Source organism: Acinetobacter sp. YH12096 (assembly GCF_013419215.1).
GTDB classification, from domain to species: Bacteria; Pseudomonadota; Gammaproteobacteria; order Pseudomonadales; family Moraxellaceae; genus Acinetobacter; species Acinetobacter amyesii.
The window spans coordinates 1-57,671 of sequence record NZ_VPAM01000012.1; the positions used below are offsets into that span (position 1 = coordinate 1).

General features: G+C 40.9%; 52 protein-coding genes (1 of these 52 running past the window's edge). 18 read left to right on the top strand and 34 right to left on the bottom strand.

Annotation, left to right across the window (positions count from 1 at the left end):
- Nucleotides 1-191 precede the first annotated feature (191 nt).
- From yccS to FTU36_RS06965, 3 genes are all read left to right on the top strand, one after another.
- Nucleotides 192-2,342: a YccS family putative transporter gene (gene yccS / locus FTU36_RS06955; RefSeq protein ID WP_373683889.1), complete on the top strand. Its 2,151-nt coding sequence runs from the start codon at nt 192-194 to the stop codon at nt 2,340-2,342.
- An 18-nt stretch (nt 2,343-2,360) separates the two neighbouring features.
- On the top strand, nt 2,361-2,927 hold the full coding sequence (locus tag FTU36_RS06960; RefSeq protein WP_180003397.1) for a hypothetical protein: 567 nt from the start codon (nt 2,361-2,363) through the stop codon (nt 2,925-2,927).
- Between the two features lie 142 nt (nt 2,928-3,069).
- Nucleotides 3,070-3,369: a DUF3817 domain-containing protein gene (locus FTU36_RS06965; protein ID WP_078189335.1), complete on the top strand. Its 300-nt coding sequence runs from the start codon at nt 3,070-3,072 to the stop codon at nt 3,367-3,369.
- Nucleotides 3,370-3,448: 79 nt separating this feature from the next.
- Here the strand turns inward: FTU36_RS06965 and FTU36_RS06970 are convergent, their stop codons facing one another.
- From FTU36_RS06970 to FTU36_RS06985, 4 genes are all read right to left on the bottom strand, one after another.
- The gene (locus FTU36_RS06970) at nt 3,449-4,678 is read right to left on the bottom strand and encodes an MFS transporter (RefSeq protein WP_180117203.1); all 1,230 of its coding nucleotides are present in this window, start codon (nt 4,676-4,678) and stop codon (nt 3,449-3,451) included.
- A 250-nt stretch (nt 4,679-4,928) separates the two neighbouring features.
- The gene (locus tag FTU36_RS06975) at nt 4,929-5,810 is read right to left on the bottom strand and encodes a pirin family protein (protein WP_180117274.1); all 882 of its coding nucleotides are present in this window, start codon (nt 5,808-5,810) and stop codon (nt 4,929-4,931) included.
- 344 nt (nt 5,811-6,154) lie between these two features.
- Entirely contained in the window at nt 6,155-6,526 is a 372-nt protein-coding gene (locus FTU36_RS06980) for a hypothetical protein (protein WP_078192499.1), read from the bottom strand.
- 191 nt (nt 6,527-6,717) lie between these two features.
- On the bottom strand, nt 6,718-8,127 hold the full coding sequence (locus FTU36_RS06985; RefSeq protein WP_180117205.1) for an FAD-binding oxidoreductase: 1,410 nt from the start codon (nt 8,125-8,127) through the stop codon (nt 6,718-6,720).
- 370 nt (nt 8,128-8,497) lie between these two features.
- On the opposite strand from FTU36_RS06985, the gene serA reads away from it, so the two are divergent.
- The 3 genes from serA (at nt 8,498) to FTU36_RS07000 (ending at nt 11,828) form a co-directional block, all read left to right on the top strand.
- A complete protein-coding gene (gene serA / locus FTU36_RS06990; RefSeq protein ID WP_078192852.1) occupies nt 8,498-9,730 on the top strand; it encodes a phosphoglycerate dehydrogenase in 1,233 nt (410 codons plus the stop codon).
- Between the two features lie 117 nt (nt 9,731-9,847).
- A complete protein-coding gene (locus tag FTU36_RS06995) occupies nt 9,848-10,717 on the top strand; it encodes an EamA family transporter (RefSeq protein ID WP_180012356.1) in 870 nt (289 codons plus the stop codon).
- 241 nt (nt 10,718-10,958) lie between these two features.
- Nucleotides 10,959-11,828, top strand: a complete 870-nt coding sequence (locus tag FTU36_RS07000; RefSeq protein WP_180008737.1) for a DMT family transporter — start codon at nt 10,959-10,961, stop codon at nt 11,826-11,828.
- A 143-nt stretch (nt 11,829-11,971) separates the two neighbouring features.
- Here FTU36_RS07000 and FTU36_RS07005 read toward each other — a convergent pair whose 3' ends face one another.
- The 3 genes from FTU36_RS07005 to truB all read right to left on the bottom strand — a co-directional run bounded on the left by FTU36_RS07005 (nt 11,972) and on the right by truB (nt 14,277).
- On the bottom strand, nt 11,972-12,433 hold the full coding sequence (locus FTU36_RS07005; RefSeq protein ID WP_180026083.1) for a hemerythrin domain-containing protein: 462 nt from the start codon (nt 12,431-12,433) through the stop codon (nt 11,972-11,974).
- Nucleotides 12,434-12,568: 135 nt separating this feature from the next.
- On the bottom strand, nt 12,569-13,342 hold the full coding sequence (locus FTU36_RS07010; protein ID WP_180111790.1) for a TSUP family transporter: 774 nt from the start codon (nt 13,340-13,342) through the stop codon (nt 12,569-12,571).
- Between the two features lie 26 nt (nt 13,343-13,368).
- On the bottom strand, nt 13,369-14,277 hold the full coding sequence (gene truB, locus FTU36_RS07015) for a tRNA pseudouridine(55) synthase TruB (RefSeq protein ID WP_180021670.1): 909 nt from the start codon (nt 14,275-14,277) through the stop codon (nt 13,369-13,371).
- 153 nt (nt 14,278-14,430) lie between these two features.
- Here truB and FTU36_RS07020 point away from each other — a divergent pair, with 153 nt between their 5' ends.
- From FTU36_RS07020 to FTU36_RS07035, 4 genes are all read left to right on the top strand, one after another.
- Nucleotides 14,431-15,459 carry a lipase secretion chaperone gene (locus FTU36_RS07020; protein WP_180117207.1) on the top strand — a complete coding sequence of 343 codons (1,029 nt, stop codon included), beginning with the start codon at nt 14,431-14,433 and terminating at the stop codon, nt 15,457-15,459.
- A 45-nt stretch (nt 15,460-15,504) separates the two neighbouring features.
- A complete protein-coding gene (locus FTU36_RS07025; protein ID WP_180117209.1) occupies nt 15,505-16,482 on the top strand; it encodes a triacylglycerol lipase in 978 nt (325 codons plus the stop codon).
- Between the two features lie 367 nt (nt 16,483-16,849).
- On the top strand, nt 16,850-17,860 hold the full coding sequence (locus FTU36_RS07030) for a triacylglycerol lipase (RefSeq protein ID WP_180117212.1): 1,011 nt from the start codon (nt 16,850-16,852) through the stop codon (nt 17,858-17,860).
- Nucleotides 17,861-18,062: 202 nt separating this feature from the next.
- Nucleotides 18,063-19,028, top strand: a complete 966-nt coding sequence (locus tag FTU36_RS07035) for a triacylglycerol lipase (RefSeq protein WP_180117214.1) — start codon at nt 18,063-18,065, stop codon at nt 19,026-19,028.
- Nucleotides 19,029-19,090: 62 nt separating this feature from the next.
- Here the strand turns inward: FTU36_RS07035 and rplS are convergent, their stop codons facing one another.
- The 12 genes from rplS to ispH form a co-directional block, all read right to left on the bottom strand.
- The gene (gene rplS / locus FTU36_RS07040; RefSeq protein ID WP_078189351.1) at nt 19,091-19,462 is read right to left on the bottom strand and encodes a 50S ribosomal protein L19; all 372 of its coding nucleotides are present in this window, start codon (nt 19,460-19,462) and stop codon (nt 19,091-19,093) included.
- A gap of 138 nt (nt 19,463-19,600) precedes the next feature.
- A complete protein-coding gene (gene trmD, locus FTU36_RS07045; RefSeq protein ID WP_180004770.1) occupies nt 19,601-20,341 on the bottom strand; it encodes a tRNA (guanosine(37)-N1)-methyltransferase TrmD in 741 nt (246 codons plus the stop codon).
- Nucleotides 20,342-20,383: 42 nt separating this feature from the next.
- On the bottom strand, nt 20,384-20,932 hold the full coding sequence (gene rimM / locus FTU36_RS07050) for a ribosome maturation factor RimM (protein WP_078189353.1): 549 nt from the start codon (nt 20,930-20,932) through the stop codon (nt 20,384-20,386).
- Between the two features lie 17 nt (nt 20,933-20,949).
- Complete coding sequence (gene rpsP, locus FTU36_RS07055) at nt 20,950-21,207, bottom strand: 30S ribosomal protein S16 (RefSeq protein WP_078189354.1); 258 nt, start codon at nt 21,205-21,207, stop codon at nt 20,950-20,952.
- Between the two features lie 143 nt (nt 21,208-21,350).
- Complete coding sequence (locus FTU36_RS07060) at nt 21,351-21,776, bottom strand: type IV pilin protein (RefSeq protein WP_180117276.1); 426 nt, start codon at nt 21,774-21,776, stop codon at nt 21,351-21,353.
- Nucleotides 21,777-21,780: 4 nt separating this feature from the next.
- On the bottom strand, nt 21,781-22,251 hold the full coding sequence (locus tag FTU36_RS07065; RefSeq protein WP_306670196.1) for a type IV pilin protein: 471 nt from the start codon (nt 22,249-22,251) through the stop codon (nt 21,781-21,783).
- A gap of 9 nt (nt 22,252-22,260) precedes the next feature.
- A complete protein-coding gene (locus FTU36_RS07070) occupies nt 22,261-26,397 on the bottom strand; it encodes a hypothetical protein (protein ID WP_180117216.1) in 4,137 nt (1,378 codons plus the stop codon).
- Nucleotides 26,398-26,425: 28 nt separating this feature from the next.
- Entirely contained in the window at nt 26,426-27,190 is a 765-nt protein-coding gene (locus tag FTU36_RS07075) for a hypothetical protein (protein WP_180117218.1), read from the bottom strand.
- Complete coding sequence (locus FTU36_RS07080; RefSeq protein WP_180117220.1) at nt 27,190-28,137, bottom strand: PilW family protein; 948 nt, start codon at nt 28,135-28,137, stop codon at nt 27,190-27,192. Before FTU36_RS07080 ends, FTU36_RS07075 begins: the two co-directional genes overlap by 1 nt.
- A gap of 1 nt (nt 28,138) precedes the next feature.
- Nucleotides 28,139-28,747, bottom strand: coding sequence for a type IV pilus modification protein PilV (pilV, locus tag FTU36_RS07085; protein ID WP_180117222.1), 609 nt, complete (start codon nt 28,745-28,747; stop codon nt 28,139-28,141).
- Nucleotides 28,747-29,190, bottom strand: a complete 444-nt coding sequence (locus FTU36_RS07090; RefSeq protein ID WP_180117224.1) for a Tfp pilus assembly protein FimT/FimU — start codon at nt 29,188-29,190, stop codon at nt 28,747-28,749. Before FTU36_RS07090 ends, pilV begins: the two co-directional genes overlap by 1 nt.
- A gap of 164 nt (nt 29,191-29,354) precedes the next feature.
- Nucleotides 29,355-30,305 carry a 4-hydroxy-3-methylbut-2-enyl diphosphate reductase gene (gene ispH, locus FTU36_RS07095; protein WP_180117226.1) on the bottom strand — a complete coding sequence of 317 codons (951 nt, stop codon included), beginning with the start codon at nt 30,303-30,305 and terminating at the stop codon, nt 29,355-29,357.
- A gap of 133 nt (nt 30,306-30,438) precedes the next feature.
- On the opposite strand from ispH, the gene gmk reads away from it, so the two are divergent.
- From gmk to bfr, 6 genes are all read left to right on the top strand, one after another.
- Nucleotides 30,439-31,062: a guanylate kinase gene (gmk, locus tag FTU36_RS07100; RefSeq protein ID WP_078189363.1), complete on the top strand. Its 624-nt coding sequence runs from the start codon at nt 30,439-30,441 to the stop codon at nt 31,060-31,062.
- Nucleotides 31,063-31,138: 76 nt separating this feature from the next.
- Nucleotides 31,139-31,420 (top strand): DNA-directed RNA polymerase subunit omega, encoded by a 282-nt coding sequence (rpoZ, locus tag FTU36_RS07105; RefSeq protein ID WP_067762989.1) that lies wholly within the window; start codon nt 31,139-31,141, stop codon nt 31,418-31,420.
- Between the two features lie 218 nt (nt 31,421-31,638).
- Nucleotides 31,639-33,744: a bifunctional (p)ppGpp synthetase/guanosine-3',5'-bis(diphosphate) 3'-pyrophosphohydrolase gene (locus tag FTU36_RS07110; RefSeq protein WP_180117228.1), complete on the top strand. Its 2,106-nt coding sequence runs from the start codon at nt 31,639-31,641 to the stop codon at nt 33,742-33,744.
- A gap of 54 nt (nt 33,745-33,798) precedes the next feature.
- Nucleotides 33,799-34,182, top strand: coding sequence for a RidA family protein (locus FTU36_RS07115; protein WP_180117230.1), 384 nt, complete (start codon nt 33,799-33,801; stop codon nt 34,180-34,182).
- A 217-nt stretch (nt 34,183-34,399) separates the two neighbouring features.
- Nucleotides 34,400-34,594 (top strand): bacterioferritin-associated ferredoxin, encoded by a 195-nt coding sequence (locus FTU36_RS07120; RefSeq protein WP_078192519.1) that lies wholly within the window; start codon nt 34,400-34,402, stop codon nt 34,592-34,594.
- A 219-nt stretch (nt 34,595-34,813) separates the two neighbouring features.
- Nucleotides 34,814-35,278: a bacterioferritin gene (bfr, locus tag FTU36_RS07125; RefSeq protein WP_180117232.1), complete on the top strand. Its 465-nt coding sequence runs from the start codon at nt 34,814-34,816 to the stop codon at nt 35,276-35,278.
- 54 nt (nt 35,279-35,332) lie between these two features.
- Here the strand turns inward: bfr and FTU36_RS07130 are convergent, their stop codons facing one another.
- Entirely contained in the window at nt 35,333-36,967 is a 1,635-nt protein-coding gene (locus tag FTU36_RS07130) for a PglL family O-oligosaccharyltransferase (RefSeq protein WP_180117234.1), read from the bottom strand.
- Nucleotides 36,968-37,372: 405 nt separating this feature from the next.
- Between FTU36_RS07130 and FTU36_RS16890 the strand changes: the two genes are divergently transcribed.
- Nucleotides 37,373-37,495 carry a transposase family protein gene (locus FTU36_RS16890; protein ID WP_373686352.1) on the top strand — a complete coding sequence of 41 codons (123 nt, stop codon included), beginning with the start codon at nt 37,373-37,375 and terminating at the stop codon, nt 37,493-37,495.
- 603 nt (nt 37,496-38,098) lie between these two features.
- Here the strand turns inward: FTU36_RS16890 and FTU36_RS07140 are convergent.
- From FTU36_RS07140 to FTU36_RS07205, 14 genes are all read right to left on the bottom strand, one after another.
- Nucleotides 38,099-38,611 carry a pilin gene (locus FTU36_RS07140; RefSeq protein ID WP_180117235.1) on the bottom strand — a complete coding sequence of 171 codons (513 nt, stop codon included), beginning with the start codon at nt 38,609-38,611 and terminating at the stop codon, nt 38,099-38,101.
- A gap of 210 nt (nt 38,612-38,821) precedes the next feature.
- Entirely contained in the window at nt 38,822-39,382 is a 561-nt protein-coding gene (locus FTU36_RS07145; RefSeq protein ID WP_180117237.1) for a TPM domain-containing protein, read from the bottom strand.
- Entirely contained in the window at nt 39,376-40,419 is a 1,044-nt protein-coding gene (locus FTU36_RS07150; protein WP_180117239.1) for a TPM domain-containing protein, read from the bottom strand. The genes FTU36_RS07145 and FTU36_RS07150 overlap by 7 nt, the downstream gene beginning before the upstream one ends.
- 37 nt (nt 40,420-40,456) lie before the next feature.
- Entirely contained in the window at nt 40,457-41,050 is a 594-nt protein-coding gene (locus FTU36_RS07155) for a LemA family protein (protein WP_218945503.1), read from the bottom strand.
- A 285-nt stretch (nt 41,051-41,335) separates the two neighbouring features.
- Nucleotides 41,336-42,757: an FAD-dependent oxidoreductase gene (locus FTU36_RS07160; protein ID WP_078189374.1), complete on the bottom strand. Its 1,422-nt coding sequence runs from the start codon at nt 42,755-42,757 to the stop codon at nt 41,336-41,338.
- Between the two features lie 69 nt (nt 42,758-42,826).
- Entirely contained in the window at nt 42,827-47,302 is a 4,476-nt protein-coding gene (gene gltB, locus FTU36_RS07165) for a glutamate synthase large subunit (protein ID WP_180117241.1), read from the bottom strand.
- Between the two features lie 446 nt (nt 47,303-47,748).
- Entirely contained in the window at nt 47,749-48,588 is an 840-nt protein-coding gene (locus tag FTU36_RS07170) for a hypothetical protein (protein ID WP_180117243.1), read from the bottom strand.
- A gap of 7 nt (nt 48,589-48,595) precedes the next feature.
- Nucleotides 48,596-49,678, bottom strand: coding sequence for a 3-dehydroquinate synthase (gene aroB / locus FTU36_RS07175; protein WP_180117245.1), 1,083 nt, complete (start codon nt 49,676-49,678; stop codon nt 48,596-48,598).
- A 14-nt stretch (nt 49,679-49,692) separates the two neighbouring features.
- Entirely contained in the window at nt 49,693-50,238 is a 546-nt protein-coding gene (gene aroK / locus FTU36_RS07180; protein ID WP_078189378.1) for a shikimate kinase AroK, read from the bottom strand.
- Nucleotides 50,239-50,274: 36 nt separating this feature from the next.
- Entirely contained in the window at nt 50,275-52,389 is a 2,115-nt protein-coding gene (pilQ, locus tag FTU36_RS07185; protein ID WP_180117282.1) for a type IV pilus secretin PilQ, read from the bottom strand.
- A 61-nt stretch (nt 52,390-52,450) separates the two neighbouring features.
- The gene (locus tag FTU36_RS07190) at nt 52,451-52,978 is read right to left on the bottom strand and encodes a pilus assembly protein PilP (RefSeq protein ID WP_078192530.1); all 528 of its coding nucleotides are present in this window, start codon (nt 52,976-52,978) and stop codon (nt 52,451-52,453) included.
- On the bottom strand, nt 52,975-53,697 hold the full coding sequence (locus FTU36_RS07195) for a type 4a pilus biogenesis protein PilO (RefSeq protein ID WP_078189381.1): 723 nt from the start codon (nt 53,695-53,697) through the stop codon (nt 52,975-52,977). The genes FTU36_RS07190 and FTU36_RS07195 overlap by 4 nt, the downstream gene beginning before the upstream one ends.
- Nucleotides 53,694-54,380, bottom strand: a complete 687-nt coding sequence (locus FTU36_RS07200) for a PilN domain-containing protein (RefSeq protein ID WP_180117247.1) — start codon at nt 54,378-54,380, stop codon at nt 53,694-53,696. The genes FTU36_RS07195 and FTU36_RS07200 overlap by 4 nt, the downstream gene beginning before the upstream one ends.
- Nucleotides 54,380-55,438 carry a pilus assembly protein PilM gene (locus FTU36_RS07205; protein ID WP_078189383.1) on the bottom strand — a complete coding sequence of 353 codons (1,059 nt, stop codon included), beginning with the start codon at nt 55,436-55,438 and terminating at the stop codon, nt 54,380-54,382. The genes FTU36_RS07200 and FTU36_RS07205 overlap by 1 nt, the downstream gene beginning before the upstream one ends.
- A 166-nt stretch (nt 55,439-55,604) precedes the next feature.
- Here FTU36_RS07205 and ponA point away from each other — a divergent pair, with 166 nt between their 5' ends.
- Nucleotides 55,605-57,671, top strand: partial view of a penicillin-binding protein PBP1a gene (gene ponA, locus FTU36_RS07210; RefSeq protein WP_180117249.1) — the 5' portion only. Its footprint extends 474 nt past the window's final position; 2,067 of the gene's 2,541 nt are visible here — the first part of the coding sequence; its start codon is at nt 55,605-55,607; its stop codon lies off the right edge, out of view.

The window sequence follows — 57,671 nt, forward strand, 5'->3', positions numbered from 1 at the left end:
TTCATGTACTTATATTAACAATCAAAACTCAAGGAAAATAGTCCTTAGTTAAATCAAACGACACTTCATGTCGTGTCGCTTATATCTCTGACCTGAAGGACAGAGTTTTACGCTCCATTTGATAAAAATTGACAGTTCACAGAAAAAAGCTCAGTCTAATTTACAAAATCATTCGAATACTTCATAACTCTGTGAACACGCGACTCTCTTGGTTTCAACAGTTTCAATCCAGTGCAATCATTATGTATTGCTTGCAAATTTGTATTGTTTTGAGTGGCACCACGCTCGGATTATATTTTCTCGGTTTTCATAGTTTTATTGTGCCCGTCACCTTAGGTGCGATTGCTACCGCGCTCACCGACTTTGATGACCGACTCAGCATCCGACTGCGTAATTTGCTCTATGTCTGCGTACTCTTCTTTAGTGTCAGTAGTATTTTAGATTTTCTCTATCCTTATAAGCTGCTGTTTATCTTGTATCTTTCACTGTCCAGTGCAGGATTTATTTTATTAGGAGCTTTGGGGCAACGCTATGCCACGATTTCTTTTGGCACGATTTTACTATCGATCTACACCATGTTCGGCTTGGGCGAATATGACATCTGGTATTTTCAACCCAGTTGCTTTGTTCTAGGGGCCTTATGGTATGGCTTCACCTCAATTCTTTTTTACCTTATTAAACCCACCCTACCCGTACAGGACAATCTCTCGCGTTGTTTTTTACAAATCGCCGAAGTACTGAATGCAAAAGCACGCTTATTTGACCCAGATAATGTCAACAATGTGGAACATTTACTGTATGAATTATCACTCAAAAACAGTGATGTCATCCCGAGTTTAAACACCACCAAAGCTTCTTTACTCACCCGTTTAAAAGCCTCAAGAGCCAATAAAAACACCATCTACTGGCTGAATTTATATTTCTTGGCACAAGATATTCACGAACAGGCCAATGCGAATTATTTACACTATGAACAAATTCATCAAAATTTTAGCCGTACCGATTTAATTTTCCGTTTTCAAAAAAATATTCGATTACAGGCGCAGGCTTGCCAACAGTTGGCCTACTGTATATTGCATCGGCAGCCCTATCAGCCTGATCCCATTACTGCGCAAGCACTGGCACATTTGCATGCCTCTTTGCAGGAGTGGATGACCAACAATCCGCAAAATATAGAAGTAAAAAACCTACAGCTGATCTTGAGTAATTTGGACAGTGTACAAGAACGCTTTTCGCATGTTCAGGATTTAGATCATTCACAGCAACAGGCCTATCAGCAGCATATTGATAACCTCAATTTACTTGATGACGATATTCATGGGTGGCATGATTTATGGCTCAAACTGAAACAGCATTTGAGTCCCGAATCTGCCTTATTTCGCCATGCCGTTCGCATCGCTTTTGTCTTTGCGATGGGCTATGCCATTTCGCTATTGCCCTTTGCTAAAAATGGCTACTGGATATTATTGACCAGTTTATTTGTCTGTCAGATGCGTTATTTTGCGACCAAAAGTCGTTTAAAAATGCGGACATTGGGAACCATATTAGGGGTCTTACTTGGCATTCCTATTTTGTATTTTGTGCCGAGTGTCGAAGGTCAATTGCTACTGACGATTATTTTTGGCGTGTGCTTTTTCTATCTGAGTGCCAAAAAATATGCCATGGCGACCCTCATGGCAACCTTAATGGTCTTGCTGATTTTTAATTTGAAAGGCGCAGGTTATGCGGTCATTTTACCGCGTATCGTTGATACCCTACTCGGCTGTTTTATTGCATGGTTTGCGGTGAATGTGATCTGGCCAGATTGGGACTTTCGCAATATTTCCAAGACCATTCAAAAAAGCTCTGCTGCGACCCTGCATTATTTTGATGCCGTAGTTGAGCAATATCTCCATGGGAAAACCAATAGCATTGATTATCGGCGTGCCCGTCGTTCAGCCCATAATGCTCAAACTGAATTGTCGAGCATGATTTCAAGTTTAAGTACCGAGCCTGAACCCGACCAAATTTTGATTCAACATGCTTTTCGCTATTTGGTCTATAGCCATAGTCAGCTCAGTTATATTTCGGCACTGGGGAGCCACCGTGAACAAGTACAAGACCAACAAGTCCTTGAACTACTGCAATGGTGTCAAAGCACCTTAGACGACGTCTTAATTCAGCAAAAACCGCTCAACCCTGAGAAAATTCAGCAAAAACTTTTCGAAATTCAAACACTCAGCACTGAAGAAATGCGGTCTAATCACCTACAACTGGTGCTCAAGCAGATCAGTTTATTATTAGAAACATTAGCCGAACTGATTCAGCTCAGAACACAGCTAATTCAGGCGGAAATTAAATAAAATCATTTGGGACTCTTGATGAAAATGCTTAGTTTCGGTCTTAAACGCCTCATATTAACCACGATTATGGCGACCTCATGTTTAGCTGCGTCTTCTGTTTTTGCAGCACCGACAGCACAAGATTTAAAGCGTATTCTGGAATGTCAGGCCGATTACGACACCTACCATGACACTTTACTCGACTATGAAAAGGTTCTAGGGCAATTGGGTTGGAAACGCCATGATGACCCACATCAACCGTTTATTTATATCTATAAAAATAAGCAGGCTGTAGAGTTTTTTGGCATGCCGACCCAAGAAATTGGCCTGTCTTCCAATGCAGTATTCGCAATCTATCGCCAAGCCGATGTGAAAAAACTTGCCCAAAAGTATGGCATTGAGCAGCATCCAATGTTTGCCAATATGCCGTTTTTCCGTGGTGAAAAAATCCTACGCACGGAAGCTGAAACGGATGATCTGCATGCCATCAATCACAAACTAAGCCTGTCTGAAATGACCGGAAAAAGCCCGATGATTTTACTCGGCTGTAACTATGAATTTGATCAGGGTTCAATTGAGGATGCCTTAGCGGATCTAGAAAATTAATCCGAGCAGATGACTCAGAATTAACTTTAAAAACATTTACTTAGATTCAATATGCGGATCAATTATTTCAACAGGAACGCTTCGTTCCTGCTGTGCTTTCAGGTACACTCAAGACTGAAATCACTTTGAATTTAGACTTCGCATGAATATCAAGACCTTACGCTTTGTAGGCCTACTCGAAGGCATCTCCTTTTTATTATTGTTGTTCATTGCTATGCCAATGAAGTACCTGATGGATAATCCAATATTGGTCAAATACGTCGGTATGGGACATGGCGTCTTGTTTATTGCCTTCTTGGTGGTGCTATTTGTGGTCTGTGAAAAGCAAAAATGGTCGCTTAGCGTATTTCTAATGGGCCTGATTGCATCGATTTTGCCTTTTGGCCCGTTCATTTTCGATCGCAAATTAAAAAATGCAGAACAACCTGCAACATCAAATTAAGACGGGATACAACAAATAAAAAAGCCCAATGTTGTTCTACACAGCATTGGGCTTTTTCTATAATGGCATGAACTCGAATTTAAAATTCACCCGACAATTGACGTTGTCGTATAATATCTCGCACCACCAAGCGTGGTAGGCTGAACCACAAGATAATGAGGGTAAAGCCTGCCAAACTATAGGCCCAAAGGCCAAAGTTTTCATATAGCACGCGCACGATTTCGATCACGGCAAAGAACGTCAGCATCATGATCACAGACACTGCCGCAGCCACTGTGCCCTTCGACATTTCAGACGACATTAAGGCAAAACGATAGAGCACAGAAAAGCTAATCCCTTCACCAAAACTGACCAAACTCATGCCGAGGATGAGCAATGTCAGAAAATAACTTTCAGTCATCGTCCCAATCACCACAAGGCTCGTCCCGAGTAACATCAATGGTAGCCCGATCATCACAGACTGACCTAGAGGCAGTTTGTCGATGATTTTAATCAGGACAATATTACCAAGGATCAGCCCGCCTAAAACAGGAAACTGTGCCATGCCGTATTGCATACTACTCAGTCCTAGCTTCTCCACCAATATGACTGGAGATAGCGCAATCCACAGCATCAGTGGCATTGCCACCATCGGTAGGCCCAGTGTCAACGCCAAAAAGCGTTTGTTTTTTAACACCTGTTTAAAGTCATCAATGATATAGCCCACCGGTTGCTTGGGGATGCTGATGTGCTGTGTCGGCATCTTGGCTTTTAAACCAAACCAACTCAGAAAAGATAGAAATGCGATTCCAATAAAGCCCCAATGCCATGACACGTGATCAATCATAAAGGCACCGAGGACAGGACCGATCAGTGGCGCCAGTAGTGAAATATTGGCCATGATCGCCATGACTTTGATGGCATCTCGCTCTTCAAAAGTTTCCTGAACAGCAGCATAGCCCACAGCTGAAATGACCGATAAACCAAAACCTTGTAAAAAACGCAAAGTTAAAAAGCTTTCGATATTATGCGTGAGCAATATCGCTAAACAGCATAAGCTAAAGAATGCCACACCACCCAACAAGACTTTTTTACGGCCTAATCGATCTGACAAAGGTCCTAAGATTGCAGCGACACAGGCACCACCCAATAAGTAAAATGACATCGACGAGGGTGCCCATGCACTACTCACACCAAACTCTTGGGTAATCGCAAGCATGGCGGGTTGGACTAAGTCGTTTCCGATATAGACAGAAAATTCAAATAAAACCAGTGCCAAGGGAAACATTAAGGTGGCACGACTTAATTTTGTGGTTTGTACGTTTTGCATTGTTATCTACATATCAAATATGTGCTGTCGAGCTTGAAATGACAAATAGGGAGAGACACTTCAGCCCAATGACGAGCACTGTAATATTAATTTTAAAAATGAATTTGCGGCTTATCCGCCATATGTGCGTCGTATTCACAAGACGCTAGATAGAGATAAAATGAACTTCAACGAACCGATCTGTCGGTTTGAGTCCGACTATTTTAACAGTGTTTGCTGGCGTTGTATTGGTCTTTTTAAACTACCGCTTTTATGGTTTTTCATTGTCTGCTTTTTGGATAAAGCGACCTTGTTTTAGGTCTTCATAGGCTTGCATGAATTCTGCAAAATGATTCATCACAAAATAACCTCGCCCATAGATGGGTTCATTTAAAGGCTGCGCCGATAAATACAACATGTGGCTATCTTCAACTGCCGTCAATTCGACATTTTCACCTCGGCTCGACATGACTGCCATATGCTGTGCATTTAACTGTTCATCTGTTTCAGTAAATTTCAGCTTGCCCGAACGTAAATACACAAGTGTGGTATCCCCTTCTTGTGCAGGCAGGGTGATGCTTTGATTTGCTCTGACAAAGACATCAAATACTTGTATAGGTGTATGTGTTTCTGCGGGGCCTTGGGCTGTTAAATATTGCCCTGCAATGACCCGTACATAACCTGCATCTTGGGCTAAATTGATCTTTGGAATACTGGCTTTGGCTAAGCTCTGATAGCGCGCAGGATTCATTTTATCTTTAGCAGGTAAATTGACCCACAATTGCAATATTTCAAATGCTCCGCCCTGCTGTGCAAAGGCTTGGCTAAAGACTTCTTCGTGTTGTATGCCTGAAGCAGCAGTCATCCACTGCACATCGCCCTCACCAATGACGCCACCGCCACCTGCCGTATCATGATGTTCGAGTTCGCCTTTAAACACTAATGTGACGGTTTCAAACCCTCGATGTGGATGTTCCAGCACGCCTTTTTTCAGTTTGGTTGGTTTCAGCACCCCAGGCCCTAAATGGTCGAGCAATAAAAAAGGCGAAACGGTATTGCCCAATTCATAATGGGAAAAAACTGAAGTCACTGGAGCAAAGTCACCGACAGGTGTGCCTGAATCATTGACGTGAATAAAAGCGAGGGTTTTCATCATACAATTGAAATCTGATCATGATTTGAATTCGGTTCAATATTATTAAAAACTATACGAACTCACGAGAATATTTTTAGGATTGAATATTCTATGTTTAGGATGAAAATTAAGATACGCGGAAACTCATCCGCAACTGTCCGAGTCAGGACACATTCAATATGTAAAGTTTCTGCGACCTACACAATTGAAGATGGTATTTGACGAGTTTTGCGGATGAAAGATGGTTTTGCTACTTTTGCCGAAACAAAAGTAGATACGAGCTCCAATCATCGAATTTAAAATGAAATGACCCCGTCATGCTGAACATTTAATAAGAAATTTAGACCTTAACTTTTTATAATTTAAGGACACTTCGCCGACTGGAAAGTCTTAGTATTTTTACCACGTTGGCACTGATATTCCTTTTGCGTATTTACACGCTGCCAGTCACCATCCACCAATCTAAAACTATAAATAGTACGAATTGATTTCACCGAATCATCCATCAAACCCGTTTCCGTCACTTTCACCTGCCCCGCATTTGGCGACTCGACACGGTTAAAGTACTGACGAATTTCCACAGTCGACAGCTCTTTACGTAAATCAGGACGTTCTTTTAATACCTGATCGAGTGGCGTAGCAGAAGAACCGACTTTAGACACAATTTTCTGCGTTGTCGCACAACCCGCCAACATCCCCACACACAATGCAGACACAGCAATTAAACGATACATAGAAGCAACTCAAATTTATTATTCAGACCTATCATGCCGAACATTTGTCCAAAACACTATTTAAGCAATGTAAAAGAAGTACCCCATTCCAAAAATCAATGTGTGGTCTCTCATCCATACGCGGCTAAAAAGGCGTGCTATAGCCAAAAAAAAACGCATCCGAAGATGCGTTTTCAATCGTCTTTAAAAAATTAAAGATCGAACAATTTACCTGGGTTCATAATCGCATTTGGATCGAATACTTTTTTCAATGCTTTCATATATTCGATTTCTTCTGCTGAACGTGTGTAATCGAGGTAAGGCTTTTTGGTCATACCCACGCCATGTTCTGCTGAAATTGAACCGTCATATTTTTTCACGGTTTCAAATACGTATTTGTTTACCACTTGGCATTTTGCAAAGAATTCATCTTTACTTAAATCCGCAGGTTTCAAAATATTTAAGTGCAAGTTACCGTCACCGATATGACCGAACCAGCAAATTTCAAAGTCTGGGTAGTTCGCTTCCACAATTGCATCAATTTCTTTAATAAATGCAGGAATATGTGTAATCAGAACTGAGATGTCATTTTTGTATGGTGTGAACGGTGCGATTGACTCTGAAATGTCTTCGCGTAAACGCCATAAGCTATGTACTTGGTCTAAGCTTTGGCTCATCACGCCATCCAGTACCCAACCTTGTTCCATGCAATGTTCAAAAATTTCCATTGCCGCATCCATGATCGGTTCAAATGGTGCTTCAAACTCAAGTAATACATAGAACGGACATGGTGTTTCAAACGGACGTTGCACATGACCATTGTCCAATACTTTTTGCATCGCAAGCTCACCAAAGAACTCAAATGCAGTCAGGTCGATTTTCTTTTGGAAGGCATGTAGAACAGGCATAATCGCATCAAAATCAGGCACACCGAGAACCAACACTTGTAAGTCATGGGGTTGACGTTCAAGTTTGATTTCAGCTTCAGTCACTAAACCTAGTGTACCTTCACCACCAATAAATAAGTGTTGAAGTGCATAACCAGTCGCGTTTTTGATCATGCCTTTGTTCAAGCGCAGGACGTCACCTTTACCTGTGACCACAGTCATGCCCAACACCCAGTTACGTGTCATACCGTATTTGATGACTTTAATACCACCGGCATTGGTACCAATGTTACCGCCAATTTGAGATGAACCTGAAGATGCAAAATCAACTGGGTAGTACATGCCTTGTTCTTCAGCATAGTTCTGAAGTTGTTCAGTCACCACGCCTGCTTGTACGCGTACCATCCGGTCAGCTGGGAAGAATTCCAAGATTTGGTTCATCTTGTCCATGCTCACCACGATTTCACCGTTGGCAGCCACAGCACCCGCAGATAAACCTGTACGACCGCCACTTGGTGTGATCGCTACATTAAATTGGTTGGCAAGTTTTACAATCTGTTGAACTTGTTCTGTGCTTGAAGGGAAAACGACGACCGACGGGTTTGGATCGAAGTGCTTAGTATGGTCACGACCCCAATTTTGGAGACTATCCGCATCGGTTTTAATTCGGCTTTCGCCAACAATAGCGGTCAATTGGGTTAATAACTCTGGGGTTAAAGCGACTGGAGCATTCATCGTTTTCAGACCTTGCAAGAAGTAAACAAGTTTTAAAGGTCCAGACCTGATTCAGTCAAAATTGCGGCATCCGCATATTTCAAGGGAAAAAGCCTGAAACTGAGTGCATCAAATAGGCCATGAATAGGCCATGATGATTTTGAGCGGCACCATTATAAGCTATAACTGGGCTTTTTTTGACAAAACCCAAAGAAAAACGTGATTTCAAAATGTCACGAGGAATATGACCAAGTTAATTAGAGCAAATCTAAAAAAATTGACTCATCATTCGCCAAAATAGCCATGACGTCGGTCATAAAGGAAATGTATATCAGGCGACTTCCTATGCTATTATATGCGCACTAAATTTGGCCTTTGTAGCGGAGCCGTAATGAGCCAACATCTTTCTTTACCTAAAGATAAAATTCGTTTCTTGTTGTTAGAAGGCGTTCACCAAAACGCAATCGACACTCTAAATGCTGCTGGATACACCAACATTGATTACCGTAAAACTGCGCTTGAGGGTGAAGCGTTGAAAGAAGCGGTTAAAGATGCTCACTTCATTGGTATTCGTTCACGTACTCAATTAACTGAAGAAGTTTTTGAAGCGGCGAACAAACTGATTGCTGTGGGTTGTTTCTGTATCGGTACAAACCAAGTGAACTTAAATGCTGCAATGATTCGCGGTATTCCAGTATTTAACGCACCATACTCAAATACGCGTTCAGTTGCTGAACTAGTACTTGCTGAAGCGATTCTATTACTTCGTGGTGTTCCTGCAAAATCTGCTTCAACTCACCGTGGTGGTTGGAACAAGTCTGCAGTCGGTTCATTTGAAACTCGTGGTAAAACTTTAGGTATTGTTGGTTACGGTTCGATTGGCTCGCAACTTTCTGTACTTGCTGAAAGTTTAGGTATGCACGTAATTTATTACGATGCCGTAACTAAACTTCCAATGGGTAATGCACGTCAAGTCGGTTCTATGGGTGAACTTCTTGCCAATGCAGACGTCGTATCTCTACACGTTCCAGACGTTCCATCAACTCGCAACTTCTTCGGCAAAGACCAATTTGCTCAAATGAAAGAAGGCGCAATCTTCCTAAATGCTGCACGTGGTACATGTGTAATCATTGAAGACCTAGCTGATGCGATCAAATCTGGTCACATTGCAGGTGCTGCGGTTGACGTATTCCCGAAAGAACCTAAAGCAAACGGTGAAGAATTCGTTTCTCCACTTCGTGGCTTAGACAACGTGATTTTGACTCCTCACGTGGGTGGTTCAACCATGGAAGCGCAAGCGAACATCGGTCTAGAAGTGGCTGAAAAATTCGTTGCTTACTCTGATAAAGGTATGACTTTATCTGCAGTGAACTTCCCAGAAATCGCGTTACCGTTGACTGAAGGTAAACACCGTTTACTTCACATTCACAAAAACGTGCCGGGCGTTCTTTCAAAAATCAACAACTTGTTTGCTGAACACGGTATCAACATCTCTGGTCAGTCTTTAATGACTAAAGGTGATGTCGGTTACTTAGTGATGGACGTTGACGCAACTGCTTCTAAAGAAGCATTGGATACACTTCACGAAGTTGAAGGTACAATCCGAGTTCGTGTATTGTTCTAATCGCATTAGACACTGAAGCCACAGCCTTCGGGCTGTGGTTTTTTTATTGTTATAAACTTTTAAAATCTGGCTAGTGCCACTCTCCCGCTCTTCGAGTCATCGAAACAAATTTAGTTTATGCCAAATTTTAAAGTTGCACCGGCTGTCCAAGCACCGCTGATCTTGCTTATTGCCATGATCAGCATGCAAAGCAGCGGTTCATTTGCCAAATATCTTTTCGGTCAATTTCCCATACTGACCGTCTCGGCCATGCGTTTAATGCTAGGCGCTTTGATTTTGGCGATTATTTTTAAAGTTTGGCAGATCAATTTTAAACAAGTGAAATGGTCGTCGATCCTCAGCTATGGCTGTGCCTTAGCAGGGATGAATGTATTATTTTACTTGTCGATTGATCGTCTCCCGCTCGGCATTGCCGTCTCTTTTGAATTTATTGGCCCGCTCAGTGTCGCACTATTTGCTGCACGCCGAAAATTTGACTTTATTTGGGTCGGACTGGCTATTTTAGGCCTTATCCTACTTTTTCCTTTTGACCAAGCTGCACAAAGACTTGATCCCGTTGGCATTGCCCTCGCCCTTGGTGCAGGTGCCTGCTGGGCACTCTATATCGTGGCAGGTCAGAAACCTTCTGGCGTTTCAGGCAACCATACAGTTTGTTTAGGTATGTTTGTCGGCATGTGTATGCTTATGCCGATTGCATTATTTGTAGGGATTCCTGCGCATGCCTTTGAACCGATGAGTCTCCTCTATTTTCTTGCTTTAGCCACCTTGGCCAGTGCCATCCCCTTTAGCTTAGAAATGATTGCACTCCGCAATTTAACGGCGCTCAGTTTCGGAACGCTTATGAGCCTAGAACCTGCAATTGCAGCACTCTCTGGTTTTGTCTTTTTAAATGAACAATTACTTTGGACCCAGTGGTTAGCCCTTGCTGTCATTATCTGTGCCTCGATTGGGTGTACCTATACCACGCAAAAAGCCAAAGCCATTTAAATTCAAAATATGTTCCCATGACAATGGATGAACTACATGAATCTCAGACTCAATTTTTTGAATTCAAATTGAATCATGACGTGCTCAGTCCTGCTCTTACATCAGCCGAGCCATAGAATTTTAAATTCAAAATCCATCATGATTTGATCAAATGTTAAAATTCACTCAATTGTCAGCATTACCCGCTATACTGTACTGATTCAAAAATAGGGCTTAACACCGCCCAACAACTGTGTGCCACATGCCAAATTCACAACTTCTTGCTGTCGTTTTCATGGTGCTCTCCATGATCTCCTATCAGATCAGTGCTTCCTTTGCCAAACAACTGTTTTTGGTACTAGATCCACTGAGCGTGACCATTTTAAGGCTGTGTTTTGCCTCGATTATTATTTGTTTGATGTTTCGCTCTTGGCACATTTTAAAACGACTTTCATTTTTAAAATGGCGTGATTTACTCTGCTATAGCGCAGCCCTGTGCCTCATGAATGTCTTATTCTATATGTCACTGGGCAAACTCCCTCAAGGCATTGCCGTTGGACTGGAGTTTATTGGGCCGCTAGGTTTGGCGCTGCTGTCGATAAAAAATCGTAGCGACTATATCTGGGTATTTTTGGCGATCTTAGGGATTGCGTTGATGGTGCCTTGGGGACAGGCTCAAAGCGGCAATTTCTCACTGATTGGTGCAGCTTGTGCATTGGCTGCCGGACTCTGTTGGGCCTTTTATATTTATTTCGGGCAAAAAGTGGTACACCAAAATATTGGCATGCATGCACTGACCATTGCCATTAGTTTATCGGCATTGACCTTATTACCTATCGGCCTCTATAACAACGCAGCAGCTTTAATGGACACACAATATTGGCCTAAAGCACTGTTGATTGCCATTTTAGCCACAGCGATTCCCTATGCCCTAGACCTCAAAGCCTTAAAGATTCTAAGCAAGCTGAGTTATGGCACATTGTCGAGTATCTCACCTGCTTTGGCAGCTATTACGGGTATGGTTTTATTGGGAGAACGTATCGGCATGTGGCAATGGATCGCACTGCTGTGTATTATGCTCGCCTCAGTCGGGGTGACGATGCGTTCCTCTAAATCGGAAACAGCCAACTAAATTTTTAAAGGCAAAATAGTTAAATAAAAATGGCGGGATTGCCGCCATTTTTCAACACCTTGTCTAAGAACTCCTACATCTAAGCTTTTAAATACAAGGCTTTTAAATACAAGGTTCGAAAAAGTCTAGCTTCTATAAAGGACTTAACCAGTCAGGCTGTCTTTATCTGCTTTTTTATATTTTTTATACTCGGCTAAGTATTGTTTAGCCAAAGCTTCTTTTTGCTTATCATCCAATATTTTACCGGCTTGTTGAAAGAAACCGTGTTCCTCTTCCTGTAAATGATGATGCACAGTTTCTGAAAGTTTTTTGGCAATGGCCAGCCAGCCCGGATTGCTAAATTCAGTCTCAGTCAACTGCTCTAAAAGTTCGTCCATTTCATGATGTTCAGCCAAGGCATGACGGGTAATATTCAGCCCCGAATCGGTCATCATTAACGGGATGTAAAAATAACGATCTTCGCCAACAGCATGAGCAAATAACTCATTTTTGAGCAGCTCAAATAAATCTCGACGCTCAGGTGTATCCCCTGATGTTTGAATGAGTTTTTCAGCAAGTTCACGTTGCTTTTCATGACTTTGGCGTAAAGCTTCAAATATATTCATTGTAGTGATGACCTCTGATGCTTAGCTAATTGTGTATTATGAAATTTAATTATTATCCACAACTCAAACGAGTCGCTTATTTTCATACTAATCATTTCATCGACAGAATTCAGCAACGCTCTGTTAAGATTTGTTTTAAGCTTGTCCCGTAAAGGTTTGATAACCCAACCGTACAATCAAAATACTCACCAAAATCAAAAATAGAATTCGAATAAAGCCACTACCGTATTTAATTGCCGCACGTACACCAACGATCGAGCCTAAAATATTTGCTACAGCCATCATTAAGCCTATCGCAAATAACACATGGCCAGTGGGCGCAAAAAAACTCAGTGCTGCAAGGTTGGTGGTTAAGTTGGCGACTTTTGACAAAGCAGAGGCATGCAAAAAGTCTGCTTGTAGATAACGAATAAAAAAGAAGATAAAGAAACTGCCCGTGCCAGGCCCAAAGATACCGTCATAAAAACCAATTACCAGACTACCAAGAGCGGCAAGACCGAGAATTTTAGGGGTCAGTTCTTGGCGTACATGCATCTGACCAAATTGTTTTTTGGCAAAGGTATAGATCGCAATCACGATCAACATGACCAAAACAAAAGGACGTAAGACTTCTTTAGGAATCATTGATACACAGGCTGCTCCCACAAAAGAAGCAACAAATGCACAGCTTGCAATGACCGCAAGTAATTTCCAACGGAGTTTGACTTGGCGTAAAAAAGAATAGGACGCTGAAGCCGTACCAAAGATCGAAGACAACTTATTGGTGCCAAACACCGTCGCCGGAGATAAGTGCGGCATGGCATTCATAATGGCTGGAATTTGAATTAATCCTCCGCCCCCCACTGCTGCATCAATTGCACCGGCAAAAAATGCAAAAAATAAGAGGCTTAAAATAATTTCAATTTCCATAATTTGGCTTCAGTGGCTGTTGATGACTATTCAAGATTTAATACACGTTTTGGTACTAAGCGCTTACGATCGGTAATTTCCGCTAGACCTAAGCAACGTTCCCCATCAAATACCAAAACCTGCGCTTCCGCAGCATGCTCAATATTACTTTCCATTCCACGACTAAAATATTCAGCTCGACCTTCCGGCGCTTGCACTTTGCAGAAATGATCGACGGGTGAATACACCGGCAGCAATAATGCTTCACGCTCCGCTTCGGTCAAGCTTTCCAAATATTCAATGGTGTAAGTTGGATTGAGGTCAAAATGCCCTGTTTGCGTACGGTGTAGATAGGTCAAATGTCCAAAAGTACCCAATGCTTTGGCAATATCTTCGCCTAAAACACGAATATATGTGCCTTTGGAACAGGTGATGTCGAGTGTAATACTATTCTCATTAAATGATAATAACTCGATGGCATAAATCGAAATTGGACGTGCTTCACGCTCTATTTCTATGCCTTTACGCGCCAACTCGTACAGCGGGCGACCTTCTTTTTTCAGCGCAGAATACATCGGTGGAATTTGTTGAATATCCCCTACAAATTGCGCCAAGACATTTTGAATATTTTCTTCAGTCAATGTTGGAACAGCTTGCTCTAATAGTATTTCACCTTCCACATCACCCGTCGTGGTACTGTGTCCTAAAAAGACGGTGGTTTTATAACGTTTAGTCGAATCCAATAAAAAATGCGAAAACTTTGTTGCTTCACCTAAGCAAATTGGTAATAAACCTGAGGCTAATGGATCTAGCGCACCTGTATGTCCTGCTTTTTGTGCTCGATACAACCAACGCACTTTTTGTAATGCAGCATTCGAGCTAATGCCCAAAGGCTTATTTAATAAAAATACACCATGTACTGGACGACGCTGAATCTTAGGAGAAGCTTTTTTCATGACTAAAATAGGGCAAAAAGAGAACTGCGCCATGGTATCAATCCATGCTAAGCGTTTACAACTTTTCTATGTTTTTATCATTCTTTTATGTCATATTGAGTTCGCATTTAGAACTCTAAAACAATTAAAAACGGAATAAAGGTGCATTGGGATATGCAAAAAAATAAACTTTGGCTCATCATTGCCTTGGTCGTTATCGCAGTTGCTGCATTCATATATTGGCTTGCGCCAAAAGCATCACAAAATGATCCTTCAGATCAATCGATTCAACAACAAAATACGCCTTTAGCTCAGGGCGAAACCGCTACGGCTCAAGCAACAAGCGGTTCTTCGCTGCTCAGTCCAAGTCAACAAGACACGGAAGTTAACTGTCAAATCAGTATGGATGGTTCAAACCGTTTGATCGTGAATGAACAAACACGGAATTGCTTTGAATATTTCATTACTCAGTATGGTGAAAAGTCGATAGATCAAATTAAAAAGGATTTTAAAGCCTATATTGCACAAGGTCATAAAGAACCGGCGCTGTCCCAAATTTATGATTTGTGGGATCGTTATATGAAATATCGTGAACAGTTAGGTCATTTACAGCCACCAAGCGACGACAAAGAATCACCACAATACTATCGCTCGATCTACAGCAGCACCCAGAATTTAAGAAAACAGTTCTTTTCTGATTATGAAATTGAAGGTTTATTTGGCAAGGAAAATACTTATCACGAATACACCCTAAAACGTATGGAAGTGGTGAATGACAAAAAACTGTCTGAATCAGAAAAAGCCAAAAAACTAAAAGCTCTGTTTGATGAGCTCCCAGAAGACTGGAAAGAAAATCTGGAACAAATCAATAAACTTGAAGATTTACGCAAACTCACAGCGGACATTAAAGCCCGTGGTGGTTCAAGCGAAGAAATCCATCAAATGCGGTTAAATTTAGTTGGTCCAGAAGCCACTCAGCGCCTTGAAAATCTAGACACCCAGCGCAGCTCTTGGAAATCTAGTGTGAATCAATATCTCACAGAGCGTGACAGTATTGTGAAAAGCAATATGAGTGACAGCGCTAAACAACAAGCAGTACAGCAGCTCCGTAATCAACATTTTAAATCGAAGGAAGATCAGCTCCGCGTCAGTACCTTTGAATCTGTGCATGATCAGGGTGGAAAATTACCTTTCGCAGAATAAGTGCAAATAACAATTTAAAAATAACTTCAATTTCAGGATGAAATGATGAAAAAATCACAAGCTCTTTTATGCGCAATCATCGCTGCCTCAGCAGCTGCCGCAACCTCACAGTCCCAAGCTGCAGCTGGACTTCAACATGTCACCGCCAATAGCTCGGCAAGCTATGCTAAGACCAAATACCCGATTGTATTTACCCATGGCATGTTCGGGTTTACTCGCATTGGCTTTGACAGCTTTGGCATGGATTATTTTTATCAAATTTTGCCGGATTTAGCCCGCAACGGTGCCAATACCTTTGCTGCCCAAGTTTCACCGCTAGAGTCGACAGAAGTCCGTGGTGAGCAATTGCTCTCTCAAGTCGAAGAAGTTCTTGCTCTGACCGGCCAACCCAAAGTGAACCTCATTGGTCATTCACATGGTGGACCGACAACTCGCTACATTGCAGCGATCAAACCTGAATATGTGGCTTCGGTGACTGGGGTTGCAGGCACTTATCGTGGCTCTCTAGTCGCAGATAAAATCCAAGCGAATAAAACTATTAACTCAGTCTTTGGAGTCCTTGGCGATCAACTCTTAGCACCGATTATTACTTGGGCTGAAGGCAACTCTAGTCTACCTAACAGTGTTGATGCATCACTTACCGCGATCAGTGAAAAAGGTTCGGCTGAATTTAATGCAAAATTTCCAACCGCAGCACTAGCAGCGAACTGTAATCAATCGGGTGCCAAAGTCGACAATGGCGTGTATTACTACTCATGGACGGGTACAGCGCAAACCACGAATGTATTAGATGTATTAGATACGGTCATTAGTCAGCTTGCCCCTTTGGTCTATGGAAATCGTGACAATGACGGTTTGGTTGGACGCTGTAGTACTCACATCGGACAAGTAATCCGTGACGACTACAATCACAACCACTTAGATGAAGTAAATATGGTCTTTGGTCTACGCAGCCTATTTTCACCTGACCCAGTTGCGCTCTACCGCCAACATGCCAATCGTTTAAAATTACAGGGTCTGTAACCTCAAAAGTTGGTTCCCTTTCAGCACTGAAAAGGATGCCTTTAAGCGTCCTTTTTTGTTTACAATGTTTTTATTTGTAAGTATTAAACAAGCTAATTCAATAAGTTATTAAATCATAACAACTAAAATAAATAGCAAAAATAAAAGACGAATGTATATAAATATACTTGTCACCTCAACGCCGCCCATGTCCTAAAATGACATGGAATTTCAAACCGAGCATGAAAAAATGGCAAGGCATCTTTGTCTATTCAAACTCTCTAAAATCAAAGATATGGCCTGGCCAGTCACAAAGATGTTGCTTAAAAACAGAGAGTATTTTCATGATTAAAAAGTAATAAAAACAACATCAGATCAAGGAACATTTATGCGATCTTTAGTAAACACGGCCAAGATGGCCTCTGTAGCTGCAGTTGCAGGCTTAGCGATGAGTATATCGGCAAGCACTCAAGCTGCGCCTAGCGTCCTCCAGGTGAAGGAAACGGCAAAATCGGACTACGCAAAAACCAAATATCCAATTTTAATGGTGCATGGTTGGCTCGGTTGGTCACGTATCGGTACCGACACCATCGGACTAGATTATTGGTACCAAATCTTGCCAGATATGGCACGAAATGGCTCAACCGTATTCGCAGCGCAATTATCTCCTGCAAATACTACAGCACATCGTGGTGAGCAGTTAATTGCACAAGTTGAAGATGTTTTGGCTATTACAGGGAAACCAAAACTTAACTTAATTGGTCACTCTCATGGTGGTCCAACTGTATTGTATGTTGCTCAAACAAAACCACAGTACATTGCGTCTATTACAGGTGTTGCAGGTACCTATCACGGCTCTAAAGTAGCGGATGATATTCAAGGCAACTCACTTTCTCGCACTGCCTTCAATATTTTAGGTGATTATATTGTCGGCCCACTGATTGCTTTAGGTCAGGCAAAACCTGAGCTTGAAATTGATTTCGATGCTTCTATGAAATCATTATCACAAACAGGTTCTGCTGCATTTAACAGTACAGTTGCAAAATCTGCTATAGCTGACGGTGTTTTGGCATCTTCAGAAAATTGCAGTAAGAACTTGAAGCAAGTCGACAGCAAAGGCATCCAATACTATTCATGGACGGGTGTTGCGCAAACCACAAATCTACTTGATATCGATACGATCCTGATGCAACTCGGACCATTGTCTTACGGCAATAAAGACAATGACGGCATGGTTGCACGTTGTAGTGCTTATATCGGTAAAGTCATTAACGATAGCTACAAACTTAACCATACCGATTTAGCCAATATGATGTTTGGCTTAACAGGGCTATTTGCACAAGATCCTGTGGCGCTGTACCGTCAACATGCAAACCGTTTAAAACTGCAAGGACTTTAATTCTTATCGTTGAAGTTTAAATGCAATAAGGGGGCTTCGGCCCTCTTATTTACTTTTATAGATCTGAAAATTCATGATCGTTTATTTTGTTACATTTAGCGTCACAGTTAATCTTTTTCAATTTGCAACAGGTGGTCTTTATTGCTTTATTAGAAGTGACAATAAATATTGTCATAAAACAATAATACATTGAGGATCGCTCATGAAATACGGACCATTTTTAGCAGGTTTAATTGCAGCTACATGCATCGGTAATGTATCTGCATCGCAAGCAACCCAAGTCACCGCCAAAGCTAGTTCTAGCTATGCAAAGACCAAATATCCAATCGTATTTAACCATGGTATGGGTGGTTTTATTACCGTTGGTACGGACTCATTTGGACTCGACTATTGGTATCAAATCCTTCCTGATCTTGCTCGAAATGGTGCAAATGTTTGGGCAACTCGCGTATCGCCTTTTAACTCTACCGAAGTGCGTGGCGAACAGCTTCTACAACAAGTCCTTGAAATCCGAGCACTCACTGGTGCAGATAAAGTGAATTTAATTGGACATAGCCATGGTGGACCAACGATTCGTTATGTTGCCGGTGTTCGCCCAGATGTCGTGGCTTCATTAACCAGTGTTGCAGGACCTCATCAAGGCTCCCCTGTTGCAGACTTAATTTTAAAAGCTGAAGGCACCGCTGTGGAAGCACCCTTGGTTGGAGCTGTGAATTTTGTCTCTAAAGCCATCGTTTGGGCGCAAGGTCTAGATCCAAAGACTTACCCTCATGACGCATTGGCAGGTGGTTCAAGTTTAACGCTAGCGGGTTCTGCAAAGTACAATGCCGCATTCCCTCTGGGCTTGCCTAAATCCAATTGTGCTGATGGCAATAGCGTGGAAAAAGGCATTTATAACTATTCATTTACAGGTGTGGGCCAAATCACCAATATTTTAGATTTAGACTCAGCCCTAAAAGTGACCGCATTACTGATCGATGGCGGAAAAGACAATGATGGCCTCGTATCACGCTGTAGTGCCAAATTTGGTAAAACCATTCGTGATAACTACAACTGGAACCATTTAGATGAAGTTAACCAAGTGCTTGGTCTCAAAGCGCTATTTGCACCAGATCCTGTCGATGTTTATCGTCAACATGCAAACCGCCTAAAATCTCAAGGTTTATAATTTTCTTTCTTGCATAAAAAAATGCGCCAAAAGGCGCATTTTTTACAGCGTTGTAAAACAAATTATTTTGCTTTACGAGCTGGTAATTTTTCACGAATACGTGCAGCTTTACCAGACAATTCACGTAGGTAGTAAAGTTTAGCACGACGAACGTCACCTCGACGTTTCACTTCGATACCAGCAACGATTGGTGAGTGAGTTTGGAATACACGCTCAACACCGAAACCGCTAGAAATTTTACGTACTGTGAACGCAGAGTTCAAACCACGATTTTTCTTAGCAATTACAACACCTTCAAATGCCTGAAGACGTTCACGCTCACCTTCTTTTACTTTAACTTGAACAACTACTGTGTCACCAGGAGCAAAAGCAGGGATGTCTTGTTTCAACTGTGCATTTTCAACAGCTTGTACTAAAGGATGTTTACCGCTCATGGGGTATCTCCGATTATGCGAGTTAGAAGAGGTCTAATCATCGCTGGGGCTAGAGGCTAAAGCGCATAGACCCGATTGACTTTCCCTTTATGCTTGACCGCTTCAATGCATAAAGAGCCTAATATAAGATTTAAAAAATTAAACCTTGGAATCTTTTAGCCATTTCTTTTGCTGCTTGGTCAATTCAACTTTTTCAACCAACTCAGGTCGGCGTTCTAAAGTGCGTTGATATCGCTGCAAAAACCGCCATTTCTCAATATTGGCATGATGTCCTGATTTTAATACTTCAGGAACATCTAAACCTTCAAAATGGTCTGGCTTGGTATATTGTGGGCAATCTAAAAGACCATCCACAAATGAGTCTTGCACATGTGATTGTTCATCAGACATTGCACCCGGAAGTCTCCGAATCACACTATCCAATAAAACCATCGCAGGGAGTTCACCACCAGATAAAACGTAATCGCCTATTGACCATTCCTGATCAACATATTGTTGGATCAAACGCTCATCTACACCTTCATAACGACCACACAATACAATCAATCCATCATATTTGACGAAATCTTGTACCGCAGGTTCATTTAAGGTCTTTCCTTGCGGCGACATATACACCACCGGGACATGAACAGCACCCGCTTGCTTGGCAAGCTCTTTGGCACGATGAATTGCTTTCGCTAATGGCTCAGCCATCATCACCATACCTGGACCACCACCAAATGGACGCTCATCCACTCTTTTGTAGTTGCCCTCAGCAAATTCACGTGGATTGATACAATGAACTTGCACAATGTCACGTTTTGCTGCGCGCCCGCTAATACCGTAGGCTGTAATCGCTTCAAACATTTCAGGAAAAAGCGTAATGACTGCAAAAAACATCGCAGACTCCTCTATTTTCCTGCTGCGTCAATCCTTAAAGGATTAATAATCTACGCCCCAATTTACGTAGATACGACCAGCTTCGAGATCAACACGCTGTACCACATCTTTATGCCATGGAATCATTCGCTCTTCGCTATCGACACTGTCAGCAGTAGCGCGAACTACCATCACGTCGTTAGCACCTGTTTCAAACAATTCGTGGATTTGACCGAGGTTGACTTCTTGCTCATCTTCTCCAAGACCTAACACTGTTAAGCCCTTCAAATCTGACCAGTAGTACTCGTCCACGCCTGCTTGCGGCAGTTGCGATTTAGAGATCCAGATATTTGCACCAACCAAGTTATCTGCCGCGGTACGATCACTCACACCTTTTAGCGAAACAACCAAGCCTTTGCCATGTGGTTTCCAACGTTTTACATCTACTGTTTGCCAACCTGCTTTGGTCTCAATGTACCAAGGGAGGTAGTCAAAAATATTGCTCATAGGTTCTGTATTGGAATAGACCCAGAGCCACCCATTTAATCCATATGCTGAACGTAGCTGTCCAATCTGAATACGATCTTCGGGAACATTCTGTGTTGGTGTCATGGGTAACCTACTACTAATTAAGCAGTAGCTGCAGCTTTCTTAGCTTCAGCAGCTAAAGAAGCAACACGTTCTGAAGGTTGAGCACCTTGTGAAACCCAGTGAGCAAAACGGTCAGCATCTAAACGAAGTTTTTCTGCTTTACCTTGAGCTGTAGGGTTGAAGAAACCGATACGTTCGATGAAACGACCGTCACGTGCATTACGGCTATCAGTCACAATGATTTGATAGAACGGACGTTTTTTAGCACCACCGCGTGCAAGACGAATAACAACCATGATAGAACCTTATAGTTTTTACGGATTATCCCTGTACCGACCATCGATACATTTCAAACCCCTTTCATAGAGGGCGATATTTTACGTTATATTTGCGCTGAAAGAAAGATCAAATTTCAGGTTATCCACAGTTTGAATTTATCTTAGCGACCGTCCCAGTTTGAGGTGGCTGAAGGAGTACATGCTGTCGTAGTTTTAGTCCAACATTTCCATCCATTACTATTAAGAATTACACTTCCATTACCCGCTTGAACGGTACTAGATTTAGGTTCTGCAGTTAGAGTATAAGTTTGACCGCTAGGAACTAATGTAATGCTATACACAGGATTAGATGTTGGGTAATCCTTGATAGTTGTACTATTATCTAAAGTTGCACTTGTATAATTATGATGAATCACGTAATAACTCTGTAAACGCTGGGCAGTATTCATCATTTCGCTTTGTACTTCAGCTCGATTAGTACGAATTTTATACTGATTATAAGATGGATAAGCTATTGCAGCTAAAATGGCAATAATTGCTACTACAATCATCAACTCGATTAACGTAAATCCTTTTTTAAATCTTATATCTTTACCATTCATTTATACCACCAGTTTTACACTCACTATATGTCATCACAGAAAAAGTTTTATTTTTACATTTGAAACCATCACTCGTTAACAGAAAATTAAATTTTTTTCCATAAGTATCATTCGCATTTGCTTGCATTGCCCATTTTTGCCCTGTTGAACTTGTATCAACCAATTTTTTAGATGAATCAGTACCATCAACAATAGAAATTGTATAACTGGTATTCACCACTAAAAAGGCAGTATTAGCTCCAACAGCAAAACCCTGATAATTAAAATTTTTTGATTTATATCTTTCTAATTCCTGAGAAATCCTCAGCATTTCCTGCATAGCTTTGGACTCTTCCCCTTTACGCATATAAGCCTGATAACTAGGGATAGCAATTGCTGCGAAAATTGCAACAATTACTACTACTACCATCAATTCGATCAAAGTAAAACCCTTTGCCTGTTTAGTGTTCATTTTAGACATTATGTTTCCTTATGAACGTTTAGCCAGCCACTTCATTGGTTCAAAGCGAAGTGGTGTTGAATATTGTGCTGAGACTCCACTGCTTTGACCTTTACCTGTAATTGGCCCAATCTTATTATTAGCCATCCCTCCCACTACTACAGGAACAATACCAGCTCCTACATCATTACCTATACCACCGTTAGCAGTAGAATAACTGCGACCATCTGTGGACGTACCACAATTATTGCCATCTGCACCCATGCTACCAAAAGGCAAGCAATAGTTTTTGATATATGAGCGACCTTTAACCCCTGCACTACAATTAGATGAAGAGCCCTTATCTGCAGAATCAAAATAACTAGTAAACAATGTATTTTTAATTGCAGCAAAACTACTGAGTACTTTATAACGTGCTATAGATTGGGTAGATTCAATATTATCTGTACCTGTTCGACCAAGTGCTGTACCTGTTAAAGTGTGATACCAGCCATGATTTCCTGCCGAAACCATATCGGCAACTGTGGGCATAGTACCTGTAGTCGCTGTTATATCAATCATGTTGGTCAATGTAATATTTTTACTACTTAACCCATCTGTTGTCGGGTTTATCCCAGTGGTATCGCTATCATTGGCATTGGTGTATAAATCAACGCGTCCTATATCCCGGTCAAAAATACCATAAACACGATCAGGCAAACCACCATTCGTACCTGCTGTACTAGTTAAAGTGCTTTCCAGTGGATTACTAGTATTTCCCGAACCAATACTAATCACAGCAAAGCGTGTTGCACTTCCTCTCACACCACCTAAACTATATGAGGTAGTAGTAGAAGTACCCCCAGTTGTTGCTGTTGAAGACGCACTTAGACTATGCACAGTAAATGTTGGGATTTGATAAAAACGTGGTGCAGCTTTTGTCGAACGCTCTGGGTCTGAAATAAAGTTTGCAATGCGCTGAATACGTTTAACTACCATATTTTTAGTTAAAGTACCCACTGTTCCAGAAGATGCATTATCGATATCTACACGGAAAACCTGCCCACCAAGATCACCAAAATAGAGATTATCAACAAAACCGTCACTATCTCGATCAATCGCTTTAATTTCACTAACTACGCTATATTTTAAATTCGCATTATTAGTTTTTTGCGTATCGTTACTATTATTTGCTACCGTATCAGTTGCAGAACTACTTCCCCACCATAATAATGTACCCGCAGCAGGCATTGTTGTATCTATTGAACCTGTAGCTGTTTTTGCCTGCTCTGCTGCAAAAATATAAACACCATTTCCTTTAGTTGCTGTTGTATTAGATTTATAGGTTACACTGTCATAAGCAGGATCATACCCTCCACCTACAATCGTCACTAGCTGTGGTTTACCTTTCCACTTAATCCATGCAATCGTTGGCTTGGACCAACTTTGTCCCATACAATCTAAAGGTGCTGTATTGCTACAAGTTCCTGTTAAACTGACTACACCTGTTGCACTTATAGATTGTTGAGGCCCAACCTTAAATAAAAGTTTAGGGCTACTTGTCTCGATATCTTTTAAATCAAGTGCATAGTAATTATAGCCACCTCGACGCATTCCCCCATACACATTTAGCGTTGAAGCTTTAAGAGAATTACTTTCACTATTTGCCACATAGTTTGCGTAAACGGACCAGGCACCATCTATACCTTGATATAAATGATCACCTACATTTGTACTAGTTTGTAATGATTTATCAACAAAGCCATTTTTTTGACGATCAATCATTTCCTGAGGTAAAAAGGCAAATTTTTCTTCTCCTGAGTCTGCATTGACCACTTGAATTAAACCTTGATTGGTCCCAAAAAGCACATAATCTTTACGGCTTATATAATCCCCAATATTTACCCTTGTTTCACCTGAACCTGAAGCTCTAGTTGCAATCTTACTCTGTGTAGTAAAAAACAGTGGAGTTGAGTTAAGAGTTGCACCCATTTGTCGAAGTTGAGCAGCATTAGTTAAATTAGCAGGAGGCGTAGGTGCACTTATTCCAAAACCTAATAAATTCAGTAAATAAGCCCTATCTGGATCAGAACTCATTCTCAAACTTTCAGCATTATTTGTAGTTCCAGATGTATTATTTGAAGGAATTAACATTAAAGCCGTGTCTGAGTCAGTAATTGCTGAAACTGTACTTCCTGAAACTACTCTATCACTATATATTTTACGCCCTACTTCTGTTTGTACAGGTAGCTTTGCAAGTGCGCCTCCTTTAGTGGCATCAGCACCATCCGCAGCTCCTGTATTCCAATAATCCCGTGTTGAGTTAAGCAGTCCATCGGAATTCACTACATTATTTGAGTTTTTATCCTTATAAGTATTATCACTAACGCTATATTTTTTTAAATTTCCCAGCCAAATACCGATTGACTGTGTGCTTTCAATTTTTGGTTGAAATTGAGAATAATAAGCATAAGGTAGCTGCTGAGTTACATTTAATGTATCCACAGGAATTGCCGGTATTCCTGCACTAATTGAAGGCAGAGTTAACTCTAACTCTGAAACAAATTTTTCTACACTATCTATTAGATCTTCAGGATCTACGATTGGATAAAATCCACCCTCACCATAACCACCAACGCCACTCAGACTAGAATGTGCCTTCTCACCTAAATGACAAGCGTTAATCGTATCTCTGGTGATCCTAGTTTTAATACCTGCATAAGAGCCACCCCGAACAGTATATTCTTGACCAATATATGGAACCAATGCATCACACTTATAATAAATTCGGCTATTACCATTAGCATCAGTTAAAGTTTCATAAAAATTTGCTGCCGGATCCATATAAGCAACAAAGTTATTACCAAATCCCGCAATAGCAGTTTTAATATTTTTTGAGTTATTTAAAGCGGCGGCAAAGTTTCCCATTTTAAGCCAACCAAAATCGGTATTACCACTTCCTACTTGCTGAATTCCACGTGCAGTAGCTGTAGGTACAGTCGCCCCATACGCATTTGTAAACAATTCAGTAGCGGTTGTCGCCGGCACTGCAGTTGGAGCACCATTCGTTAATAAAAATATACCATTTGCATCACAAGAATCACTTACTGTCGCAGAGCTTATAGGTGACTTATATTTACGATTACTTTGTGAAGGATCTTTCGCTGTATCTGTAGAATCATCAAAACCACTGGCATTACGATTTGTAATGGGCTCAACCACATGAGTATTATTAGATTTTTTTGTCGTTGTACCTAGCATATAAGCACCAGACTCAGCCAATGCACTCGATAAGGGTGTTCTTGCCCCACTACTTAAACTTGTAATAGAAACACGCATTTTCCAGCGTTGTATGGCATCCATAACGCCAGCTGGCACTAGTATTTTTGCATTGGTTCCAAGTCCAGATCCCAATCCCACCCCAGTATCAGTATAATATGTACTGGGCCTTAATTGCCCTGGCTGATTTTGCTCGGCGGTCTTATTCGCATCAAATGTAATTTTACTTGTCTGACTAGAAAAATTTCCCGTTCCCATAACAACATTATTTGAAATCACATTAGAACTTAATAAGTCTGTCATTGCGACTTTCATCCTATCCATACGGCTGTACTTCATGCCACGAATGTATTGACGAAACTCTTCCTGAACATTAGTTGGAGCAGCCTTAAGCTGAGTAAGTGTTTGATATCTTGTATTATTAATATTAGAGACCCAATAATTATTACTAGGTCCACAGGTTTCACGCCTATATCTGTCAGTAGTGCATACTTCTCCAGCTATGGCATATCCTCTAATTTCTACTGCAGCTCCATTTGGATTACAATAAGGCATACGATACACAAACGTCCCTTTTGGGCTTCCTCCTACATTAAGTGTATTTTCACCTTGATAAACAAAATCTAGGACATCTGTTCCAATACCACCCAAATTTTTATTTGCACATTCTGGATAGTCTTCTTTGATTGAACGTGCAGGTTTACCACTTTGCTCATCATCCATACCAGCAGAGCTATCAACCATCATGATCAGATTTTTTTTCCCCTGAGCTGCTGGCTTATAAATATTTAAATCATTAGGTACAGCACCATTTACCGTCTGGGGCAATACCATCCCCATTACATATGCTATTGCCACAACTAAAGGGTGTGGTTTAAACACTATTTTTTTATTCTCTAAATTGTTCATTGCACTTCCCCAAATATTAAAAAATCAATTACATTGGTGTATTACTTTGACGATATTCAGCCACTTGTGCATTAAATGGCACATTGTAATGACTTAAGCAGTCCGCAATGGAATTACTTGTATTTAGACCATCTATAATTGAATCAGCAGGATAGTCAGTTAAACATGACTTGATTTGTGCAGAAGTCGCTGTACTTGCCATTGCTGGCATTAATGAAGTGGTGTTAATTCTGACTTTTATTGGTTGAGAAACTTGGGGAACATCTGTTCCTTCTACAAAGTTTTCTAAAGGTGCACTTGGGGTGTTATCCACTTTAATCGCAACCTGTGTCATCACTGCCTTACGCCCACTAGTATAGTTCTCGGCCACAGACGGGTCACAAGCACCTCGAGTAATTGGAGTGATTTTCTTTTTCCCGGTACCAATAGTATCAGTAGTATTGGTTAATACATTGGAAATTATCCCGACAGTATTAGTATCAAAGTTTTGTACAATAGTCTGATTAAAACAAAATACTACTTCTTTACCAATATTTTCAGGTTGAGAAGCAAAACCAACAAAGCCAAACTTACTAGCATTTAATTTCTTATATACTTCCCCAGCACCTTCAATATTAAAAAAGTAGGCATCTGAGTTACGCATAAGTAAAGCCTGTGCTTGACTGTTGGTTGATATTTTTAGAGAAGTTATACTTTCACGAATTGCTACTAAGCCAATAGTAGTCACCACTACAATTAATATTAATATTACGATTAAAGTATTACCTTTTTCTATATTTTTAAGTGCAACCATTATGAACCACTCCCCAATGCATTTCGAAAAGCAACTGTTTGTGAAATTACTTGGCGTAAATTTGAATCAATTGTATTCACAGTAACATTGTTTTTATCTAACACTGAAAAAGCAGAACCATTTCTTGTTTTAATATCTGGGTTACCGCCTACATTTTCATTTGAGCGTATTAATAAACCAATTTGTACACCACGAATACGAGGCGAAGTTCCACTCGTTGGATAACTATCTATATAACGAAAATTCTTTTGCACTAAACCATCAGCAGGAATAGGATCATTTGAAATATTATCTGCAATAACTTTATCATCACTCACTGCAAATAAAATACGCATATATTCAGTATTTCTAATGACAATTTCTCCATTCCCTCCAAAACCTACAATAGTATGAGTTCTAGGATTCCCAGTAGCATCATTTCCTGTAGGTACAGTTTTAGGGTATATACCAGCATCACAACGCAAGTTTCCGTCCAAGATAAAATATCTTTGTAACACATAACTGTTTACAGGTATTCCTGTGCCTTCGCAGTCAAATTGTCCCGTAATATCTACATAGTATTGTATTGTCAATTGATCACTGCTTATATTTGTCTTCTTACCTGTCCCCTCTGCTTCTTTTTTAGTTAATAGGTTGGCAGATCTATTGGTTAAAGTTGAAGGTAAGTTGTCGATTCCCAAAACAATACCCGCATAAGGCAGGCCACTTTTAATCACAGGTTTATCTGCTGAAAAATTGGCTTTGCGAATATCTTCGATCATATAATTAATACCGAAGTTTCCATTGTCTTGTATATCAGAGATAGCTCGCTGCAGGTTGGCACTAATTTGCGCAGTCATAAATAGCTGTATTGCTGCCGCAACTACCAATAACCCTAAAACCAAAGAGACCATTAACTCAACAAGCGTAAATCCCGAGTTAAAACGAGTAAAGTGCAACTTCGTCATATTAATATGTCTCCACAACAATACACTTCGAATTATCTTTCAACTTTCCATATAACGTACAATCATTATCACCACTTCCTTCTGTAGCCGTCGTGGTATCCCATGCAACATATATACAGCTTCGCCCACTATTTAAATTAGTTGAAGATGTAACACTCTCACCATTCTCATCTGTAGTTATAGAGGTTGCACAAGGTAAAATATTAATGGTCATACCTTGCTTATTTGCTTTATCTACTACTTGTTTTACATCCTCTATTGCCATGTTTGCACTTGTACAACTGGAACTTCCAAAACATGATGCCCATGTATGAGATGTTGTTAATGCTCTATAATCTTCCACTGCTTTTACGTAGGCGGATTTTGTTATGTCATTAGTTATTTGGGCATTGTTTTTATCTAATAATGTAAATGCATAAGGATTAATGCGAATACGTTCAGCAAAATCCCTTGCAATATTCATTGCTTGTATTTTATTTAAGGACTCATTTGCAGCATCTACTGCGCGAAGCTGCAATGCAATAAATCCTAAAACTGCAATAGCTAATAATATCAAGGAAACTAATACTTCCATCATCCCAACACCTTGTTGGGTCTTTCTGTTATTCATTAGCAAGTCCCATCACTTTTATTAGATAAAGTACCCATTCTTGTTACTGTAATAATTTTTTTTATATTCAGATGACTATTACAAATCATTAAATCACTATCCGTTGTTGCATCTTTAACAATACCGTAAGAGGTAAAAATAATTGAGGTAGGACTTGTGGAAGTTAATGCATTATTGGACCTTGCACGCCAATAAATGTGAGTATCTGTATTATTCACCGAAGATTTAGTCACATCATTTAAGGTTACGGTAACTTCTTCCCTCAATAAGACTGCTTTACTTCTAGCCTCGAATAATGTATTCGACAAATCTCTCGCAGTTAGATTTAATCTTTGTTTTTCAACCATATAATTCATAGAAGGCGCAGCCAATATGGCAATAATCGCCATCACAGCAATCGTCACCATCAATTCAATTAATGTAAATGCTTTATTTTTCTGCATACTCCCCCCAAGGCGCGCCAAACTTTACCCTATTAAAAATAATATCTATAAATTTTACAAAACCTACACAGAGCAGATAAAAGGCATAAAAAAACAGATAACTGTCATATTATAGCTATCTGTTTATTTTTTAATAAAAAATAAATTGTTAAATAGTTAACAATTTAAGCCTGTGTTACAGGAATGCGTAACTCTTTTGGTAGACTAAATGTAATATTCTCTTCTCGCCCATCCAGTTCTTTTGATGCCTGTGCACCCCAATCCTGTAAACGCTGAATCACCTGCTTAATTAAAATTTCCGGGGCGGAAGCACCTGCAGTTACCCCAATTTTAGTGTGTTCATTAAACCAGTCTTGCTGCAACTGATCGGCATTGTCCACCAAATACGCATGCTTACCCATCCGTTCAGCCAACTCACGTAATCGGTTCGAATTCGAAGAGTTCGGTGAACCCACAACCAATACAACATCACATTGCTCAGCAAGATCTCGTACGGCATCTTGGCGGTTTTGAGTGGCATAACAAATATCATCTTTGCGCGGCCCCTGAATTTCAGGGAACTTCTGACGTAAGGCATCAATGACTTTTGCTGTGTCATCTATAGAAAGCGTTGTCTGAGTTACAAACGCTACTTTTTCAGGATGCACCACTTTTAGCTCTGCAACATCTTGTTCATCTTCAACCAAATAAATCGAACCACCATTTTTGGTGTCATATTGGCCCATCGTCCCCTCAACTTCTGGGTGACCTTCATGACCAATCAAAATCGCTTCCACACCTTCACGAGCGTACTTGGTCACTTCTATATGCACCTTGGTCACCAAAGGGCAGGTCGCATCAAAAACTTTTAGCCCACGGCGTTCAGCTTCTTGTTGTACCGCTTTAGATACACCATGCGCACTGAAGATCACAATATTGTCATCAGGTACTTCATCCAGTTCATCCACAAATATCGCACCGCGTTGACGCAAGTCGTCCACCACAAATTTATTATGCACTACCTCATGACGTACATAAATGGGGGGATTAAAGCATTCCAGTGCACGGTTCACAATCGCGATGGCGCGATCAACACCTGCACAGAAACCGCGTGGATTAGCTAAAACAATTTCCATAGAATCCTCAATGCCCACTCAATTTTACGGGTATCACTTGAAATAAATGTAAACAATAGACGTCTGACTATTTTGTTTGGCGCGCGTCTGCTCTAAAATAGAGAAGATATTTTATCATATCAGGAAAAATATCATGTCGGGTCTCTTGTTTGTCGTTTCTGCTGCTTCGGGAACGGGCAAAACATCCCTCGTTAAAGCCCTGCTTGAACGTGTAAACAATTTACATGTCTCTGTTTCTCATACCACTCGTGGTCAGCGTCCTGGCGAATTAGACGGCGTACATTACCATTTTGCAAAAAAAGAAGATTTTCTATCTTTGGTAAATGAAGGTGGCTTCATTGAATATGCAGAAGTTTTTGGTAATTATTACGGTACTGCACAGCGCACAGTAAAAGAACAATTGGCCAAAGGTCATGACGTTTTACTTGAAATTGACTGGCAAGGTGCTGAACAGGTTCGTAAACTTTTTCCTGAATCTAGACAAATTTTTATTCTCCCTCCGAGTCAGTTCGATTTACGTCAACGTTTATCCAATCGTGGTACAGACTCTGTTGAAGTGATTGAACATCGCCTCAGCTGTGCCGTAGAAGATATGCAGCAATATGTTAATTTTGACTATGTCATTATTAATGATGACTTTAATAAAGCACTGCATGACTTAGAGTCTGTGATTATTGCCAATCGTCTTGTTTTAAAACAACAAGCCATGCGCCATGAAAAACTAATTGAGAAATTAATCACCCCTACGGAACAGTGATTAAAACTTGAGTCTATAAACAAAGCACCTTATACTGCACAGTCTGTTAAAAATTTATATTCAAACGAGAATTCTTATGGCACGCGTAACCGTTGAAGATTGTTTAGACCATGTAGACAACCGCTTTGAGCTTGTACTAGTGGCAAGCAAACGCGCGCGTCAATTGGCACGTCAAGGTATCGAACCTACTGTTGAGTGGGACAATGACAAACCAACCGTTGTTGCTCTTCGTGAAATCGCAGCGGGTCACGTTTCTAAAGACATTTTGAAACAACGTGAACAAGACTACCAAACTTCAAGTTTAGACCTTGCACTTTCTGCAAATAACCTAAACTTAGACGGTTTTTCTTTCCAATAAGATAAACCTGACCTTAAAAGCCTAGTTTTTAACTAGGCTTTTTTTATGGATTCTCTTTAATATTTTACTCAGAACAGTTATAACATAAGCTTAAGAAGTGCAAAGCAAGCGAAAAAGATTTTCATTTTTTTAAACTAAAAAATTGACAAGTCATGCAATATGCATTTCATTAAAGTATTAACCGTTTCATTTGTAAATCAGTAGTAAAAGGGTGTTCTATGCCAGGCCCAATGGTCAGCCAAGCCAAGCAACAGTTAAATGTGATAATCGACGCTTACCTTTCAGTAAGTGATGTCGAACGCGTGCTTGAAGCTTGCGACTATGCGGATATTGCCCATGATGGCATTACACGTAAAAGTGGCGAACCCTACATCCTTCACCCGATTGCGGTGAGCTGTATTTTGGCGCATATGCGCCTTGATGCGGAAACTTTAATGGCAGCTTTACTGCATGATGTCATCGAAGATACTGAATTTACTAAACAAGATATTACTGAAAAATTTGGTCTGACCGTTGCTGAACTGGTCGACGGCGTCACCAAACTCAGCCATTCTAGTGATAAAGAATATAATAAAGCCGCTTCCTTCCGTAAAATTCTGCAAGCCACCCTACAAGACCCACGTGTCATTATTATTAAACTGGCGGATCGATATCACAATATGACCACACTGGGTGCTTTACGCCCCGACAAACGCGCTCGTATTGCCCAAGAAACCTTTGAAATTTTTGTGCCTATGGCACGCCTTGTCGGTATGAATGAAATGGCCGACAACCTTGAACATTTGTGTTATCAAAATCTAGATTTAGATATGTATAACAATGTTCAAGAAGCTTTATTACAAACCAAACCGAAACGCTGCGAATACCAAACCAAGTGGGAAAATAACCTCACCGCCTTACTAGAACAACACCATATTTCAGGTCGAATTAAAAAGAAGAATAATAATATTGAATTACTTCGTCACTTTGTAAAAAACGATATCGATCTGCAAGAGCTCACCCATAGTCATGCCTTTGAAATTATTTTACAAAGCATTGCAGACTGTGACCGACTTGCTGATATCCTCAAAGAAAGCTTTAAAGTTCTAAATTACACCGATCATATCCGTCGCCCACTCCCTGGTGGAAACCAGTCACTGATGATGCGCTTAAAAGGTGAAAAAACTATTTTGTCTCTGACCATCCAAACAGAGCTGATGCGTAAAGCCGCGCGCTTTGGTGTGGTCCTCGGTGAAAATGCGCCACAAGCTTGTCGTTCAGCGATCCAAGCCTCCATGCAAAATTTAAACGTGTTAGTCGATGGCGCATGTGCCAAGACCACATTTAGTGAATTACTCGATTATCTACATCAAGAAAAAATTTGGGTTTATACCCCACACGGTCATTTGCATGAACTCCCTCAGGGTGCAACAGCGGTTGATTTTGCTTATTCAGCAAGCTTATTTTTGGGCAACCATGCCGTTGGTGCAAAAATTAATGGGGAAACCAAGCCCCTTTCAACACCATTACTGAGTGGTCAAGTAGTAGAAATCATCACCGATGTTCTTGCAACACCGAATCCTGACTGGCTTAGCTTTATTAACACCCAAAAAGCCCGTCGCGCATTACAAAATATCCTCCGTGACCAAGACCAAGATGAACAACGCTTAGTTGGCCAGCAAGCTTTAAATCGCGCATTAAAACTCTTTAACCGTTCTGTAAGTGATTTGACATTAGCGGATTGGGAAAATGTGCTGAATTGGCGTCATTTAAATGATAAAGAACAATTATTTGAACAGATTGCCGTGGGTGATTTACTGCCTCAATTGGTTGCCAATCATTTATATGCTCAAGACACCATTCAGTCTTCAAACTCTGCACGCTTGATCTTGGGCACAGATGGTGTCGACGTTAAATATGCGCACTGCTGTAACCCGGTTTTAGGTGATCCAATACAAGGGCATTTATCACGTCGCGGTTTGATTGTGCACCGTTCACGTTGTCATAATTTATTGCATGAGCAGCATTTACATCCTGAAAACATCATGCCTTTACACTGGACAACGGAAGACACTGAGGACATTAGTTTTACAGCCTATTTATGCTTAAACATGCTGTTAAATGATGAGCAAATTTCAGAACTGATCTATCTATGCCGTAAAGAAAAAGTGGGTGTAGAAACTGTCCGCTCACATGAAGAAAAAACCTATGTGAATATTGTTGTACACAATCGTAAACAAATTGCCGAAATTATCCGTAATTTAAGAATGCATTTTGGCTTCCCACGCATCAGTCGTTTGGCACAACCTGTTGCCATTGCTGAGCCTGCGAAAGTTGCCAGCTAACCTAACACCACATATTTATATGTGACGTGTCTGTGATGATAATAGGAGAAATAGATGTCCCGCCAGGTAATCCATACTGAAAATGCACCCGCTGCAATTGGTACTTACTCACAAGCCATTTTAGTGGGCAACACTTTGTATTTATCAGGTCAAATTGGCTTAGATCCATATAGCATGGAGCTGGTAGAAGGCATTGAAGCTCAAATTCGCCGTGTATTCGACAACTTAAAAGCGGTATGTGAAGCTGCAGGTGGTACGTTAGCCGATATCGCTAAGCTGAATATTTTCCTCACTGACCTTTCTAACTTCCAATTGGTCAACCAAATTATGGGCGAATATTTTGCTCAACCCTACCCAGCACGCGCAGCACTCGGTGTAGCAAGCCTACCAAAGGGTGCGTTAGTTGAAATGGATGGCGTGGTGATTATTAATCAATAAGTTAGTAAACATCGCTTAAGCCCTTCACTAAATATCACATTCTAAAAGAACAAAAGCCTCACATGGAAATCTGAGCATTACTCAGATTTCCGTTTAAATGACATTTTTTATTCAAAAACTCAATCACCTTAAAAGCATTTTTAAATGATTTTTATTGACAAACGATAATAATTATCAATAATATTACTTATCCCATTTATTCACTTGGTTTGATTTCATGTACGTTTGTTTGTGCCGTGGTATTACTGATCAAGACATTAAAGATGCAATTGCCAATGGTGCAGAAAGCTATCGTGAAGTTCGCGATATGCTCGATTTAGGCACCTGTTGTGGTCGCTGTGCTCCTGAAGCACGCATGATCATCAGTGATGAAGTTGCACAAATTGCAGCCCGTATCGCAATTGCTGCTTAAATATTCAAGATAAACATAAGCAAAAAATAAATGATCTTCAGATCATTACTCCTCCCCCGCCTTTGACTCTGGCGGGTTTTATTTTTATAAGCACTTCAACTGATTGCGATTTTCATTTGCTGTTCAATAAATTACTCGCCATTCACATAACAGTTCGATTAAGATAAGTCTTATACGCTTCTGATTCAGAAGTTTTGCAACATGGAATGGAGTACGTGCATGAAAGGCAATCGTGATGTTATTAATCAGCTGAATCAGGTGCTTTATCACCATCTCACTGCGATTAACCAATATTTTCTACATTCACGCATGTTCAATGATTGGGGAATTGAACAACTCGGTTCTGCGGAATATAAAGAATCTATTCGCCAAATGAAGCATGCGGATAAGATCATAGAGCGTATTTTATTTCTAGAAGGGCTGCCAAATTTACAACATTTGGGCAAACTTTATATTGGTCAGCACACTGTTGAAGTGTTGCAATGTGACGTTCGCAAAGTCAAAGAAAATATCGAAGCGATCCAGAAATCAGTTGAACTTGCCGAATCTGCAATGGATTATGTGACACGTGACTTGCTACAAGAAATTCTTGAAAAAGAAGAAGAATATTTAGATTGGACAACAACTCAACTCGATTTAACTGAAACAGTAGGTATTGAAAACTACATTCAAAGCCAGATTTAAACTTAAAATCAATCAATAGAAAAGCCAGCAAATGCTGGCTTTTCTATATGGAATTTATCTGGGCATATCCTGAACTAACTCTTCATAACTGAGTTCGGTTTTCTGAATGACCTTCAGACGTTGCAGCTGATGCTTGGCTTCATCTTCATAACCATTAAAAGCTAGCAGTTTGGCATATTTAATTAGGTTATATTTAGTTGGATAACTTAATACCATCTGCTCACCTGCTTGAATCTGTTCAGGGGATGCTTTGCTATAAGGGTTAAGACGAATCCAATCAATACGATGATTAAACTCTGTTAACACATAGATTGGCTGCTGATTGGTGATTTTTTCGGGCTGTTGCTCATAACGAATACTTTGACCAAGTTTTGGCACAGCGACATCATAATCCCGATAGATCACGATCAATAACAGTAGTCCAAACCCAAAAATGATTTTCATTGCTATAGCGGGCAAGGTCACGGTTTTGATATTCGGATTTTGGGCTAGAACAGTACCTAAAATAAAACCTACTGGTAAAAGGAAATAGGCATAGTGCTGTGGAAACTCAAACATGGCATGTGTAATAAATGCCCCGATCATCAAGATTCCAATCACAGATTCTGATGTGTTAACCCATCTTTGCAACTGATAACCCAAATAACCGAAATAGGCCAGAAATGGCAGACCGATGATCAGTCCATTCCACAGCAAGAAATCAATAATAAAGTTATGTGCACTGCGAATCCAGACTGGACCTTGCACCGTATCACTGATCGAGACAAAGGCAACACTGGTCTGATACCAGCCATATCCAAACCATGGTTGTGCCTGAATTGCCGCTAGCATTTGCTGCCAGATCGCTAAACGAGACATATCGCCTGTTGCACGAGCAACTACATCACGGCTTTGTACCACCTGGGCATCCATAACCTGTGTTGCCAGTTGACTTAGCAATGGGAAAGCGACAATACAAGAAATAAATAAAATAAACCAAGCAATACTGTAATACCATTTCAGGCGGATCACGCCTTTGTATTGGTAGAAAGCTAAATAAAGGATAATCGCAATCGCAGCCACCCAAGCAGTACGTGACTGACTTAACGCCACTCCCATAACAATCACAGCAGCACAAGCAAATAGCCATTTGGTCTGGATTTTTTTCTTTTCATAGAGGTACAAACAGCTCATCAAAGCCATGACTAAAAAAGTTGCCATATTATTGGGTTGGGCAAAGTTGGCATAAGGTCGCTGGTTGCCACTAATATTGACCATGCCTGGCAATATTGAATCCAGATTAGACCACTGACACAGCGCAATTAAACCCGTAATCGTCCCTGAAGCTAAAAATACATAACTTAGATTAGTAAAGGTTTCTTCCCGGTTATAATTTCCTGTTGAAAGGTTATAACCTAATATACTTGCGAGCCAAAAGCTAAAGACAAAAATAAAGCCCATCATGGCAGTACTGAAGAAAAATACCTGTCCCAGAAAGAATTGAGCAAGAGGAACACAGGCCAGTAACAGCAATGGCAGACTCACTGCTGGAATTTTGAGTTTATCTTTTAGACAAATAGCAGCAATCGCGAAGAGTGCAAAGAAGGCATAAAGCTCACCTGTATACGTAACCCAAGGCCTGTAATGAATGGGCATAAGCCATGCAAGGGAGATGAGGATTGCTGCGATGAGGGCGAGCGTGAATTTCATGAGAACTTTAAGAAAAAGAAATTTGAAATATAATAGTCAAATCTACTTTGAATATATATTATTATAATTAATAAAATGATAAAAATTGAATAAATTTCGAATAGTTAATTATAAAAATATATAAGAATAATAAATAATTTCAGTTAATTAAAAAATCATTCATTTATTAGATTTCTTTTATAAATCAAAAAATAATTGCATTATTTGATAGATATTTATTCTCTAATTTTCTGAGAATTCAGACATAATCTGCGGATAAAATACATTGACTCAAAGAAGCTTTCTGAAGCACGGATTAAGCGGTATACGGGCATCTCATGGTCAATCTTCGATTTAATAGTTGAGCAATTAAAGAAGCAAATTCCATCAAAAGGCAGACTACCCCAATTGAGCATATAAGATCTGATACTCTTAGGCTTAAGCTACTGGCGTGAATACTGTACGTTATTTCATGTGGCTACGAGTTACGGAATTTCAGAGCCAACAGCTTCAAGAATTGTACGTCATAGCGGAGATTGCCTGATCTAATCAAATCTGTTTAATTTACCGAAGCAGAAGGGACTGACTGGAATGTAGTGATCGTAGATGCCACAGAAATTCCAATACAAAGACCTTTAAAAAACAGGAGAGAAGCTATAGTGGTGAGAAAAAGGTCCACACCTTTAAGATATAGGTCTTCATTCATTACAAAACTCAGCAAGTACGGAGTTTATTTGCTGATTGTGGTGCAGTGCATGATTTCATGCTACTCAAACGAAATTTAAACCAGATTCCTTTTGGGACTCTTATCCTTGCAGATAAAGATTATCAAGGGTATTTATAGCTTGTATCTAAATAGCTTATTACCATTATAAGCCAAAAGGCGCTGTAAATTGGATCCTAAGCTAAAAATTTATAATCAAGAAATCAATAAAAGAAGAATTGGGATTGAGTATGTATTTTGTAGTTTGAAAACTTTCAAAATCCTTGTTGAACGATATCACAACTGAGGCAAAAGACTAGGGTTGAGATTTAATTTAATTGCTGAAATTTATAATCTGGAACTAAGTAAAAAAATGACTTATGAAAGAAGTCTATTAAATTTTTTATTTAAAAAACGCACCTAATTAGATGCGTTTTTTAAAGTTACAATTATAAAATAGGATCACATGTAGTAGGACGTACCGAATTATCTAGGTCAGATTTACAGCTCCAGCTACCACTACCATTACTTGCAACTGTATAAATAAATTTTACTTCTTTATCTTTAAGTTTATCATTTAAACCTGAACTAAATTTTGCAGTTAAAGTACATGAACTATCTGCAACAGTTGGAGTGATGCTTTGAACATACTTACCAGTTAGTGTATATCCATTACTAGTATGTAACACACCAGCAGGTTTTGCTTGTCGAGTAATCACATTATTAGCGTCTTTTTGTTCTGTAACAGCATCTGCAGCACTACATGCTGTAGCTATTCCAGCTGTGCCACTTACATCTACAATTGCAGTTTTAAGACCACCTAACAAGTTCACAGCTTCAGCAGCTTGTGCTTTTGCTGTATAGTTTTGATAAGCAGGAATCGCAATTGCAGCCAAAATACCGATAATTGCAACAACAATCATTAATTCAATAAGGGTAAAACCCTTTTGTACTGTATTCATAACATTCTCCACAAATGTTTTTTTGTTTATTTATAAGCTTAAGCAAATGCTAATTTAGCCTATTTTGTATTTAGCACTAAACATGCCAACTTTTATTATAATAATTTTGACAGAAAAAACAGTAGTTTAAAAAAATATTTTTCAATTTGTTGTTTTTGGGTTTCATTTTGTGTAACTAACTGACAAAAATTGTCATTTATTTGACTAAAGTCACCCTAGAATGATGGGCTTATTTCCCAATTCATTCTTTAAATCATCCATTTTTCGATCATAGTATTGATTTAAAATTTCTCCTATCTCCTTGACACCCAAAATCACCCCATTCTTATACTTCTGTTGCTTCAACTGTTGAATAATATTTTCACAAATCTGCTCCCAAACTTCTTGTGTAGTTGCCTGCTTAATTCCCCGGTCAATCACAATTTCCACTTTATGATCACAGAGGTTCAAATATAAAAGCACGCCACTATTATGCTCTGTATCCCACACACCCAGTTCTGCAAAAAGTTGACGGGCACGACACAGCGTATCTTGGTAATAAGCAGAACGGGAAGGCAGACACCCTTCAATCACGACCTGAATTTCCCCCACATGCCCATGCTCGGCTTCTTCTACAGCTAATGCAATCGCATGCTGATCCTGCTTGGAGAAAAACCGCTTGGTTGCAGGCATATAAAAGAAGTGCTTAAGCCAGCGCTTAAAACTTGGTTGAGCATGTTCTTCCAGCTTAGGCTGCGTGACAATATCTGTTGTATCTGTAGTTGTTACCATGAGCCTGATGCTCCTCCCCCACCAAAACCACCGCCGCCTCCACCGAAGCCGCCGCCTCCAAAACCACCACGTCCACTACCACCGCCACGACCTCCACCTGCCATAAAGGCATGCAGGATTAACTGAGCAAGTGAGGTCACGAGCAAAAAGAAAACTCCAGCACCTATTAATAGGCTAGCGACCAATCCCATGCCATTGACCAATCCAGCTGCAGTTCCAGCCACTGCAGCAGTGGCCGCACTCAGCTTCCTGCCAAAGATCATGGAACCAATGACACCAGCGACGATAATAAAAATAACCGAACCAAAAGTCGCTTGAGATGCTTGCTGCGCTTTATAAGCCTGTTCCTGACGTTCTTTAAGCTCAGCCGCTGCTTGGGCTGCAATTTCTGGATCCAGATTTAAAATACGCTCGATTTCTGCCAGTCCCGCATCTATCCCTTGCGCATACTGACCCTGCTTAAACAAAGGTGTAATTTTGTTATTAATAATTCGTCCGGCCACAATATCTGGCAGAACGCCTTCTAACCCATATCCAGTTAAAATCTGGATACGACGGTCATTTACAGCAATGGTCATTAACAGACCATTATCATGTTCTTTTGATCCCAGTTGCCAGCGATCTGCCACACGCATGGAATAGTCAAAAATATCTTCCTGGCCCGTGGTAGGGACAATCACTACTCCGATTTGAGCCTTACCTGCCTGATAAAGATTGATGATTCGTTGACTAAGTTGTTGTTTTTCTGCTGCCGTTAATAAATTTGCCTGATCAATGACTGGCTCATTCATGCTGGGCAAGTCGCGCTGAACCTGACCTTCTGCCATATCATTGGCAATTTGGCGCTGCGGTGCTGTATCTGCAGATTCTACATTTTGATCCGTAGTATTCGTTTTAGGCTGCAAAATTTCACGTGCAACAATCACTTCTTCTGTATCAGTTGCTGTTGCTGTTTCACTCCAGGCAGGATTCATCAGGCTCATAATGAGGCTGAGAAATATACCTGTACAAAGTTTTACAGTGCTCGTATGCATCATTGCAGCCACCTTATTAGCAGATTACCCAAGATCAGGCTTATTCAAATGAAACCTTAGGTGCCTGTTGTGCACTCTGCTCTGCACTAAAGTTTGGCTTGGTATCCATCCCAATGACTTTGGCAGTCATCACCTGCGGGAATTGACGTGCATAAGAGTTAAAATCTTGTACAGTCGTAATATAACGGTTACGCGCTACCGCAATACGGTTTTCAGTACCCTCAAGTTGTACCTGCAGGTCACGAAACTGCTCATTAGCTTTCAAATCAGGATAATTTTCGGTTACGGCCAATAAACGCGATAAGGCACTCGTCATTTGTGCCTGAGCTTCCTGATAACGCTGGAACAGTTCAGGATCTTCCAGCACTTCACGATCAACTTTTAAGCCTGCCACATTGGCACGTGCCTGAGTCACTTCAGTCAATACCTGCTCTTCATGCGCTGCATAGCCTTTCACCACATTCACCAGATTCGGCACCAAGTCAGCACGGCGCTGATACTGGTTTTGTACTTCAGACCATGCCGCAGTTACTGCCTCATCCTTGACTTGTAAGGTGTTATAGCCACAACCTGTAAGCGTCAGGGTACTGGCTAACATCAGAGCAATGAAAGATTTTTTTAATACAGGGATCATCTTTTATCCTCAATTCTTTATTGATATTTATTTAATAAATTTGATTTTAAACATATTTTTCTCATTTTTTGTTAATTTTTATAATTTTTTACTTATACCGTTTTTATTCCTTCTGTTCTGCTTCAGAGCTACGAATTAATATTGGATATATTGATAAGTTTAAATCCATATTTATTATAACTACTTAGAACTAAGCTGAATAAATTAGTAAAATGAAGAAAAATAAAAAACCCGCCGAAGCGAGTTTTTTGAATAAATCCAATGCAATCACTGGCATGTCATGACTTAAACATCTAAGTAGTCAAGAATACCTTCTGCAGCTTGGCGACCTTCCCAGATTGCGGTTACCACAAGGTCAGATCCACGGACCATATCACCGCCGGCAAAAATTTTCGGATTCGATGTTTGGAACTTAAATTCTTGCTGTTCAGCAGCAATGACGCGACCTGAACCATCCATACTAATGTTTGATGTAGTAAACCAATCTGCAGGACTGGTACGGAAACCGAAGGCAAGCAATACTGCATCTGCTGGTAAAATTTCTTCTGAACCCGGAACTGGTTCAGGGCTTCGACGACCGCGACTATCAGGTGCACCTAGCTGTGTAGTCACAACTTTAACACCCGTCACTTTGCCATTTTCACCTACAATTTCAATCGGCTGACGATTAAATTGGAAATCTACGCCTTCTTCTCGCGCATTTTTCACTTCACGACGTGAACCCGGCATGTTTTCTTCATCACGACGGTAGGCACAAACAACCGATTCAGCACCTTGACGGATCGAGGTACGGTTACAGTCCATCGCGGTATCACCACCACCCAGAACAATCACTTTTTTGCCTTCCATGCTGATGTATTCAGATGGATCTTTTTCCCATCCTTGCGTACGGTTGACATTGGCAATCAAGAAATCCAGTGCATCATGCACACCAACAAGGTCTTCACCCGCGAAACCGCCCTTCATGTAGGTATAAGTTCCCATACCCATGAATACAGCGTCGTAATCAGCCAGTAGCTGATCAATGGTCACATCTGTACCAATTTCAGTATTTAGACGGAATTCAACGCCCATGCCAGAGAAAATCTCACGGCGACGTTTCATTACGTCTTTTTCCATTTTGAATTCTGGAATACCAAATGTCAGCAAACCACCAATTTCAGGACGTTTGTCGAATACAACTGGCTTCACACCATTACGTACAAGAATATCAGCACAGCCAAGGCCAGCAGGACCTGCACCAATAATCGCAACTTTTTTGTCTGTCCACTTAACGTGTGACATATCTGGACGCCAGCCCAATGCAAAGGCTGTATCGTTAATGTATTTTTCAGCATTACCAATGGTGACTGCACCAAAGCCGTCATTTAGCGTACATGCGCCTTCACATAAACGGTCTTGTGGGCACACACGACCACAAACTTCAGGCAATGTGTTGGTTTGATGACACAATTCTGCCGCTTGGAAAATGCGACCTTCTGCAATCAGTTTTAACCAGTTTGGAATGTAGTTATGTACTGGACATTTCCATTCACAATACGGGTTACCGCAACCTAAGCAGCGGTGTGTTTGGTTTTTTGCAACTTCAGCTGTAAACGGTTTATAGATTTCCACAAATTCTGCTTTGCGGACAACTAGATCTTTTTTCTCTGGATCTTGGCGTGCTACATCCAGGAACTGAAAGTCATTATTTAGGCGCTCTGCCATGTCTCTCTCCGTGGGTAGGTGTAAGCATGTTTGGACTTACACCTGCCTATCAAATCTGCAGTAGTGGAATTATTGTGGATCAGCTTGAGTTGTTTTCAACAAAGTCTGCAAATTAGCAGCTTTTGGTTTCACAAGCCAGAATTTGCGGCTATAGAAGTCAAACTCATTGCGGATCTTATACGCCCAAGCACTACCTGTTTCTTTAATATGTTCATCTAAGATACGGCATAAGAACTCTTTGTGTTCTTCCATCGATTCTGTAGAGATACGGTTCAATTCAATCAGTTCATGGTTGTAATGGTCAACAAAGTCATTGTCGAGGTCGAGCACATAAGCGAAACCGCCTGTCATACCCGCACCAAAGTTATGACCCACTTTACCCAATACAGTCACGATACCACCTGTCATGTATTCACAGCAGTGGTCGCCTGCCCCTTCAATCACAGCAAACGCACCTGAGTTACGTACTGCAAAACGCTCGCCTGCTGTACCTGCTGCAAACAATTTACCGCCTGTTGCACCATATAAACAGGTATTACCAATGATTGCAGTATTTTGCGTTTGGAACGGTGAACCTTTCGGTGGGAAGATCGAGATACGACCACCAGCCATACCTTTACCCACGTAGTCATTCGCATCACCTTCTAGGCTGATGTGTAAACCACCGGCGTTCCAAACACCCAATGACTGACCTGCAGTCCCTGTTAATTTAACTTTAACAGGGTGCGCTTCCATGCTGAGGTTGCCATAACGTTTTGCAATCTCACCTGAAATACGCGCGCCAATTGAACGGTCACAGTTACCAATAGTGAAACCGTATTCACCGCCTGTACCAGCTTCAATCGCTGGCAGCATTTCAGCTACCATTTTCTCAGCCAATAAGCCTTTATCGAATGGTGCATTACCTTGTACTTCACAGTACTGTGCTTTGCCTTCAGCCGCAGGATGCGATTGGAGCAATGCGCTCAAATCAAGGTGTGCATGTTTTTCAGTTTCACCCGGAAGCATTTCCAGTAAATCTGTACGACCAATCAAATCTTTGAGGCTAGACACACCGAGTGCCGCCAACCATTCACGGGTTTCTTCCGCAATAAAGTGGAAGAAATTGATCAGCATTTCAGGCTCACCGATATAGTGTTCCTGGCGTAAATGGTCTTGCTGAGTTGCAACACCAGTCGCACAGTTGTTTAAGTGGCAAATACGTAGGTATTTACAACCCAATGCGATCATTGGCGTAGAACCAAAACCGAAACTTTCAGCACCTAAAATCGCTGCTTTTACAACGTCTAGACCTGTTTTCAAACCACCATCAGTTTGTACACGTACTTTACCACGTAGGTCATTTACGCGAAGTGCTTGATGCGCCTCGCTCAGACCAAGTTCCCATGGTGAACCTGCATGGTGAATTGAAGAAAGTGGAGAAGCCGCTGTACCACCGTCATAACCAGAAATGGTAATGAAGTCTGCGTATGCTTTTGCTACACCTGCCGCAATCGTACCGACACCCGGCTCAGAAACCAGCTTAACGGACACCATCGCCTGTGGGTTAACCTGTTTTAAATCGAAAATTAACTGTGATAAATCTTCGATTGAGTAGATGTCGTGATGCGGTGGCGGAGAAATTAATGTCACACCCGGCACTGAGTAACGTAAACGTGCAATTAAGCCATTCACTTTACCGCCCGGCAACTGACCACCTTCACCTGGTTTTGCACCTTGCGCCACTTTAATTTGAAGGACTTCTGCAGAAGTTAGATATGCAGGGGTCACACCAAAACGGCCAGATGCAATTTGTTTGATTTTCGAGTTACGAATAGTGCCGTAACGCGCTGGGTCTTCGCCACCCTCACCTGAGTTCGAGCGACCGCCAATGGTATTCATTGCGATTGCAATAGCTTCGTGCGCTTCAGGTGACAAAGCACCTAAAGACATCCCAGCCGAGTCAAAACGTGGCAGAATTTCTTCAACGGATTCAACTTGATCGAGTGCAATCGATTGATCTGTTTTCAGCTTGAATAAGTCACGAATCGTCGCAATTGGACGGTTATTCACTAGCTCTGCGTATTCTTTAAAGTCCGCATAATTACCAGAACGCACAGATTTATGCAGCGCATTGATCACGTCTGGATTAAATGCGTGATATTCCTTACCGAATACAAACTTCAGCATACCGCCTTGATCGATTGGCTTACGTGATTTCCACGCCAAATCTGCCAATTTTTTCAAGTCATTTTCTAGATCAGAGAATGTTGCGCCTTTAATACGGCTCGGTACGCCAGTAAAGCATTTTGCAACCACTTCATCAGAAAGGCCGACCGCTTCAAACAGCTGACCGCCACGGTAAGAGGCAACAGTAGAAATACCCATCTTAGAAAGTACTTTCAATAAGCCTTTCTCAATACCTTTACGGAAGTTCGCTTGCGCATGAATTGGGTCACCCAACAATTCGCCTTTCGCGATCAAGTCATTAATCACGTCATATGCAAGGTAAGGATAGATCGCTGTCGCACCGAAACCAAGAATCACCGCAAACTGGTGTGCATCACGTGCTAAACCAGTTTCGACAATAATGTTAGCATCGGTACGAAGACCCACATTGATTAAATAATGGTGAACCGCACCAGTTGCCATCAATGCATTTGCAGGTAAGAAACCTTGACGGATTTTCTTATCAGACAATACAAGTAATGTCTTTCCATCGCGAATCGCTTGCGCAGATTCTTCACAAATACGCGCGATGGCAGCTTCTAAGCCTTCATTTTCTGCATAGTTCAGGTCGATATCTGCAATCTCGTAACCTTTACGACCAAGGGTACGGATTTGATGCATTTTCGAATTTGACAGTACTGGGCTTGAAATGATCAGACGATCTGCATGCTCTGGACCTTGTTCAAATACATTTTGTTCACGGCCGAGGCATGTCTCTAACGACATTACGATCGATTCACGTAATGGATCGATTGGCGGATTCGTAACCTGAGCGAACTGCTGACGGAAGTAGTCAGACACATGGCGCACCTGACGAGACAATACTGCCATTGGCGTATCATCACCCATTGAGCCCACGGCTTCCTGACCACTTTCAGCGATTGGACGAAGCAATTGGTCACGTTCTTCAAATGTCACCATGAACATTTTTTGTGAAGCTTTCAGGTCATCGCCTTTTAAGCCTTGATCACATAAATATTCTTCCAGCTCTGGACTGCCTTGTACACGTACTGAGTTTTCACGTAACCACTGACGGTACGGACGCATACGTTTGAGGTGATTACTCACATCTTGAGTATCGAGCATTTTGCCGGTAAAGGTATCGATCACCAAAATTTGACCCGGACCGACACGACCTTTAGATACAACGTCTTCAGGTTCATAACCCCAAACACCAATTTCTGATGCCAAGGTGATGTAACCATTTTTGGTAATTACCCAACGTGCTGGACGTAAACCATTACGGTCAAGCATACAAATCGCATGACGACCATCTTGAATTACCAGACCTGCTGGACCATCCCAAGCTTCCATATGTTTCGAGTTGAATTCGTAGAATGCACGTAAGTCAGCATCTATAGTTTCAACGTTTTGCCACGCTGGTGGAACCAACATGCGTAGCGCACGAAACAAGTCCATACCGCCACCAACAAGGATTTCCAGCATATTGTCTAAACTTGAAGAGTCCGAGCCTGTACGGTTTACGATTGGATTCAGCTCAGTTAAACCCGGCAATAATGGGTTTTCAAATTTTGGTGTACGTGCCATCGCCCAGTTACGGTTTGCAGTAATGGTATTGATCTCACCATTGTGTGCTAAGTAACGGAACGGCTGAGCCAATGGCCAACGAGGCAAGGTATTAGTTGAGAAACGCTGATGGAATACCACGATGTGTGACTTTAAACGCTCATCAGCAAGATCGGTATAGAAGTCAGCAATCGCTGCTGGCATCATCAAACCTTTATAGCTGATCACAGTTGAGCATAAAGTAGTTACATAGAAGTATGGGTCAGCAGTCAGCTGTTGTTCTGCACGACGACGTGCCATCACCAACTTACGGTTGAATTCAACCTCTGAAACACCCATTGGGCAATTCACGATAATTTGTTCAAATGCAGGTAATGACTGCATCGCGATTGAACCCAACGCATCGTTATTGGTTGGCACAACACGCCAAGCGATGACTTTACAGCCTTCGTCTTCGATTTCTTTGGTTAAAATTTGTTTTGCATGTGCGGCTAATGCAGGGTCTAGATTTAGAAATACCGTACCCACAGCAAAGATTTCACTCAATGTAATGTCACTGAGTTTTTTCGCTTCTTCACGGAAAAATTCTTTTGGCATAGCAAGGAGCAGACCGCAGCCGTCACCGGTTTTGCCATCTGCGGCAATACCACCACGGTGGGTCATACAACTTAAACTATGCATGGCGGTTTTGACGAGATCATGGCTTGCATCACCCTGCATATGGGCGATTAAACCGAAACCACAGTTATCTTTAAACTCATCCGGTTGGTATAAACCTTGAGCGGGAGCTACAGTATTAGGCGATGGCATGTGCATAGCGTACCCTTCTTTTCTTTACAGCTCTTTCGAGCACTTAACAAACTAATTTCTTGTTGCGATTCGTCTTAACTTACTCACATGAATTGTTCTGTCGAGCAAAATTATTTCTTATTCACACCCTTAAGATAAACCGAATCCATCTTTGATGCATGAATAAAAAGTCAAATTTTCTGCTTTTGCAGTTCAGATCAGGGATAACGACTGGATTAATGACTTCGCACTTTTATCGAATCATTTTCGCGCCAAAACAGGGAGAAAAGTTCAATTTACGCACCAATTAAGCAATTTATATGCCAACTTGATGCATTTTCCGCTAAGATGGCTGATTACAAGCATTTTTTAGTTATAACAAATAATTTAAATTATTCTTTTATACTTTTATGCACTTTTTCTGTGCAGTTCAAGCTTTTCCTAAGACGTCTTGCGCTATTTTAGAACTAATTAAATGGATCGGTTACTTCTTGCTCTACCGGTGCAGGTTTTGGACGTGGTGCATCTACACTACTTTGTGATTTTTGCACATCAATCACATTTCCTTCAGCATCACGACGAGTCACCGTAGTACTTGTCGTTGCATTAGTGGGTGTTGTTACCGTCGCTGCAGTCGCCGCTTTTCGTGCGGCAATTTGCGCTTCGTCAATTTTCGGTAAAGGCACAGATTTTAATTTAACAGCATATAACTTTTGACTCGACGACATTTCTTCTGTGCCCAAATCATTCACATATGCTTGATATTGTTTAAATTCCACAACTTCAGGTTTGATTGAAGCAGGCAAAGCGATGTTGAGGCTCGACATTGCAGCTTTGGCATCATTTTGCGACGAATATGGTCCAGTTAAAATGACGTATTGCTCAGGATGGTCTTCACCAGAAAGACGTAGATAAATAAATTTATGACGCTCAGGCTGCTTGCGTAAGAAGCTTTTTAAAATATCTTCTTCAGAAACCCGAAATAATTCAACACCATAAAGCTTGGCAGAGTCATTAATAAATTTAGTGCCGCGAAATTCTGGCTCATGTTGAGCTGTAGCAACCACACGGGTCGTCATATCAAGTGGACGTACTTCTTCATTTAATGCACCAAGATGGGACATTGCTGCCACTTTCTCTGGCTGAATTTGCAAATCCACTTCGGTTTCAGCTTGCTTTTCAACTTCAACCAATTCTTTGGTATCTGTAATCGCCCAGAAAACCAATGCAGCGAACAGACACACAGCTCCACCCACCAACCATGCGTAGTGATGAACTTTTTGCCATTGAGACTGCCGCGCTGCCATGATGTACCTACTCTGCCTGATTTGCCAAAATTGCCTGTTTCATTAACTCAACATCAAACTCTTTGGTGATGATGGCCTGACCTAATGATTTCAGTAAAATAAGTCGTAATTGCCCATTCAATACTTTTTTATCATGGGACATATACGCCAAAAACTCCTCTAGCGGAATTTTAGGGCAAACTATCGGTAATTGTGCACGTAAAATGATTTTTTTTGTACGCTCTAAATCTTCAACTGTGATCCAGCCCATACGATGGGACAAATCTGCAGCCATTACCATTCCTGTTGCAACAGCTTCACCATGCAACCATTCACCATATCCTAAGTACGATTCAATCGCATGACCAAAGGTATGACCCAGGTTTAATAACGCACGTTCGCCTTGTTCTTTTTCATCATTGGCCACAATACGCGCTTTATGGGCACATGAACGATAAACCGCTTCAGCCAACAAAGTTGCATCACCTGCAACTAAAGCATCCATATGCTGTTCAAGCCAAGTTAAGAATTCAACATCACCCAACAACGCATATTTGATCACTTCAGCCAAACCTGCAGAAAGTTCACGCGCTGGCAAAGTTTTTAATTGCGCCATATCCGCAAGGACCACTTGGGGTTGCTGAAAGGCACCGATCATGTTTTTACCTAGTGGATGGTTAATCCCTGTTTTGCCACCAACACTGGAATCCACTTGAGAAAGTAAAGTCGTCGGTACTTGAATAAAATACACACCACGTTGATAGCATGCAGAGGCAAAACCGGTCATATCTCCAATAACACCACCACCTAATGCCAAAACCGTACAATCGCGGTTAAAGCCTGCTTCGAGCAAGGCATCAAAAATTAAATTCAAATGGTCTAAATTTTTATACTTTTCACCATCAGGCAAAATACATGTCGCAACAGTTTTCCCTAATGCCTCAATTGCTTCTACATAACGTTTTAAATAGAGCGGGGCAACAGTGGTATTAGAGACAATCATCACTTGTTTACCCTGAATATAAGGCTCAAGTAAAGTTTGTGGATTAAGGTCACTCCCAATAAAAATAGGGTAGCGACGATCACCGAGTTCAACATGTAAGGTTTGCATGAATTTAACCTTTTCTAACGAGATATATTTTGTGAAACAATTAAATTAAAAATTTTTTGCGCAAGATCTCTCGCGGCACCTTGATTGGTTTCAATAATATAGTGCGCGACTTCACGATAAAGCGGATCACGGGCAGCCAATAAATCTCGTAGCTTTTGCTCTGGATTTTCCACTTGAAGAAGTGGGCGATTTTTGTCGCGGTAGGTTCGTTGTAACTGAATTTCCACCGGAGTATATAGATAAACAACAATACCACGTTGTTTTAAAAATTCACGATTTGGGGGCTGAGTCACAGCACCACCGCCAGTCGCCAAGACCAGTTGTTTCTTTGCAGTTAACTCATCAATGACATTCGTTTCACGACTTCTAAAGCCTTTTTCCCCTTCCTTTTCAAAAATCCAAGGAATGGTCGCACCTGTTTTACGTTCAATTTCATGATCACTGTCTAGAAATTCACGTCCTAACAATTCTGCTAAATGTCGCCCTACGGTTGTTTTTCCTGCCCCCATCGGCCCTACCAAATAGATATTTGGTAGGGTTTCAAACTCTTTGCTTGGCAAGGAGTCACCTATTTCTTTTGTTAAATTGAAAATATATTAATGATTTCTGGTAACACTGTCATTAACAATTCGCGGAGTAACAAAAATCAGTAACTCATTTTTTGCATCGCTTTTCAAATCTTTACGGAATAAGCGACCTACATAAGGAATATCACCTAAGAACGGTACTTTAATTTGCTTACTTTGTGTTTCCTGATTAAAAATACCGCCGAGCACAACAGTTTCACCATTGTTGACTAAGACATCGGTATTAATTTCATTTTTATTCAGGATAATTTCACCATTTTGTGCATATCCTGCTGGTGAGTCGCTCTTGATATTCAGCTTCATTTGCACTTTACCATCTGGAGTAATGCTAGGCGTGACATCCAAACTTAATAAAGCTTCTTTAAACTCGGTAGAAGAAGTTGCATTTGAACCTGTACCCGTTGTGGTTTGATACGGAATTTCTTGACCTGATGCAACTTTGGCAGGTTGTTTATCCGCTGTCAGTACCTTAGGTGTAGAAATGACTTCACCATAACCATCCGCTTGTAAAGCAGAAAGCTCTAAATCCAACATAAAATCAGAAAGACTAATTAAGCCGAACGCAATTCGACTGGCACCTGCAGTAGTCACACCTAAGTCCACGTTTAAGTTACTTGGACGTTGAATCGTATATTTACCATCATCATCCGGTGTTTTTAAGTCCCAAAGCGTAGTATCACTACCACCCACCAATAAATGGTCATTTTGGTTAATACCTTGAGACAAGAGACCCCATTTCACACCCATTTCTTTGGTAAAGTCGGTAGAAGCTTTTACAATACGTGCTTCGACCATGACCTGCTTGACTGATACATCAAGCAAATCCACCATCTTACGAATCTGATCAATGTTTTGCGCGGTATCATTAATAATCAGTGTATTTGTACGCGTATCTGCAGAAATCGTGCCTCGGGGACTTAACAAATTACCCCGATCATCATCAGCATTATTACTATTATTTGACGAACCGCTATTACCCGCAGTTTTAGACTGCGTAATCAGTTTCTCAATATCAGCTGCCTTAGCATAACTTAAAGTAAGATATTCTGTTTGAATGGGTGCCAACTTCATACTTTGACGTAAGGCTTTCGCTTCTTCTTCTTCCGCTTTAATCAACTCAGAAACAGGCGCAATCCAAATCACATTACCATTACGACGTTTGTCCAAATTCTTGGTTTTCAATACGATATCTAGTGCTTGATCCCAAGGCACATCTTTTAAGCGAAGTGTAATATTTCCTTGAACCGTATCAGCAGCAACCATATTGATTTCAGTGAAATCAGCCAAAAGTTGCAGCACACGACGTACTTCAATATCTTGGAAGTCTAATGAAATCTTCTTACCGGTATAATGATTGGCAGCTTTAGGACGTAATGGATTCTTATCTTCCGGACGTTTCAAACTTACCGTTAATTTATTATCAGTTTGGTACGCCATATATTCATAGCTGCCCGTCGACTGAATGGTAATCACACCATTACCGCCATCATTATGTGCATCTACCGTTGCAACAGGTGTTGCAAAATCATTGACATTTAAACGGCGAGTCAAATGTGCAGGTACTTTATTGCCTAAAGTACGGATCACCACTTTACTGCCTTGCTGTTGAACATCAACGGGAGTATTTCCACCGAGTAAATCAACAACAACTTGACCTTCACCATTAGAACCACGGTGGAAACCAATATTTGAGATGCCCTGTTGCTGACGTTGTGCTACAGGCTGTACATAATTTGCAGCTTGTGCAGAGTTGATTTTTAAAATAAAGGTATTACCTTCAACACGCGTGGTAAAAGCACCCGCATTGGCTAAATTTACCGTTAAGCGCGCACGTTGTGCATCCGAACTCACATCCACAGTGCTCGCTTCAGCTGTTGCCACAGGAATTGAACTTTGCTTTAAATTTTGCTGTGCTTTATCAAAATCTAAGACTAGTCGTGATGGTTGATCGAGTTGATAAGCTTGTGGTTGCGGCGGCAAGCCATTAAACATCACGCGAATTTCAGTCCCTTGACCTGGAATTTGCATTGGTACCACATTGGTTACACTCACCTGAGCATTGGCAACTTGCATCATCGCCATTGCAACAGCCCCCATCGAAAACTGACGAAACACATGATTCATTGTATTGCCATCCCCAAAAATAAAATCTTGTACACTATTCTTCATTTTTATTCCTTTAAGCTTAAGGTGCTGGTCCAATTAATATGAGACTTCTAGGACGCTCTACATATCCTTCTCGCCCATCCGGAATAATCTCAATCAAATCAATTTGCGTCGGGGTAATATTTACCACTCGACCATGATTGAGCCCCATATAACTTCCACGTTGAATACGCTCAACTTCACCATCAGGTGTCTGAATCAAGGCTAATATTTGCCCAGATTGGTTACGCATACTACCCTTCATATTCAGGGTTTCGAGTGCATAACTCTCCAAAGGTTGAGGCTGACGACTCAAGTTTGGATAAACACGCTTGCCTGCCATGATTTTAAGTTCTGCTGCCAAGGAACTTGGCAAGAACGGACTTTTTAATGAATGCGCTGCATAATTAAAAGTCTCGACAGGCACAAAATCTGGCGCAGGCTCAATCGCTAGTGGCGCTTGATTGCGTATATTTGCCATCTCTTGATTGACCACATCAATACGTGATTCACAACCTGCTAATACAAATCCAACCATCACAGAAAGTGCCAATTTATTCATTTTCATTTTGGAGCCTCCTGTGTACTTGCTGAATCTGCAGCTTTCGCAGCACTTTCAGTATTTCCTTCGTAACGATATGTTTTCGCAGAAATGACATAATCAATTTTTGGAATATCTGAGTTCTTTTCTTTATTTTCAGTTGCTGTAATCGTTAAATTATGCAAAGTCACAATCCGTGAAAGCCCGGCAATGCCACTAACAAATGAACCAAAGGCATGGTAATCACCCGTTGCTTCGATATGAATTGGCTGTTCCGTAAAGAACTCTTGCTTCACTTCAGGCTCAAGACGAATAATTTTAAATTTCAGTCCAGAATTCACGCCTGTTAAGTTGATATCTTCAACCAAACCTGGAATTTCAGTTTCTTTCGGCAATTGTTCTAATTGTTGATTAAAACGTGCTTCCATATCCTGCAACTGCAATTGATATTGTTGCAAATTACGTAGTTTTGAATCTTTTTCACGAAACTCATTCAACAAATTTTGTTCTTGTGCATTGGCACTTGAAATGGCTTCAATTTTGCCTTTAATCGCCAAGAAATAGCCCAAAATTGCCACAAGGATAATGATAAAAATCCAGCAGGTAATTTTGACTGAAATTGGCCAACTACCATAATTGTTTGGATCTAGCGTATTGAACTGCTGTACAAACTTATCAAAAGTCATTTTCTTTTTCGGAATGACAACCGCATCTTGATTCAATTGTTCAAATTCATCACGACTCATTTTGCAGCCTCCGGAGTTGGTGTTGCTGCAGTTTGTGCGTTAGATGTTTGCGCCGATGAAGCTGACTGTCCTGCATTTGCTGCTGGATCATTAATGGTCGGCTGCGCAATTTGCTCCAAATCAGCAGTCACAGTAAATGCACCATAAGATTCTTCTACGCGAGGAACCACTGACGTCGGCGCTTTGTCTTTTTTCTCTTCAGCCACAAGGAATGAGCTCATGAAGGCATTACGATACCAAGGTGATGCTTCCAAATTACGCAGTAAATCGGCAACAGTATTTGGACTTTCCGCACGCCCTTCGATCATAAATTTGTCGCCATTACGTTCAAATTTTGTGATGTACATATTGGCAGGTGTCACACGAACCAATTCATCTACAAGATGTACTGCGATTGGACGTTGACCTTGTAAGCCTTGAATCAACTTCATGCGTTCAATAATGGCATTACGCTGTTCTTGCAAACCGTCCAAAGACTTTAATTGAACATCTAAATTTTGGTTATGACTGATAATCAATTGGTTCGCTTGTTCTTGATCTTTTAATTTGTGATCAAAGTACAACCATGTTAAACCAACCCCAATTACCCCAATTAAGAAAGCCCCAATACAAAGTGCAATAAATTCTTTTTTTCGTTTCTCTCTTAGCTCATCACGCCAAGGGAGCAAGTTAATTTTTGCCATTAATCAAAACTCCTCAATGCTAGACCGCATGCCACCATGAGTGATGAGGCATCATTTTCAATTTTTTTAATATCAATTTGAGGTGAAAAACCCATTTGTAAGAATGGATTGGCAATCGTGACGCGGTAACCCAATTTTTGTTGAAGTAGTTTTGCAAGCCCCGGAATATTGGCATTCCCCCCTGCCAATAAAATATGGTCAATTTCGTTGAACTGTGAAGATGAAAAGAAGAACTGTAAAGAACGCGCTGCTTGTTGAACGACAGCTTCTAAGAAAGGTTCTAAGACTTCAACATCATAATCATCTGGCAAGGCACGTGTTTTTTTCGCACGACCCGCTTCTTCGAAAGACAATGCATAGCGATTTTGAATTTCCTGCGTCAATTGTTTGCCACCAAACACTTGCTCACGGGTATAAATCACTTTGTTATTCTGCATGACAGATAAGGTCGTCATACTATGACCAATATCTAAAATACCCACGGTATTCACACCCATTGGCAAAGTATCTGAGAAAACTTTAAACGCATTTTCAATTGCAAAGCTTTCTACATCGCCAATTTTTGGTGTAAGACCAGCAAGCTGAATGACTTCCGCACGCGCTTCGACATTTTCAATACGCGTAGCGACAAGCAAAACATTGACACGATTTGGGTTGGACAGACGATCTGGCAAGACCTCAAAATCAAGGCTCGCTTCATCAAGTGGGAACGGAATATATTGCTCAGCATCATCACGAATCTGAATTTCACGTTCATCATCGTTCATATCTGCGTCCATTTCGATGATTTTTGTAATCACCATCGACGTTGGAACCGCCAAAGCTGCATTAGTGGTCTGCGTATTGGCCAAATTAATTGCGCGCTCTAAACAGTCACCGACAGCTTCCGGATTCAATATGTTCTTTTCAACAACACTTCCTTCTGGTAACGGGACCAAAGCATAGCTTTCTACCCAATACCGTCCACTTTTTACAGAAAGTTCCAAAACCTTAACAGAAGTCGAACTAATATCTACTCCTATTAACCCCTTATTTGGCTTACGATATAACCTGAGCACAATATAATTCCTATTATTTTTTTATCCCCAAAAAAAATTAACCCACTAATTAGCATTGGTCTATAATTTTATACAGATACAATAACTCATCTAACAATCCGTATATCGAAAGGATATACTGACCACCAATTAGTTTGCCATTAGCTCTTATTAAAACTTACTTGTTATGAAAAAGCTATCTTGTTCAGGCCTTGTTCATCCATTTTTTTTGGCCATTATTATTATTTTGGTCGCAATTCCAATGGGTTTCTATGGCATGTATCTCTATATTGCCCCGTCTTTGCCTGAAATGTCCATCTTAAAAAAGGCTCCATTATTAAAACCATTACAGGTTTATAGTGCTGATAATGAGCTGATTGCAGAATATGGTGGCAAACTTTCGGTCCCTGTAGAGTACGACCAAATCCCGTCTCATTTCATTCATGGCTTTTTAGCTGCGGAAGATTCTTCGTTTTTTGAACACAGCGGTATTAGTTTCAAAGGATTGGGGCGTGCCGTCAGTGAAAGTATTACCGGTTCCGATGTGCAAACCGGTGGTTCAACCATTACCATGCAGGTTGCAAAAAACTATTATCTGACTCCAGAGCGTACTTTAAAACGTAAACTGACCGAAGTTTTCCTTGCTCGAAAAATTGAACAAAATCTAAGTAAAGAAGAAATTTTAACGCTGTATGTCAACAAAATCTTTTTAGGAAAAAATGCCTACGGGATCGCAGCAGCAGCAAAAATTTATTATAACAAGAGCCTGCAAGATTTAAGTTTGGCTCAAATGGCAATGATTTCAGGCTTACCTAAAGCACCTTCAAAATACAATCCTGTAGCCAACCCAAAACGTGCTTTAGAGCGTCGTAATTGGATTTTAGGCCGTATGTTGCAATTGGGGTATATCAATCAATCTGAATATCAAAAAGCGATTGCTGAACCGATTAATCTCGATATGCCTGACCGCGGGGTCAGCAACAAATTCCCCTACGTCGGGGAAATGGTTCGCTCTGAGCTCGTAGAAAAGCTTGGTGAACAAGCGACGGATTCTGGCTATAAAGTCTACACCACTATCAACAGCCAACGCCAAGCCTATGCTGAGCAGGCTGTACAAGAGGGTCTCGAAGCTTACGATAGACGACATGGTTGGCGTGGTGCAGAAGCACATGATGAACCCTTAAAAAACTTTATTCCATATGCCAACACCTATCCTGCCGAAGTAACCAAAGTCAACAACACCAGTATCGAAGTGTTGATGCAAGACGGCAGTAGTGTGACAGTTCCATGGTCAGGTTTATCTTGGGCACGTCCCTATCGCAATGCCAATAGTGTAGGCAATGCGCCTAGCAAAGCCTCTCAAATTGTAAAAGTAAAAGATATTATTCGCCTACGTCCGAATGCGGACAAAAGCTCATGGGCTTTGGTGCAAATTCCCAAAGCGCAAGGTCAATTAATTGCACTTAATCCCAACAATGGTGGTATTGAAGCCATTGTGGGTGGTTATAATTTTTATCAATCTAAATTTAACCGTGCTCTACAAGCCTGGCGTCAGCCGGGTTCAACCATTAAACCCTTTGTTTATGCTTTAGCACTTGAACGTGGCATGACTCCGTATTCCATGGTCAATGACAATCCAATTACGATTGGCAAGTGGACGCCTAAAAACTCTGACGGTCGCTATTTAGGGATGATACCTCTACGCCGTGCCCTCTATTTATCACGTAACACAGTTTCAGTACGCTTATTACAAGTCGTCGGGATTGAACGTACTCGCCAATTATTTATGGATTTTGGCTTACAAGAAAACCAAATTCCAAGTAACTACACCATTGCTTTAGGTACCCCACAGGTGTTGCCGATTCAAATGGCGACAGGTTATGCGACTTTTGCCAACGGTGGATATCGTATTCAACCCCATTTTATTAGCCGTATTGAAGATGCTTATGGCAAAGTCATTTATCAAGCCAATCCTGAATATGCATGTATTCAATGTATCAATCAAAAGGACGAAGTTGAATCTGCAGATCCGACCACGCCGGATGATGAAGTGATTGAAGTCACCAATCAGGATAACAAGCCCGCTGAATCAAAAATTTCCGATACTGAAGCAGCAAACTATAAACAAGCTCAGCGGATTTTGAAGTCAAGTTCAGCCTTTGATATGGCGAACATCTTGCGTGACGTGATCCAACACGGTACAGGTCGTGCGGCTTTAAAAATTGGTCGCGGTGATTTAGGCGGTAAAACCGGT

Bases quoted from the DNA above. Each gene is read 5' to 3' on its own strand.
- FTU36_RS06960 (WP_180003397.1), top strand. From the start codon at position 2,361: ATGAAAATGCTTAGTTTCGGTCTTAAACGCCTCATATTAACCACGATT.
- FTU36_RS06965 (WP_078189335.1), top strand. From the start codon at position 3,070: ATGAATATCAAGACCTTACGCTTTGTAGGCCTACTCGAAGGCATCTCC.
- FTU36_RS06970 (WP_180117203.1), bottom strand. From the start codon at position 4,678: ATGCAAAACGTACAAACCACAAAATTAAGTCGTGCCACCTTAATGTTT.
- FTU36_RS06975 (WP_180117274.1), bottom strand. From the start codon at position 5,810: ATGAAAACCCTCGCTTTTATTCACGTCAATGATTCAGGCACACCTGTC.
- FTU36_RS06980 (WP_078192499.1), bottom strand. From the start codon at position 6,526: ATGTATCGTTTAATTGCTGTGTCTGCATTGTGTGTGGGGATGTTGGCG.
- FTU36_RS06985 (WP_180117205.1), bottom strand. From the start codon at position 8,127: ATGAATGCTCCAGTCGCTTTAACCCCAGAGTTATTAACCCAATTGACC.
- serA (WP_078192852.1), top strand. From the start codon at position 8,498: ATGAGCCAACATCTTTCTTTACCTAAAGATAAAATTCGTTTCTTGTTG.
- FTU36_RS06995 (WP_180012356.1), top strand. From the start codon at position 9,848: ATGCCAAATTTTAAAGTTGCACCGGCTGTCCAAGCACCGCTGATCTTG.
- FTU36_RS07000 (WP_180008737.1), top strand. From the start codon at position 10,959: ATGCCAAATTCACAACTTCTTGCTGTCGTTTTCATGGTGCTCTCCATG.
- FTU36_RS07005 (WP_180026083.1), bottom strand. From the start codon at position 12,433: ATGAATATATTTGAAGCTTTACGCCAAAGTCATGAAAAGCAACGTGAA.
- FTU36_RS07010 (WP_180111790.1), bottom strand. From the start codon at position 13,342: ATGGAAATTGAAATTATTTTAAGCCTCTTATTTTTTGCATTTTTTGCC.
- truB (WP_180021670.1), bottom strand. From the start codon at position 14,277: ATGAAAAAAGCTTCTCCTAAGATTCAGCGTCGTCCAGTACATGGTGTA.
- FTU36_RS07020 (WP_180117207.1), top strand. From the start codon at position 14,431: ATGCAAAAAAATAAACTTTGGCTCATCATTGCCTTGGTCGTTATCGCA.
- FTU36_RS07025 (WP_180117209.1), top strand. From the start codon at position 15,505: ATGAAAAAATCACAAGCTCTTTTATGCGCAATCATCGCTGCCTCAGCA.
- FTU36_RS07030 (WP_180117212.1), top strand. From the start codon at position 16,850: ATGCGATCTTTAGTAAACACGGCCAAGATGGCCTCTGTAGCTGCAGTT.
- FTU36_RS07035 (WP_180117214.1), top strand. From the start codon at position 18,063: ATGAAATACGGACCATTTTTAGCAGGTTTAATTGCAGCTACATGCATC.
- rplS (WP_078189351.1), bottom strand. From the start codon at position 19,462: ATGAGCGGTAAACATCCTTTAGTACAAGCTGTTGAAAATGCACAGTTG.
- trmD (WP_180004770.1), bottom strand. From the start codon at position 20,341: ATGTTTTTTGCAGTCATTACGCTTTTTCCTGAAATGTTTGAAGCGATT.
- rimM (WP_078189353.1), bottom strand. From the start codon at position 20,932: ATGACACCAACACAGAATGTTCCCGAAGATCGTATTCAGATTGGACAG.
- rpsP (WP_078189354.1), bottom strand. From the start codon at position 21,207: ATGGTTGTTATTCGTCTTGCACGCGGTGGTGCTAAAAAACGTCCGTTC.
- FTU36_RS07065 (WP_306670196.1), bottom strand. From the start codon at position 22,251: ATGTCTAAAATGAACACTAAACAGGCAAAGGGTTTTACTTTGATCGAA.
- FTU36_RS07070 (WP_180117216.1), bottom strand. From the start codon at position 26,397: ATGAACAATTTAGAGAATAAAAAAATAGTGTTTAAACCACACCCTTTA.
- FTU36_RS07075 (WP_180117218.1), bottom strand. From the start codon at position 27,190: ATGGTTGCACTTAAAAATATAGAAAAAGGTAATACTTTAATCGTAATA.
- FTU36_RS07080 (WP_180117220.1), bottom strand. From the start codon at position 28,137: ATGACGAAGTTGCACTTTACTCGTTTTAACTCGGGATTTACGCTTGTT.
- pilV (WP_180117222.1), bottom strand. From the start codon at position 28,747: ATGAATAACAGAAAGACCCAACAAGGTGTTGGGATGATGGAAGTATTA.
- FTU36_RS07090 (WP_180117224.1), bottom strand. From the start codon at position 29,190: ATGCAGAAAAATAAAGCATTTACATTAATTGAATTGATGGTGACGATT.
- ispH (WP_180117226.1), bottom strand. From the start codon at position 30,305: ATGGAAATTGTTTTAGCTAATCCACGCGGTTTCTGTGCAGGTGTTGAT.
- gmk (WP_078189363.1), top strand. From the start codon at position 30,439: ATGTCGGGTCTCTTGTTTGTCGTTTCTGCTGCTTCGGGAACGGGCAAA.
- rpoZ (WP_067762989.1), top strand. From the start codon at position 31,139: ATGGCACGCGTAACCGTTGAAGATTGTTTAGACCATGTAGACAACCGC.
- FTU36_RS07110 (WP_180117228.1), top strand. From the start codon at position 31,639: ATGCCAGGCCCAATGGTCAGCCAAGCCAAGCAACAGTTAAATGTGATA.
- FTU36_RS07115 (WP_180117230.1), top strand. From the start codon at position 33,799: ATGTCCCGCCAGGTAATCCATACTGAAAATGCACCCGCTGCAATTGGT.
- FTU36_RS07120 (WP_078192519.1), top strand. From the start codon at position 34,400: ATGTACGTTTGTTTGTGCCGTGGTATTACTGATCAAGACATTAAAGAT.
- bfr (WP_180117232.1), top strand. From the start codon at position 34,814: ATGAAAGGCAATCGTGATGTTATTAATCAGCTGAATCAGGTGCTTTAT.
- FTU36_RS07130 (WP_180117234.1), bottom strand. From the start codon at position 36,967: ATGAAATTCACGCTCGCCCTCATCGCAGCAATCCTCATCTCCCTTGCA.
- FTU36_RS07140 (WP_180117235.1), bottom strand. From the start codon at position 38,611: ATGAATACAGTACAAAAGGGTTTTACCCTTATTGAATTAATGATTGTT.
- FTU36_RS07145 (WP_180117237.1), bottom strand. From the start codon at position 39,382: ATGGTAACAACTACAGATACAACAGATATTGTCACGCAGCCTAAGCTG.
- FTU36_RS07150 (WP_180117239.1), bottom strand. From the start codon at position 40,419: ATGATGCATACGAGCACTGTAAAACTTTGTACAGGTATATTTCTCAGC.
- FTU36_RS07155 (WP_218945503.1), bottom strand. From the start codon at position 41,050: ATGATCCCTGTATTAAAAAAATCTTTCATTGCTCTGATGTTAGCCAGT.
- FTU36_RS07160 (WP_078189374.1), bottom strand. From the start codon at position 42,757: ATGGCAGAGCGCCTAAATAATGACTTTCAGTTCCTGGATGTAGCACGC.
- gltB (WP_180117241.1), bottom strand. From the start codon at position 47,302: ATGCCATCGCCTAATACTGTAGCTCCCGCTCAAGGTTTATACCAACCG.
- FTU36_RS07170 (WP_180117243.1), bottom strand. From the start codon at position 48,588: ATGGCAGCGCGGCAGTCTCAATGGCAAAAAGTTCATCACTACGCATGG.
- aroB (WP_180117245.1), bottom strand. From the start codon at position 49,678: ATGCAAACCTTACATGTTGAACTCGGTGATCGTCGCTACCCTATTTTT.
- pilQ (WP_180117282.1), bottom strand. From the start codon at position 52,389: ATGAATCATGTGTTTCGTCAGTTTTCGATGGGGGCTGTTGCAATGGCG.
- FTU36_RS07190 (WP_078192530.1), bottom strand. From the start codon at position 52,978: ATGAAAATGAATAAATTGGCACTTTCTGTGATGGTTGGATTTGTATTA.
- FTU36_RS07195 (WP_078189381.1), bottom strand. From the start codon at position 53,697: ATGAGTCGTGATGAATTTGAACAATTGAATCAAGATGCGGTTGTCATT.
- FTU36_RS07200 (WP_180117247.1), bottom strand. From the start codon at position 54,380: ATGGCAAAAATTAACTTGCTCCCTTGGCGTGATGAGCTAAGAGAGAAA.